This is a genomic window from Gaiella sp. (assembly GCF_057140465.1).
The window spans coordinates 1-53,397 of sequence record NZ_DBNHWK010000008.1; the positions used below are offsets into that span (position 1 = coordinate 1).

Consider the following 53,397-nt stretch of genomic DNA (forward strand, 5'->3'; position numbering starts at 1 on the left):
TAGCGCAGCCGGTCGCTCCCGCGCAGCGCGACGAGCACGCTCCGCCCGTCGGCGTCGAACGCGAGCGTCTTCGCGTGCTCCTCGGCCGGGTAGGGGAGCGCCTCGAGGATCTCCGCGACGGTGGCCACGGGCACGTGGTCGTGGCGCCTGTACGGCACACCCGCGTCGTCGAGGATCGCCTCCGGCGAGCGCATCCGGACACCCTACGCGCGACGAGGCGGTCCAGCGAGCCACGCGCCGGGGCCCGCCGCAGCCCGTGTCGCGCCCGCGCCCCGCTCGGTGGCTGCCCGATCTGCGGGCTAGTACGACCGCGGCATGCCGAGGACGTGCTGCCCGAGGTAGGCGAGGATCAGGTTGTTCGAGACCGGGGCGACCTTGTAGAGGCGCGTCTCGCGGAACTTCCGCTCGACGTCGTACTCCTCGGCGAACCCGAAGCCGCCGTGCGTGTCGAGGCACGCGTTCGCGGCCACCCACGACGCCTCGGCCGCGAGGAGCTTCGCCATGTTCGCCTCGGCGCCGCAGGGCAGGCCCTGCTCGAACAGCCAGGCCGCCTTGTACCGCATCAGGTCGGCGGCCTCGATCTGGGCGTGCGCCTGCGCGATCGGGAACTGGACGCCCTGGTTGGCGCCGATCGGACGCCCGAAGACGACGCGCTCGCCCGCGTACGCCCGCGCCTTCTCCACGAACCAGTGGCCGTCGCCGATGCACTCCGCCGCGATCAGGACGCGCTCCGCGTTCATGCCGTCGAGGATGTAGCGGAAGCCCATCCCCTCCTCGCCGACGAGATCCTCCTCGGGCACGACGACGCCGTCGAGGAAGATCTCCGTCGTCGCGTGGTTCATGAGCGTCTTGATCGGGCGGATCGTCATCGTCCCGTCCTCGAGCGCGCGCTTCATGTCGACGAGGAACGTGGAGAGGCCGAGCGTCTTCTTCTCGACCTCCTCCGCCGGGGTCGTACGGGCGAGGAGCAGCATCAGGTCGGAGTGCTCGGCCCGCGACGTCCAGATCTTCTGGCCGCGCACGAGCCAGCCGCCGTCGGTCCTCGTCGCCATGGTCTGGATCGACGTGGTGTCCGAGCCGGCGGTCGGCTCGGTGACGCCGAACGCCTGCAGGCGCAGCTCGCCGGAGGCGATCCGCGGCAGGTACCGCTGCTTCTGCTCCTCGGAGCCGTGCCGCAGGATCGTCCCCATCGTGTACATCTGCGCGTGGCAGGCGCCCGCGTTCCCGCCGGCGGCGTTGATCTCCTCGAGGATCACGCTCGCCGCCGTGATCGACAGCCCCGCCCCCCCGTACTCCTCCGGGATCAGCGCGGCCAGCCAGCCCGCCTCGGTGAGCGCCTGCACGAACTCCTCGGGGTAGCGGTCGGGCTCCAGCCCGCGCCAGTACTCGCCGGGAAAGCGGGCGCAGAGCTCGCGCACCGCCGACCTGATCTCACCGAGCTCCTCCGGGAGCGCGAAGTCCATGTCAGCCTCCTGCCCGTTCGAGCAGCCGCCTCGCGATGATCAGCTGCTGGATTTCGTTCGAGCCCTCGCCGATCAGGAGCAGCGGCGCGTCGCGGTAGTAGCGCTCGGGGCGGTACTCGAGTGAGTACCCGTAGCCGCCGTGGATCCGCATGCAGTCGAGGGAGTTGTCCTGCGCCGCCTCGGTGGCGAAGTACTTCGCCATGCCCGCCTCCAGGTCCGCCCGCGCGCCCGAGGCCTTCGCGCGCGCCGCCTGCACCGTGAGCAGCCGTGCGGCCTCGGCCCGGGTCGCCATCTTCGCGAGCATCAGCTGCACCGCCTGGTGGTGTGCGATCGGCTTGCCGAACGCCTCGCGCTCCCGCGCGTAGCGGACCGCGTCGTCGAGCGCCGCCTGCGCGACGCCGACGCCGCGTGCGGCGACGTTCACGCGCCCGACCTCGATCCCGCTCATGAAGTACTTGAACCCCTGGCCGACGCCGTCCTCGCCGCCGAGCACGCTGGACGCCGGGACGCGGAAGCCGTCGAACACGAGCTCCGTGGACTCGACGCCCTTGTACCCGAGCTTCGGGAGCCCGGGCATCGGGATCTCGAGCCCCGGGAGGCTCGTCCGGGGCTCCTTCTCGACGATGAAGCCGGTCATGCCGGTGTGGGCCGGGACCGCCGTCGGATCGGTCTTCGCGAGCAGCATCACGATGCCGGAGCGCCACCCGTTCGTCACCCACATCTTCTGCCCGGTGAGCACGTACTCGTCGCCGTCGCGCACGGCGACCGTGCGGATCGACTGGACGTCGGAGCCGGCATGCGGCTCGGTCATCGAGAACGACGAGCGGAGGTCGCCGGCGGCGAGGAGCGGGAGGAAGCGGTCGCGCTGCGCATCCGTGCCGTGCAGGCGGATCATCGTCGCCGCGATGAACGAGCCGTTGAGGATCCCGGAGAGCGTCACCCAGCCGCGCGACAGCTCCATCACGATCAGCGCGTACGTGTCGAGGCCGAGCCCGAGGCCCCCGTACTCCTCGGGGATCGTCGTGCCGAAGAGCCCCATCTCGCGCATCGTCTCGACGAGCGCCTCGGGGTACTCGTCGGCGTGCTCGAGGTCGGACGCCACCGGGACGACGTCGCGGTCGACGAAGTCGCGGACGGCGGCGACGATCTCCCGCTGCTCGGGTGTGAGGTCGTCTCCGCTCATGCCGCTACCGTCGCCCGTCCGGCGAGCGGCGCGAGCGCTGCCGCCAGGTCGTCCTGGCGCTCGAGCGTGAGGATCGCCTCCTCGAGCGCCTCGACCGCGGGCGCGGCGAGCGCGAGCCCCGCGTTCTCGCGGAACTTCGCCCGCACCTCGTCGTCCGAGAGCGGGTTCTCGGGGCCGCCCTTCTGGTACGGGTAGTCGGCCTCGAGCTGCGTCCCGTCGGCGAGGCGCACGAGCGTGGCGCCGGGGAAGGCCTGCGGGTAGGTGGCGTACTCGCGCGTCTCGTAGCGCACCTTCGCCGCGACGGCGAGCACGGCCGGGTCGGCGATCGCCTCGTCGGTGAAGTCGGCGACCGAGCAGTGACCCCGCACGAGCATCGACGCGACGGAGTACTGGAGGGAGAACTTGCCCTCGTACTCCGACCGGGGCGCGATCTTCTGCGGGGCCGGCTCGAGGACGAGCGAGACGCCCGCCGCCGGCACCTGGACGACGACCTCCTCGATCTCCTCGGGGGCGAACGTTCGCCCCGCAGCCGCCTCGCCGGCTGCGCCGAGCGAGCCGTGCATGAAGTGGCAGACCGGGAACGGCTTGTAGGCGATGCGCGGCGTCTCCCAGCGCTCGCCGAGGTCCGCGAGCTGGCCCGTGATGTCGATCGCGCCCTGCTCGGCGCCGAGGAAGGCGTGGTAGAGGCCGAACTTGCCCTCGAGCACCGAGTGCGGGCCGATCGCGCCGTGCGTCGCGAGCCGCGATGCGACGTGGACGCCGTGTGCCGCCCACGCGGGATGCATCGGCTTCGTGGGCGTGCCGTCCTCGAGGTAGGCGAACAGGCCCGAGGCGAAGGAGCCGGCGATGCCGAGCGCGCTCGCCGTCGTCCGCGGGTCCGCGCCGGAGAGGCGGGAGACGGCGGCCACGCCGCCGAAGATCCCGCAGATCGCCGTCGGGTGGAAGCCGCGCTCGTGGAACGCGCCGGGGGCGGCCATGCCGACGCGGCACGTGATCTCGTTGCCGGCGACGATCGCCGTCAGGACGTCGCGCCCGTCCGCGCCGAGCGCCTCTCCCGCGGCGAGCACCGCCGGCGTGACGACGACGGAGACGTGGCTCACGGAGTCGGAGTGGGTGTCGTCGAAGTCCAGCCCGTGGCAGAGCATGGCGTTCGCGAACGCGGCGTTCGCGGCGGGCAGCCGGGCGTCGAGCCCGATCACCGTCGCCTGCGGCTCGCCACCGAGCTCCGCCATCGTCGTGCGCCCCTCGCCGGCCACGCCCTCCGCGTGCGCGGCGAGCCCGCAGCCGAGGACGTCGAGCGCGTGGTGCTTCGCGTGCTCGGCCACCTCCGTGGGGATGTCGTCGAGGCTGAGGCTCGTCGCCCAGGAGGCGATCGTCTCGGCAGCAGTGGTCATGTGTCTCTCCTTCTTCTCGTGCCGTCCGCTCAGACGGTCCAGCTCTCGTCGGTCAGCGGGAACGTCTCGGTGACCTCGGGCGCGTCCCGCTTGTAGACCATGAACGTCCGCTTGTACTCGATCACGACCTCGTGGCGCTGGTTGATCCCACGGCAGCGCATCGAGACGATGCCGACGCTGGGGTTCGAGCTCGACTCGCGCCGCTCGAGGATCTCGCTCTCCGCGTACAGGGTGTCGCCCTCGAACACCGGCTTCGGGAGCTTGATGTCCGTCCACGCCAGGTTGGCGGCGGCGTTCTCGCTCGTGTCGGGCACCGTCAGCCCCGTCACCACCGCGAGGGTGAACGCGCTGTTCACGAGGGGCTGCCCGAAGCGCGTCTTGGCCGCATACGGCTCGCTGAAGTGCATCGGGTTCGTGTTCATGGTGAGGCACGTGAACCAGATGTTGTCGGTGCGCGTGATCGTCCGCCCGAACCGGCTGCGGAACACGTCCCCGACCTCGAAGTCCTCGTAGAACCGACCGCGCCACTCCTTCGGCGCCGCTGCTTCCTCACTCGACATTGAGCACGCTCCTCTTCGCGTTGATCAGGACACGGCGCGCACGCTCGACGACGGGCAGGTCGATCATCTCCCCGTCGACCGCGACAGCGCCTCGGCCCTCGGCCGCCGCCTGCTCGTACGCGGTGACGACGGATTGCGCCCAGGCCACCTCGTCCCCCGACGGCACGAATGCCTCGTTGACGACCGGGACCTGCGCGGGGTGGATGCAGGCCTTGCCGCGGAAGCCGAGCGAGCGCGCGAGCGCGCAGTCGCGCTCGAGGCCGTCGAGGTCGCGGACGTCCACCCATACCTGGTCGATCGGGGCGCGTATCCCGGCGGCGGCAGAGTCGATCACGATGGTCGAGCGCGCCACGAGCAACTCCTGCCCGTCGGGCCGCGGCTCGAGCCCGAGCTCGAGGCCGAGGTCGACTGCCCCGAGCACGAGCGCCTCGACGCCGGGGACGGAGGCGACGTCGTAGGCGCGGCGCAGCCCGGCTGCGGTCTCGACGATCGCGACGACGGGGATCCCGAGCCGCGTCGCCTCGCCGGCGGCCTCCGGCGAGGCCTTCGGGAGCACGATCCCGTCGAGGCCGATCTCGGCGAGGGCCGCAAGGTCGTCCTCGAACCACGCGCTGCCGGCGGCGTTGACCCGCACGAGGCGCAGGCTCTCGCCGCCGGCCTCGCCGAGCGCCTCGGCGACGAGCCCGCGCGCCCGCACCTTCTCGTCGGGCACGACGGCGTCCTCGAGGTCCGCGATCACGGCGTCCGCACCCGCGCCGAGCGCCTTCGCGAGCTTGCGCTCGTCGCTGCCCGGAACGAAGAGGAGCGACCGTGTGGACCCCAGGGAGGCCATCGAATTGACAGAATCGCGAATGTCAGACATAAACACAAGTCCGTCGTCCCCAAGCGAGAGGAGCGTGTCCGTGAAAGCGGTCGTCTTCCACGAGTTCGGCCATTCCGACGTCCTGCGAGTCGAGGAGCTTCCCGACCCGACGGCGGGCCCGGGCGAGGTCGTGATCGACGTCACGGCCACCGCCCTGAACCACCTCGACGTCGACGTGCGGGAGGGTGTCTCCCGCTTCCCCGTCGCCTTCCCACACATCGCCGGCATCGAGCCGGTCGGGCGGATCTCGGAGCTCGGCGCGGGCGTCGAGGGCTGGCAGGTCGGCGACCGCGTCACCGCCTACCTGATCGCCACCTGCAGTGCGTGCATCTACTGCCGCACCGGACGGGAGTCGCTCTGCGTCGCCCCGGAGTGGTTCGTCGGCATGGGCTCGGGCGGCGCCTACGCCGAGAAGGTCCTGTGCAAGACCTCGCAGCTGATCAGAGTCCCCGACGGCGTCGGCGACGTCGAGGCGGCCGCCGCTCACATCGCGTTCGGGACGGCGTGGCACATGCTGATCACGAGGGCCCGCCTGCGGTCGGGGGAGACGGTGCTCGTCAACTCCGTCGGCAGCGGCATCGGCTCGGCGGCGGTGCAGGTCGCGAAGCACGCGGGCGCGTTCGTGATCGGGAACTCGAGCCGCGACGACAAGCTCGAGAAGGCGACCGAGCTCGGAATGGACGTCGGCATCAACTACACGACGCAGGACGTCGTCGAGGAGGTCATGAAGGCGACGGGCGGGGAGGGCGTCGACCTCGTCTACGAGCACGTCGGCGGGGAGCTGTTCCAGAAGGGCCTCGACTCGCTGCGCAAGGACGGCCGCCTGGTGATCTGCGGCGGCCACTCGGGCGAGGTCGTGCCGTTCGACATCATCCCCTTCTTCCGCCGCCAGCTGTCGGTGATCGGGTCGTTCGTGTTCGACCGGAGCGAGGTGGAGACCATCCTCGGGTTGATCGCACGCGGCGCCCTCACGCCGCAGGTCGCCGCGACGTACCCGCTCGAGCAGGTCAAGGAGGCGACGGACCTGATGGAGAGCCGAGCATTCTTCGGCAAGATCGTCCTCACGACGGGAGGTGACGGCGCATGAAGCGCATCGGTGTCGACGTCGGTGGCACGTTCACCGACCTGATCTACGTCGACGACGAGACCGGGACGGTTCTCGTCCACAAGCTCCCGACCACGCCCGACGACCCGTCCCAGGGGACGGTGCAGGGCATCCGCGAGCTCACCGAGGAGGCCGGCGAGCAGCCGTCGTCGCTCGATCAGGTGTTCCACGGGACGACGATCGCCACGAACATCGTGATCGAGCACAACGGGGCGAAGGTCGGGCTGATCACGACCGAGGGCTACCGCGACATCCTCCACATCGCGCGCCACAAGAAGCCGCTCAACTTCTCGAACTACCAGGACCTGCCGTGGCAGCGGTACCCGATCGTGCGCCGCCGCTACCGGCTGACCGTGCCCGAGCGCATCTCCCGCGACGGGTCGGTGCTCGTCCCGCTCGACGAGGAGGCGGCGCGCGCGCAGGTGCGCGCACTGAAGGAGGCCGGTGTCGAAGCGGTCGCCGTCTGCTTCCTGTTCTCGTTCCTGAACGGGGATCACGAGCGCCGGGTCGCCGAGATCGTCCGCGAGGAGTTCCCGGAGGCGTTCCTCTCCGTCTCCTCGGACGTGCTCCCGCAGTACCGCGAGTACGAGCGGTTCTCGACCGTCTGCCTGAACGCGTTCGTCGGCCCCAAGGTCGCCTCCTACGTCGGGCGCCTCGAGAGCGAGCTGCGGGAGCTCGGCCTCCGCACCCACGTCCACCTGATGACCTCCGCGAGCGGCGTCGCGACCCCGGACGCCGCGGTCCAGCGGCCCGTCAATCTCCTGATGTCGGGCCCCGTCGCCGGCGTCGTCGGCGGCATCTGGGCGGGGAAGCAGGCCGGGTACGACAACGTGATCACCCTCGACGTCGGCGGCACGTCGGCCGACATCGGGCTTGCCCAGGAGGGCCGGCTCCGGATGAAGCACCTGCTCGACACGCGCGTCGGCCCCTACCAGGCGATGATCCCGATGGTCGACGTGGACACGATCGGCGCCGGGGGCGGCTCGATCGCCTACGTCGACCAGGGCGGCATCTTCCGTGTCGGCCCCCGCTCCGCGGGCGCCGATCCGGGGCCGGCGGCGTACGACCGCGGCGGCACCGAGCCGACGGCGACCGACGCGATGGTGAACCTCGGCTGGCTGCAGCCGGAGGCGTTCCTCGGCGGCGGCATGACGCTCCGCGCCGACCTCGCGCGCACGGCGTTCGAGGACGGGCCGGCGAAGGCGCTCGGGATGTCGGTCGAGGAGGCGTCGATGGGCGCCGTGCAGATCCTCACCCACTCGATGGTGCAGTCGATCGAGGAGAACTCGGTGCGGAAGGGCTACGACCCGCGGGACTTCGCGCTCGTCGCCGAAGGCGGTGCCGGGCCGTTGTTCGCCGCCCAGATCGCGCTCGAGGTGGGGACGCCCCACGTGCTCGTCCCGCCCTACCCAGGGGTGACGGCGGCGATGGGCCTGCTCGCGACCGACATGGTGTACGAGGAGGTGGCGACCGCCTACCAGCGGCTCTCGTCGCTCGACCGCGACGCGATCCAGGCGCTCTTCGAGCGGCTCGAGGCGAAGGTGCGGGCGCAGCTCGTCGAGGACGGGATGACGGCCGACCAGATCGTGATCCACCGGATCGCCGACTGCCGCTATCTCGGCCAGGGCTACGAGCTCCGCGTCGACGTCCCCGCCGGTGCGGTGGACTACGCCTGGGAGGAGCAGGTCCGCGCCGACTTCCACGACATCCACGAGCGCGAGTACTCGCGCCGCTTCGAGGAGTCGGACATCGAGGTCCCGAACGTCCGCGTCCGCGGCATCGGCCTGATGCCGCCGCTGCAGACCGCCGAGGTCGAGGCCGGGGACGAGTCGCCCGACCATGCGCTCCGGCACGAGGGCCAGGCGTGGTTCCTCGTCGGCGGCACCCTGCAGAAGGTGCCGACGCGCTCCTACGAGCGTGGGGCGCTGAAGGCGGGGAACCGGCTCACCGGCCCCGCGATCGTCAACCAGTACGACACGACGACGGTGATCCCGCCCGGGATGGCCGCGCACGTCGACCGCTTCGGGAACATCGTCATCGAGGTCGCGGCGTCGGCCGAGGCGAAGGCGCTCGCCGCCGCCGCCGACGCGGTCGCGAGCGAGATCTAGGAGGGAGCCGACATGTCCGTGACCGAATACGAGGTCGGTAGGCAGCCCGGGCCCCCCACCCGCGAGCGGGTGGAGGTCGACCCGATCACGCTGCGCGTGCTCGGCGGCGCGTTCCACGCGATCGCGAAGGAGATGGCCGGCGTGCTCTTCCGCATGAGCTACTCGTCGATCATCCGCGAGTCGGAGGACCTCGGAGCCGGGATCTTCGACGCCGAGGGGCGCGAGCTCTGCGAGTCCGACTCCACACCGATGCACATCGGCTCCCTGCCGTGGTACATCCGTGGCTTCCTCCACCGGCTCGGCGACGACATCGAGGAGGGGGACGTGATCGTCCACAACCACCCCTTCCTCGGCGCGTCGCACTCGCCGGACATCGCCGTCGCCGTCCCGATCTTCCACGAGGGGGAGCTCCTCGGCTGGGCCGCCGTCACGGCGCACGTCCTCGACGTCGGCGGCTCGTTCCCGGGGATCAACGCCGACGCGTTCGACGTCTACGCCGAGGCGAAGCTCTACAACGGCCTCCGCTGGTACCGCAAGGGCGAGCTGAACGTCGACGTCGACCGGATGATCTTCGACAACGTCCGCACCGAGACGATGAACCGCGGCGACATGAACGCGATGCTCGCTGCCTGCCAGCTCGGCCGGGAGCGGTTCCTGCGGCTCGTGCAGCGATACGGGACCGACGTGGTGATGAGCGCGGCCTACGACTGGATGGACTACTCGGAGCGGATGCTGCGCGCCGAGATCGCGAAGATCCCGGACGGCGAGTACGGACCGATCGTCGGGTGGCTCGACGACGACGCCCGCAACCGCGGCGTGCGCCTGCGCGTGGAGACGAAGGTCGTCGTCGAGGGCGACCGGATCACGATCGACCTCACGGGCTCCAACCCGGAGGTGCCGACCGGCTTCAACGTCCCCTTCGAGGGGTCGCTGCTCGTCGGGGCGTACTACGCGGTCCGGACGATCCTGCTCGACGAGGTGATGTTCCCGGAGCACGTGCCGCAGAACGACGGGGTGTTCCGACCGGTGGACGTGATCGCGCCGAAGGGGACGATCTTCAACCCCAACTTCCCGCGGGCGTGCTTCTCGCGCTTCACCCAGGTGCAGCGGGTCGTCGACAACACGATCCTCGCCCTCGCCGAGGCGCTCCCGGAGCAGGTGACGGCGGGCAACTCGGCCGGGATCCACTTCTGCGCGTACTCGGGCTTCGACGAGTCCGCCGGCGAGTACTGGCTGTACCTCGAGGTCAACGAGGGGTCGTACGGCGGCCGTCATGGGAAGGACGCGATGGACTCCGTCGACAACCTGATGGCGAACACGCGCAACAACCCGATCGAGGAGCTCGACATGCGCTTCCCGGTGCGGTGCGACCAGTACGAGCTCCGCCCCGAGCCGGCCGCGCCCGGCAAGTGGCGGGGCGGCATCGGCATCATCCGCCGCAACCGGTTCCTCGTCGACGGCGTGTACTCCTGCGAGGGTGACCGGCAGACGGATCCGCCGATGGGCATCTTCGGCGGCTGGGACGGCCTCGTCGCGTCGTGCCGGCGCAACCCCGACACCGGGCGTCAGGAGGTGCTCGACGCGAAGGTGACCGGGATCCCGTTCGGCGCCGGGGAGTTCATCGAGTTCCGCGAGCCGAACGCGGCCGGGTACGGCGATCCGCTCGACCGCGACCCGGCGGCCGTGCGGGAGGACGTGCTCGACGACTTCACGACGATCGAGCTCGCCCGTGACGCCTACGGCGTCGTCTTCTCGGACGAGCAGGCGCTCGAGATCGACGACGCGGCGACGGCCGCGCTGCGTGCGGAGCTCCGTGAGCGGCCCACGTTCACGTCGCTCACGGACTACTTCGCCGAGCGGGGGCTGCCGCCGTCGTCCTCTCCGACCTCGCTCGCGGGGAACCGGGAGTTCGGGATCGACTGAGGGCCGATGACACCTTCCTCCGAGGGCGCGGGCGTCGCCGACGACCGACCGACCCCGTCACGCGAGCCGCGCGTCGTGGGGAACGTCCCCGCGGGGGTCGCGGTCAGGCGTGTCCGGAAGGCGTACGAGCAGGTCGCCGACCAGCTCCGCGAGCTGATCGTGACCAGCGAGCTGGCGGTCGGCCAGCGGCTCCCGAGCGAGTCGGCGCTCGCGGCCGAGTTCGGCGTGAGCAGGGCGACGATCCGCGAGGCGCTGCGCGTGCTCGCGGCGCAGGGCCTGATCCGCACCGCGAAGGGGGCGAGCGGGGGGAGCTTCGTCACGCTGCCGACGGTCGACCACATCTCGTCCTTCGTCCACGACAACGTCAACCTGCTCACGGAGACGAAGCGGGTGACGCTGGAGGAGCTGCTCGAGGCGCGCGAGCTGGTCGAGGTGCCGGCGGCCCGCCTCGCCGCGCAGCGCCGCTCGGAGGACGACATCGCCCGGCTCCGCGAGACGGTGCCGGACGACGACGCGCGGCTCGGGACGAGCGAGGAGTTCACCTACAACTCCGAGTTCCACACGTGCATGCTCGACGCGAGCCGCAACACGTTGCTCACCGTCTCGGCGGCGCCGATCTTCTCGGTGCTGCAGACGAACCTCGCCCGCTCCTCGCTCGGCCGGCAGTTCCACCGGGAGATCCATTGTCACCACCTGCGGATCCTGGAGGCGGTCGAGGCCTGCGACCCGGACGGGGCGGAGGCCGAGATGCGCGACCACCTGGCGTTCCTGCGCCCGTGGTACGAGAAGGCGTGGAAGCGTGCGGCCTCGGGCCGGAGCCGGAGGTGAGGAGATGCTGATCGGCATCCAGGGCAGCGGGCAGCTTCCGGGTCGCCTGCCCGACGCCGGGCGGTACCGCGCCGTGGCGGAGCTCGCCGAGGAGCTCGGCTACGACTCGATCTGGGCCGGCGAGCACCTCTCGTTCCACAACCCGATCCTCGACCTGGGGGTCGCGCTCGCGACGTTCGCCGCCGTGACCGAGCGGGTGCTCCTCGGCGCCGGGGTCGTGCTGCTGCCGCTTCGCCACCCGAGCCTCGTCGCCAAGCAGGCGGCGTCGCTCGACTACGTCTCGGGAGGCCGGCTGCTGCTCGGTCTCGGCGTGGGCGGCGAGGGCCCCGGCGACTTCGAGGCGGCCGGGGTGCCGATCCGGGAGCGGGGGGCGAGGGCCGACGAGGGCATCGTCGCCCTCCGGACGCTGCTCACGGAGCGCCCGGCGGCCTTCGACGGGCGCTTCTACGCCTTCGCCGACGTCTCGATCGAGCCCCGGTCGCCCCGCCCGGCTGGGCCCCCGTTGCTCGTCGGCGGCCGGTCCGAGGCCGCGGTGCGTCGTGCGGGGAGGCTCGGCGACGGCTGGCTGCCGTACATGGTCTCGCCGCGGCGCTTCGCCGACGGCGTCGCTGCGGTGCGGGAGCACGCCGCCGCCGCCGGCCGCGACCCGGACGGGCTCCGGCACGTGCTCGTCGCCTTCGCACACGTCGACGAGGACGGGGAGCGGGCCCGCGAGCGCGCACGCGCGCATCTCTCGGAGCGCTACGGGATGGCCTTCGAGCGCCATCACATCGAGCGGCTCTGCGTCGTCGGGTCGCCCGACGAGTGCGTCGCCCGGCTCCGCGAGTACGCCGAGGCCGGCGTCCGGCACCTCTCGTTCAACCCGGCGGTGGACGAGGCCGGGTTCCTCGACCAGGTGGCGAGGTTGCACGAGGTCGCCTCCGCGGTGCAGGAGGCGACGGTATGACGCTCCCGCTCGCCGACGTCCGCATCGTCGCGGTCGAGCAGTTCGGGGCGGGGCCGTGGGGCACGCTCCAGTTGGCCGACCTCGGGGCGGAGATCATCAAGGTCGAGGACCCCGCTGCCGGCGGCGACGTGGGTCGCTACGTGCCGCCGTTCCAGGAGGGCGAGGACTCGCTCTTCTTCGAGACCTTCAACCGCGGCAAGAAGAGCGTCTCGCTCGACCTGCGTCATCCGCGCGGGACGGAGGTCCTGCACGACCTCGTGCGCGTCTCGGACGGCGTCTACTCGAACCTCCGCGGCGATCAGCCCGAGAAGCTCGGGCTCACGTACGCGCAGCTCCGAGACGTCAACCCCCGCATCGTCTGCTGCTCCCTCTCCGGGTTCGGGATGACCGGGCCGCGAGCCCGGGAGGGCGGGTACGACTACATGATGCAGGGGCTCGCCGGGTGGCAGAGCCTCACCGGCGACCCCGACGGGCCGCCGACGAAGTCCGGGCTCTCGCTCGTCGACCTCTCCGGCGGCTATGCCTCGGCGATCGCGATCCTCGCCGGAATCTGGCGCGCCCGCCGCGACGGCGTCGGCTGCGACTGCGACGTCTCCCTCTTCGAGACCGCCCTCCACGAGCTGATGTACATCGGCCCGTGGGCGGCGACCCGCGGCTTCGTGCCGCCGCGGCGGAAGGGATCGGCGCACCCCACGATCGTCCCCTTCCAGAACTTCGAGGCGTCCGACGGCTGGTTCGTGATCGCCGCCGCCAAGCAGAAGTTCTGGGAGCGCGTCTGCGACGTGATCGGGATGCCCGAGCTGAACGAGGACGAGCGCTTCGCGACGATGGCCGGCCGCAACGAGAACCGCGACGTGCTCGTCCCGATCCTCGAGGGGGCGTTCCGACAGCGACGTGTCGACGAGTGGATCGAGGCGCTGGTCGAGGCCGGCGTCCCCGCCTCCCGCATCAACACGGTCGAGGAGGCGCTCCTCGACCCGCAGACGCTCGCGCGGGAGGACGTCGTCGAGCACGACCACCCGGCGCTCGGGCGCGTGCGCACGATCCGGACGCCGCTGCGCCTCGCCGACGCCGACGGCGCGTCCCTCGAGCGGGCGCCGGTGCGCGGCCCGCGGCGAGGGGAGGACACGACGGCGGTGCTCGTGGAGCTGTGCGGCTACTCGCAGGAGCGCGTCCGCGAGCTCGCGGGCGCGGGCGTCTTCGGGGAGGTCCCGCTCTCGTGACGACGCTGGCGGGCACCGTCGCGATCGTCACCGGCGCCGCGCGCGGGATCGGGCGGGCGATCGCGGAGGCGCTCGCCGCGGAGGGGGCACGCGTGGTCGTCGCGGATCGTGACGGCGACGGCGCCGCGCAGGTCGCGGACGCGCTCACCGCGGCCGGCGCCCGCGCCCTCGGGCTGTGCGTCGACGTCGCGGTCGAGGAGGACGCGCAGCGCCTCGCCGACGAGACACTCGCCGCGTTCGGGACGGTCGACGTGCTCGTGAACAACGCCGGCGTCGCGTCGGCTGCGCCGCTCGTGGACACCGACCTCGACGAGTGGAACCGGGTGCTCGCCGTCGATCTCACCGGCGTCTTCCTCTGCTCGCGCGCCGTCGCGCCGGCGATGATCGCGCAGGGCTCCGGCAGGATCGTCAACGTCGGGTCGCAGCTGGGGCTCCGAGGGGCCCCGAACCTCGCCGCGTACTGTGCGGCGAAGGCAGGCGTGCACGGGCTCACGAAGGCGCTCGCCCGCGAGCTCGCCCCGCACGGGATCACGGTCAACGCCGTCGCCCCGGGCCCCGTCGACACCGAGATCCTCGCCGACGTCGATCCCGGGACGATGGCCGGGATCCTCGCGGAGATCCCCCTCGGCCGCGTGGCGCAGGTCGAGGAGATCGCGCCGATCGTCGTCCTGCTCGCGTCGGCGGGCGGCAGCTACTTCACCGGCTCGGTCGTCAACGTCTCCGGGGGGCACGTGATGTGAGCGGGCAGCGCGACCTCATCGGGTACGGTCGGCAGCCGCCCGACCCGCAGTGGCCGGGGGGCGCCCGCGTCGCCCTCAGCCTCGTCCTCAACTACGAGGAGGGCGGCGAGAACACGCCGCTCGAGGGCGACCCTGCGTCGGAGGCGTTCCTGCACGAGGTGATCGGTGCGCCGCCCACCGTCGGGCAGCGCAACCTCAACACCGAGTCGATGTTCGAGTACGGGAGCAGGGCCGGGTTCTGGCGCGTCCACCGCCTCGTCGCCGGGCACGGGCTCCCCCTCACCGTGTACGCGGTCGGCCAGGCCCTCGAGCGCAACCCGGAGGCCGCCCGGGCGATGGTCGAGGCGGGCTGGGAGGTGGCGAGCCACGGGTGGCGGTGGATCGACTACCTGGAGATGCACGAGGACGAGGAGCGGGAGCACATCCGCCGCTCGATCGCGGCGATCGAGTCCGTGTGCGGCACGCGGCCGGTCGGCTGGTACACGGGCCGGGTGTCGGCGAGCACGCGCCGCCTGGTCGTCGAGGAGGGCGGGTTCCTCTACGACTCCGACGCGTACGCGGACGAGCTCCCGTACTGGGTCGAGGTCGGCGGGCAGCCGCACCTCGTGATCCCGTACACGCTGGACGCGAACGACTTCAAGTTCCTGCTCCCGAACGGCTTCGTCACCGCCGACGACTTCGCGACGTACCTCGTCGACAGCCTGGAGACGCTGCGTGCCGAGGGCGGCAGGATGATGTCCGTCGGGCTGCACTGCCGGATCGTCGGCCGGCCGGGGCGCGCCCGGGGGCTCGAGCGGTTCCTCGCCCACGTCGAGACGTGCGAGGACGTGTGGGTCGCCACGCGTGCGGACATCGCGCGGCACTGGCGGGCGACGCATCCGCCTGAGGGGCGATCGTGAACCCGGGGCCACGATACGATCGGGCCTCACGAGACGAAGGAGGATCGAGATGAGCACGACGACGGGGACGTGGACGCGCGAGGCACTCGCCGCCGCACCGCAGACCTACTTCGACGCGGTCGACGCGATGGACGCCGACGGTGTCCTCGCACACTTCGCGGACGACGCGACGCTGACCGTCCAGACGGACCACGTGACGTTCACCGGTGCCGAGGAGATCCGGCGGATGTTCACCGACTTCTTCGAGGCGTCGGTGACGATCCGGCACGAGATCCGCAACATGGTCGTCGAGGAGGCCGCGGGGAAGGTCGCGACCGAGCAGGGCTACATCGGCGAGCTCAAGGACGGCACGCAGAACGACATGCACAACTGCAACTTCTTCACGTTCGACGAGGACGGGAAGTTCAAGCGCGTGATCATCTGGATGGCGGGGACGAACCCGCTGAAGTAGCACCCGGCCCGCGGCCCGCGCCGACACCGAGGACGATGAGGATCGCGATCGTCGGCGCGGGCGCGATGGGCTCCGTCTACGCCGGCCTGCTCGGCAGCGCCGGGAACGAGGTCTGGGCAGTCGACCCGTGGCCCGAGCACGTGACGGCGATCCGGGAGCGCGGGCTCCGCGTCGAGGGCGCGAGCGGCGATCGCGTGGTGCACGTTGCGGCGACCGCCGACCCGGCCGAGATCGGCGCCGTCGACCTCGTCGTGATCGCGACGAAGGCGATGCACGTCCGCGCGGCGGCGGAGGGCGCCCGCGCCCTCGTCGGCGCCGACACCGTCGTACTCCCGATCCAGAACGGGCTCGGCTCCCTCGACGTCGTCGCCGAGGTGCTCGGCGACGAGCGGGTGATCGCCGGCATCGCCGGCGGGTTCGGCGCCTCGATCGTCGCTCCGGGCCACGTGCACCACCACGGCCTCGAGCTCGTCCGGCTGGGCGAGCGGCGCGGGCCCGCGTCCGCCCGCGTCGAGCGGATCGCCGCCGTCTGGCGCGACGCGGGCTTCACGGTCGCCACCTGCGACGACGTCGACCGCCTCGTGTGGGAGAAGCTGATCTGCAACGTGTGCTTCAGCGGCACGTGCACGGTCCTCGACGCGACGATCGGCGAGGTGCTCGCCGACCCCGACGCGTGGCTCGTCGCGTCGGCGTGCGCGCGCGAGGCGTACGACGTCGCGGTCGCGAGCGGCGTCGCGCTCGGGTTCGACGACCCGATCGCCCACGTGACCGCGTTCGGCGAGCGGATCCCCGGCGCCCGGCCCTCGATGCTGCTCGACCGTCTCGCGGGCCGGCCGTGCGAGATCGACGTCATCAACGGCGCGATCCCCCCGCGCGCCGCCGCGGTGGGGGTGGACGCCCCTGTGAACGCGGTCGTCACCGCGCTCGTGAAGGCGCTCGAGACACGCGCCGCGGCACGCTCGGCGTGAGCCCCTCCGCCCCGGCCCGGGGGCGACCCCGCGCGGCGGCCGCGCCGCTCGCCGCCTAGCCCATCGCCTCGCGGAAGAACGTGCTCACGATCCGCACCGCGTCGGCCGGGCACTCGAGCAGGTCGGCGTGCCCGATGTCCGGGAACTCGTGCGTGGAGATGTTCCCGTTCATCTCCGCCATCCGGCGGGCGCCGAGGCCCGACGGCGCCAGCTCGGGCGGGCAGAGGATGTCGTAGGTCCCGTTCGTCATCAGCACCGGCACCGAGATCTGCGGCACGAGCGGCGTCAGGTCCATCTCCTCCATCGCGATGCACGCCTGCCGCACGGTGTAGGGGTCGTTCCAGCCGATCACGGCGCGGACGAGCGCGAACGTGTCCTTGCCCTCCTCGCTCTCGAGGAACTTCGGGCCGACGGCCTGCGTCGTCACGTGGTCGGAGAAGTCGTCCCACGGCATCGACTCCGCCATCCGCCGCCAGACGCGGAAGAGCGTCTTCCGGTACACGTCGGGCTTCGCGAAGGCGACGTCGGCGCAGGCGGCGATCGTGCGCTCCGGGTACTTGGCGGCGAAGGCGATGGCGATCATGCCACCCATCGACGTCCCGTGGACGAAGACCTTCTCGAGCCCGAGAGCGTCGAGCAGCGCGGCCCCGTCGTCCGCCCAGCCCTCGATCGTGAACTGCTCGTGGGGATGGTCGGAGGCACCGTAGCCCCGCGCGTCGAACGGGAGGAGGCGGAAGCCCTCTGCGATGAAGCCGTCGTTGACGGCGCCGAAGTTGTGTCGGCCGAAGAGGCCGCCGCCGAACTGGATGATCGTGGGGCCGTCGTCGGGCCCGAGGAACTCGTAGTAGAGACGGATTCCGTCCTGAAGCGACGCGTACGGCACGGTCAACCCCCTGCTCGCGGATGTGACAGAGTGCGAAAGTCTGACCTATGCGCCCCGGAACGCCAAGCGAGAGCGGTCGCCGACGGCTCCCCGCACGTGCCGCCGCGCGGGCTCAGTCCCAGCTGCGGCCGACGCGGTCCCAGGCGACGTCGCTCGGGAGCCACTCGGTGTTGATGCGCGAGAGCAGGCGCTCGACGTCCTTCGAGCCGCAGGCCGGGCAGGGCGGCGCGGGCTTCGTCGAGAGCGACAGGAACTCCTCGTACTTCTCTCCGCACGCGGTGCAGCGGTATTCGTAGATCGGCATGTCCCCCGAGTCTAGCCACGTCCCCTCCCTCGACGAGCTGCGGGCGGCCGCACGCGTCCACGGCGTGGAGCCGTCGGACGCCGATCTCGAGGCCGTGCAGGGCTTCCTCGCCACGATCCTGCCGTCGTTGTCCGCGATCGAGCAGCGGCAGGGGCCGGCCGACCCGCCCGCCGGCCTCTTCTTCCCGGAGCCCGACGCTTCGTGACGATCACGGCGCTCGCGCGGCGGATCCGGGACGGCGAGCTCTCGCCGCGCGAGGCCGTCGTCGACGCGCTCGCGCGCATCGAGCGAGGAGACGGCGCGCTCAACGCCTTCATCTCGGTGCGCGCGGACGAGGCGCTCGCCGAGGCGGAGGCGCTCGCCGGGCGCGAGGTGCGCGGCCCGCTCCACGGCGTGCCCGTTGCGATCAAGGACGTGATCGACGTCGCCGGCGCGCCCACGACCGCGGCGTCGAAGATCCTCGCCGACAACGTCGCGCCGGCCGACGCGACCGTCGTCGCGCGCCTGCGGGCGGCGGGAGCGGTGGTCGTGGGGAAGCTGAACACCCACGAGTTCGCCTGGGGGGCGACGACGACGAGCCCGCACTTCGGCCCGGCCCGGAACCCCTGGGACACGGAGCGCATCTGCGGCGGCTCGAGCGGGGGCAGCGGGGCGGCGGTCGCGGCGGGGCTCGTGCCGGGCGCGCTCGGCACCGACACCGCCGGCTCGGTGCGGATCCCGGCGTGCCTCTGCGGGGTGACCGGCGTCCGCCCGTCCCTGGGGCGCGTCCCGAACCGGGGAGTCGTCCCGGTCTCGTGGACGTTCGACGCCGTGGGGCCGCTGGCGCGGACGGCAGAGGACTGCGCGCTCCTGCTGGAGGTGATCGCCGGAGGCGATCCCGCCGACCCGACGAGCGTCGGCGCGCCGGTGCCCCGGTACACCGAGCTGCTCGCAGGCGGGATCGGCGGGCTCCGCGTCGGCGTCGTCTCGCACCTGTTCGAGGGGGCGATCGACCCGCGGGTCGCGGCGACGGTCGAGTCCGCCGTCTCGGAGCTCGCCGCGCTCGGCGCCACGGTCGAGCGCGTCGACGCGCGCGTGCTCCGCGAGACCGAGGTCGTGCAGCAGCTGATCATGCTCCCGGAGGCCGCCGCGGCGCACCTGCCGTGGCTGCGCACGCGGCTCGCCGACTACGGCGTCGACGTCCGCAGCCGTCTCCTCGCGGGCCTGCTCCTCCCGGGCACCGCCGTCGTCACCGGGCAGCGCGCGCGACGCCGCCTGTACGGCGAGGCGCTCCAGCTGCTGCGGGGCATCGATCTCCTCGTCGCGCCGGAGATGCCGATCGTGGCCCCGCGGATCGGCGAGGACCTCGTCGAGGCGGGCGGCTCGACACTGCCGTACCGCCTCGCGCTGATGCCGTACAACTCGCCGTGGAGCTGCCTCGGCCTCCCCGTCGTCTCGGTGCCGTGCGGCTTCGTCGACGGGCTCCCCGTCGGGATGGCGCTGATCGGCCGCCGTCTCGACGAGGCGACGGCACTTCGCGCGGCGCACACGTTCCAGCAGGCGACCGACTGGCACGGAAGGAGCCCGCCCGAGGCCGCTTGACGTCGCGGCGCGGGACGTCGTATACACCACGCAGAGCCCGATGAAAGGGGAGTGACCACACATGTCCGTGCTCATCAAGGGCGGGCGCATCATCACCGCGTCCGACGACTACGTTGGCGACGTCTACATCGAGAACGGTGCCGTCTCGATGATCGGCGCCGCGCTCGACATGACGGCGGAGAAGACGATCGACGCGACCGGCAAGATCGTGATGCCCGGCGCGATCGACCCGCACACGCACATCGAGATGTTCTTCGGGGGAACGACGACCTGCGACGACTTCACCTCGGGCACCGTGGCGGCGGCGTTCGGCGGCACGACGTCGCTGATCGACTTCTGCATGCAGGCGCCGGGGACGTCGTTCGCCCAGGCGCTCGAGAACTACTACGAGAAGATCGAGCGCTGCCCGCCGGTGATCGACGTCGGCTTCCACATCGGCGTCACCGACCTCCGCGAGGGCGGGACGCTCGAGGACCTCGCGAAGCTGCCCGACGAGGGCGTCACCTCGTACAAGCTCTTCATGGCCTACAAGGGCGCCGTCATGGTCGACGACGAGACGCTCTTCAAGACGATGCAGGTCGCGCGCGACACGGGCGGCCTGATCATGGTGCACGCCGAGAACGGCGACGCGATCGACCTCATCGTCAAGGAGACGGTCGCCGCGGGCAAGACCGACCCGATCTGGCACGCGCTGAGCCGGCCGATGGAGACGGAGGCGGAGGCGACGAATCGCGCGATCCAGCTCGCACACGTCGCCGATGCGCCGCTGTACGTCGTCCACGTCTCGTGCCTGCCGGCCGTCGAGCCGATCGCGCTCGCCCGCGAGAAGGGCTGGAAGGTGTGGGGCGAGACCTGCACCCAGTACCTGTTCATCGACGAGAGCGCGCTCGAGAAGCCCGACTGGGAGGGCGCGAAGTACATCTACACGCCGCCGCCGCGGCCCAAGGAGCACCAGCAGCACCTCTGGAACGCGCTCGTCGGCGACGTCCTGTCGGCCGTCTCCACCGACCACTGCCCGTTCAACTGGCCCGACCAGAAGGGCATCAACGGGCGCGAGTTCCAGGTCGTCCCGAACGGCGGGCCGGGGATCGAGAACCGCCTGCACATGCTGTGGACGTTCGGCGTGCGCGAGGGTCGGATCACGCCGAATCGCTTCGTCGAGCTCGTGTCGACGAACATCGCGAAGCTGTTCGGGCTCTATCCCCGCAAGGGCACGATCGCGCCCGGATCCGACGCGGACATCGTCGTCTGGGATCCCGAGAAGAAGCTGACGATCTCGGCGGCGACCCACCACACGAACATCAACTACAACCTGTTCGAGGGGACCGAGGTGACCGGGGCGCCCGAGGTCGTGCTCGTGCGCGGCCAGGTGATCGTGGAGAACGACGAGCTCGTCGGCAAGCCCGGTGACGGGCAGTTCGTGAAGCGCGCGCGCTTCGGCGAGGAGCTCCTTCCCGCGGCGAAGGCGGTGACGTGATGTCGGACGAGCAGGCCCGGGACGTCTACGCGAAGGCGGGCCTCGGGCAGGGCGTGACGATGGGCGAGCGCCCCGCGGTGCTCGTGATCGACTTCTCGTGCGGGTTCACGGACCCCGAGTGCGCGCTCGGGTCCGACATGACGCCGGAGGTCGAGGCGACGAAGCGCCTGCTCGACGTCGCCCGGGCGAAAGGCCTGCCGATCGTCTACACGACGATCGGGTTCGAGCCGAGCCTGAAGGACGGGGGCCTCTGGATGCAGAAGGTGCCCGCACTCGGCGACCTGCAGATGAGCGGCAGGTGGGTCGACATCGACCCGCGGCTCGAGCCGCGCGAGGACGAGACGGTGATCGTGAAGAAGGGCGCGTCGGGCTTCTTCGGCACGAACCTCGCCTCGGTGCTCGTGTCGCAGAAGGTCGACTCGGTGATCCTCTGCGGCGCGACCACGAGCGGGTGCATCCGCGCGACCGCCATCGACCTGCTGCAGTACGGCTGGCCGACGATGGTGCCGCGCGAGTGCGTCGGCGATCGGGCGCAGGCGCCGCACGAGGCGAACCTGTTCGACATCCAGGCCAAGTACGCCGACGTCGTCTCGGTCGACGACGCGATCGCCTACCTCGAGGGCGTGCCGGGGAAGATCGGCGCCACGACATGACGGTCCGGGTCGCCCTGCTCCCGGGGGACGGGGTCGGCCCAGAGGTGATCGCGGAGGCCCGGCGCGTCGTGGACGCGCTGGGCCTTCCGCTCGCCTGGACGGAGCTGCCCTGGGGCAGCGCCTGGTACCACGAGCACGGCGCGATGATGCCCGACGACGCGCTGGACGTCCTCGGCGGGCACGACGCCGTCCTGATGGGCGCGATCGGCGACCCGTCCGTCCCCGACGACGTGTCGCTGTGGGGCTCGATCCTCCACATCCGCCAGCAGCTCGACCTGTGGGCGAACGTGCGCCCCGCGCGCCTGCTGGACGGGATCCCCTGCCCGCTCGCGGGCCGCGGGCCCGCCGACGTCGACATGCTGTTCGTGCGGGAGAACACCGAGGGCGAGTACGCGGGGGTCGGCGGCCGCGCCCACCGGGGGCTCACCTCGGAGGTCGCGCTCGAGACGAGCGTGTTCACGCGCGCCGCCGTCGAGCGGGTCGTCCGCCACGCCTTCGCGCTCGCGGAGGCGCGCCGCGGCGTGCTCACGAGCGCGACGAAGTCGAACGCCTCCCGGTACGGGTACGTGCTGTGGGACGAGGTCGTCGAGGAGGCCGCGGGCGACCATCCCGGCGTCCGCGTCGAGCGTGTGCTCGTCGACGCGCTCGCCGCGCGCATGGTGCGCGACCCGGGGTCGCTCGACGTCGTCGTCGCCTCGAACCTGTTCGCGGACATCCTCACTGACCTGGCGGCCGCGCTGCAGGGAGGGATGGGGATGGCGGCGAGCGCGAACGTCGCCCCCGGGGGCACCGTCCCGGGGCTGTTCGAGCCCGTGCACGGGTCTGCGCCCGACATCGCCGGCGAGGGGGTCGCCAACCCGTCGGGAGCGATCTGGAGCGCGGCGCTGATGCTCGAGCACCTCGGCGAGACCGACGCTGCGGCGGCCGTGATGCGGGCGCTCGAGGACGTCTGCCGCGATGGGCCCCGCACGCGGGACGTCGGGGGCACGTCCTCCACGCAGGCCGTCGGCGACGCGGTCGTCGCGCGGCTCAGCGGACGACGCTGATCAGCACGCCGCCCGCGAGCACCAGCGCGCCCGCGAGCACGGTCCGGCGGCCGATCGCCTCGCTCCGTCCGTAGAGGAGCGCGGCGAAGACGACGGCCCAGAGCGACTGGGTCGCGTTGAGCGGTGCCACGAGCCCGACCCGTCCCCGGTCGAAGCCCGTGACGAGCGCCCCGTACGCGAGCGCCAGCAGGACGCCCGCGGGCACGAACGCACGGATCGAGGGGCGAAGGTTCGCGCGCGTGCGGCCCCCGCCGCGCCGGAGCGCCACGAAGACGGCCGCGATCGCGACGGCCGCGAGGAGCGATGCGGCGGATGCCTGGAGCGGCACGGCGTCGACGTCTCTCGCCACCCAGCGCACCGCGTTGTCGCGGACGGCGAACAGCCCGGCGCAGACGAGGGCGAGCACGACGCCGAGCGTGCGGAACCCGGCGGGACGGCCCGGGTCGAACGCGAACGCGGCACCGCCCGCGACGACGAGCGCGGTGCCGACGAGGAGGGCGGGGCGGAACGGCTCGTCGAGGAGCGCGAGCGCGAGCAGCACCGACGCGAGCGGAGCCGTGCCGATCAGGATCGCGGCGCGGGCCGGGCCGGCGTAGCGGACCGCGAGCACGAACACGATCTGCGACATCCCCGGGACGACGAGGCCGATCACCGCGAACCGCCACAGCTCGTCCACGTCGACCCCGGAGAGCGCCGACGGCAGCGCGATCAGCGACGCCGCTCCGAACGCCGTCGCGGTGATCACGGCCGTGCCGAGCGCGGCGTCGCCGCCGCGCAGGAGCCCCCAGCGGACAGCGACGGTCATCGCCCCGAAGAGGACGCCTGCGAGGAGTCCGAAGGCGATCGCGTCCACGTGTCGTCGGGACCCAGCGTCCTCTAGGCTCCCGCCGTGCCCGCGCGCGCGTCGACCACGAGGAGCATCATCCAGCACGACGGCGTCGCGTGACCGCTCGAGCCGTCACCGCCGGCAGTGCCGTCGGGTTCGCTGCGGGCTGGAACATCGCCGACACGGGTGCGATCGCCGACGAGCTGACGGGCGACTACGGCGTCGGCCTCCCCATGATCGGCCTCTTCACGACGGCCCTGTTCGTGACGCACATGCTCATGCAGCTGCCGGCGGGACGGCTCAGCGACCGGCTCGGCCCGGCGCGCGTGTGCGCGGCCGGCCTCGTCGTGCTCGCCGTCTGCAACGCGCTCGCGCTGTTCGCGCCGACGGCGTGGCTCGCGCTCGCCACCCGGACGGCGATGGGCGTCGGCACGGCGTTCGCGTTCATCGGCGGCAGCGACTACGTCCGGGCGAGGGGTGGCTCGCCGTTCGCGCAGGGACTGTACGGGGGTCTCGCGACCGCGGGCGGGGGCGCGGCGATCGCCGTCGTCCCCGTCCTCGTCGACCCCCTCGGATGGCGGGCGCCGTACGCGAGCGCGGTCGCGGTCGCGGCGGTCGCCGGCGTCGCGCTCGCCTTCGGGCCCGGGGCGCGCGCGGCGCACCGCATCCACGGCGCGACGCCGATCCGCGGGCTCGCCGGTGACGGGACGCTGCTCCGCCTCGCCGTGCTCTTCGCCGCGTCGTTCGGGCTGAGCGTCGTCATCGGCAACTGGGTGGTGACGCTCCTCGAGGAGACGGCGGGGCTGGCGGCCGGTGCCGCGGGGGCGGTGGGGGCAGCGACGCTCGTCCTCGGCGTCGTCTCGCGGCCGCTCGGCGGCTGGGTGTTCCGGGCGCACACCGACCGCACCGGCCAGGCGATCCTCGCGAGCGCCGTCGCCGGCGCGCTCGGCGTGCTGCTCCTCACCGCGGGCTCCGTCCTCCTCGGCCTCGTCGGCGCCTGCCTCGTGGGCCTCGCGGCCGGGATCCCGTTCGCCGCCTGCTTCACCCGGGCGGCCGTGCTCCATCCGGGGAGCCCTGCCGCCGCGGTCGGGTTCGTCAACGCCGCCGGAGCGTTCACGATCCTCGTCGGCACGCCGCTCGTCGGCGTCGCGTTCGCCCACGACGCCGGCACGGCCGCGTTCGTCGTGCTCGCCGCGCTGTGGGCGCTGAGCGTGCTCGCGCTGCCCGGTGCGCTCAGTCCTGCAACGCCGCGATCGCGCCCAGGATGATCTCCGCGGCGAGCGCGGCGTCGGCCGGGTCCGCGTCCTCGTCCGGGTGGTGGCTGATCCCGTCCTTGCAGGGCACGAACACCATGGCGCTCGGCACGCGGTCGGCGACGCACATCGTGTCGTGGGCGGCCCCCGAGTGCATGCGGATGTAGGGCTCCCCGGTGGCCGCCGCGGCTGCGTCGAGGGCGTCCACGATCCGGTCGTCGAGCGGCGTCGCCGGCAGCGTCTGTCGCTGCCGCACGTCCGCCGTCATGCCGCGCGCCGCGGCTGCCCGCTCGACGAAGGCGGCGACGTCGCGGGCGACGCCGCGGTAGGCGTCGTCCACGGGGCCCCGGATGTCGAGCGAGAAGCGGATGCGGCTTGCGATCGCGTTGATCAGGCCCGGGTCGACCTCGATCTCCCCGACGGTGCCGACCGTTCCCTGCCCCGCCGCGACGGCCAGCCGCTCGAGCTCGAGCACCGTCTCGGCGAGAACGGTCGTGGGGTCGAGCCGCAGGTCCATCGGGGTCGCCCCCGCGTGGTCGCCCCGTCCCTCGACGATCACGTCGGCGTGGACGTAGCCGGCGATCGTGTGCACGAGGCCGATCCGGTTGCCGGTGTCCTGCAGCACGCGCGCCTGCTCGATGTGCATCTCGATCCATCCGGTGAGGTCGTCGAGGGCGTGGATCGACTCCCGCCAGCGCGTCGGCTCGTAGCCCGCGCTCTCCGCGTGCTCCCAGAAGCTGCGGCCGTCGTCGATCGCCCGGAACGACTCCCGCAGCTCGTCCTCGGTGACCCGCTGGAGCATGATCCTGCTCCCGAGCAGCATCTGCCCGAAGCCGGAGCCCTCCTCCTCGAGGAACGAGATCAGCTGCAACGGAAGGTCGAGCCCGAGCTCCGCGTTCAGCCGGCAGACCTCGAGGGCGGTGACGACCCCCATCGTCCCGTCGTAGCGGCCGCCGTTGCGGTTCGAGTCGCAGTGCGAGCCGATGCCGAACACGGGCTGCCCCGGCGGGCGGTTGCGCGCGATCAGCGTCCCCACCGGGTCCTCGCTCACCGTGAAGCCGAGCTCCTGCAGCGCCGCCGTGAAGTAGTCGAGGGTGTTGCGGTAGACCGGCGTGTACGCGTACCGGCGGATCGCCTCGCTCGACACCGTGTAGTCCGGGCCGGCGAGCGTCTCGATGTCGAGCTCGATCCGTCGTGCGCTGCGCTCCCGGTCGACCGTTGCGTGCGCGGCCATGACACGACCATACACGGGTGCACCCGCACGCGTCCCGGACGCTCGTAGAATCGGGCCACGCGACGAAGGAGGCGGCATGGAGAGCTGGCGCAATCGCAAGACCCTGATCCTGAGCCGCACCGACATGATGGGGCTGCTCACCCCGGCCGAGTACGTGGACTGCGTCGAGCACGCGTTCCGCATGCACGGCGAGGGGCGTGTGTACATGGAGCCGAAGGGGCACATCGTGCTCGACCGCTACCAGGGCGAGTGGGAGGTCATGCCCTCGTGGATCGAGGAGCCCGAGGCGGCCGCGTGCAAGTGGGTCTCGATCCGCGAGGACAACGCGCGCTACGACCTGCCCGCGGTCTTCTCGATCCTCATCTACACGCATCCGGAGACCGGGTTCCCGCTCGCGATCTGCGACGGCTCCTACCACACGCTGATGCGGACGGGCGCGTCGGCCGCGGTGTCCGCGAAGTGGCTCGCGCGCCCCGACTCGACGGTGCTCGCGATCCTCGGCACGGGGTCGGTCGGCGAGGGCACGCTCGCCACCTGCGACACCGTCTTCGCCTGGGACGAGGTCCGTGTCTGGAGCCGCTCCCAGGCCTCGGTCGACCGCTTCCTCGCCGAGCAGGGGCCGCGCTTCCCGCACCTGCGCCTCACCGGCACGATCGACGTGCGCACGGCGGTCGAGGGCGCCGACGTGATCGTCACCGGCACGCACGCGCGCGGCTGGATCGTCGACGAGGCGTGGGTGAAGCCGGGCGCGCACCTCGCCGCCCTCGGCGCCGACCTCGAGGGCGAGCAGGAGCTCCACCCCGGACTGCTGCAGCGGGGTCGCGTGTTCGTGGACGACATCCGCCAGTGCGTCCCCGACGGCGAGGTCAACGTGCCGCTCCGCGAGGGCCTGATCAGCGAGGACGACATCGCCGGCGAGATCGGCAAGGTGATCTGCGGCGAGCTCGAGGGGCGCCAGTCCGACGATCAGGTGACGGTGTTCGACTCGACGGGGATCGCGCTGCAGGACTCGGCGACGGTGCCGCTCGAGGTGGAGCGGGCGTACGCCGCCGGTGTCGGCGTCGAGAAGAAGATGATCTCGACATGATGGCGGCGGCGATCGCCGAGGCGCCGCTCACCCGTGAGCAGGCGGCGGCGCTGGCCGCGTTGATGGACGAGGCGAGGCCGACCCGGCCCGCGGGCGTCGTCACGGCGGCGCTCCTCTACGAGGACGGCGTGGCGACGCTCGTCGCGTGCTGGGCGAGCCGGGACGAGCTCGACCGCTACCTGGAGGAGGTCGACGTCCCGCGCGGCGTGGAGCTGATGCGGCGAGTCGGCGCCGAGCCCACGCTCCGCGTCGTCGAGCTCCTCGAGCTGGGCTGATGGCGGAGCTCGAGCTCTACTGGCACCCGGCCTGAGCGAGCTGCGCGGCGGCCCGGGAGTTCCTGGGCGAGCACGGGGTCCCGTTCGCCTCCCGCAACGTCCGCGACCGCGGCGAGGGCGAGCGGCGCTGGGCGGCCGCGGGACGGCCGATCGTCCCGTCGCTCGCGATCGACGGTGAGCCACGGCCGATCCTCCACGTGTCGCAGCTCGCACGGATGCTCGGGCTGCCCCCGCCGGCGGCTGCGCCGTGCGCACGGCTCGCCGCCGACGCCGCCGACGTCCTCCGCGCCTGGCTCGACCAGCTCCGGCCGCTCCCGCTCGACCTGCTGCTCGCTCCCACGCCCTCCCGGGGCCGTACCCTGCGCAACCTCACCGTGAACGTCTTCCAGCCGTTCACGCTCCTTCCCGGGGCCTGGGCCGGCGACGGGTTCCCCTGGCATCCCGAGGAGGACGACCGGCTCGAGGCGACGCTCGACACGGCCGACGACGTGGTCGCCTTCGCGACGGCGATCCACGAGAACTGGAGCGCGTTCCTCGCGCAGGTGGACGACCTCGAGCGCCCGGGGCTCGTCGTGGCGTCGCCGCGCGGGGCGCTCGCGTGGCACGAGCTGCTCGACCACCAGCGCTGGCACGCCGCCTTCCACTACCGGCAGCTCGTCGCCGTCCTCGACGCGGACGGACGTCCGCGACCGGCGGCGCTGCCGCTCGAGCTGCTCGTCGGCCTCGAGCTCCCCGACGACGTCTTCTAGCGCCTTCCGGCTACCACGGCAGGGCAGGCTCGCCGGCCGTCCAGCCGCCGTCGACGGGGAGCGTCACCCCGGTGATCGCGCTCGCGAGCGGGCTCGCGAGGAAGACGATGGCGGCGGCGATCTCGTCCGCACCGAGGATTCTGCCGAGCGGGATCCGCTTCGTCGCCGCCTCCGTGAAGACCTCGTTCTCGAAGAACGCCTCGGTCATCGGCGTCAGCGTGAACCCCGGAGCGACCGCGTTCGCGCGGACGCCGGCCTCGGCCCAGTCGATCGCCAGCGACCGCGTGAGCGCCGCGACCGCTCCCTTCGCCGCCGTGTACGCGGCCTGCATCGGGAGCGAGACGAGCGCGGCCTGCGAGGCGACGTTGACGACGGCGCCGCGACGGGCGCGCAGCAACGGCGAGAAGGCCTGGCACGTGTTGACCGTGCCGATCACGTTCACCTCGTAGGCGCGCCGGAAGTCGTCCGTCGGCAGCTCGTCGACGGGCAGGTTCGGCGTGAGGACGCCGGCGGCGTTGATCAGGACGTCGAGGCCGCCGTGCTCGGCGTCGATCCGCCCTGCGAGGGCGTCGAGGGCGGCGCGGTCGGTGACGTCGACCGGGTCGTCGCCGCCGAGGTCGGCGACGAGCACGACGGCGCCGCTCTCCTCGAGCAGGGTGGCGCACGCCGCTCCGATTCCGGACGCGCCGCCGGTGACGACTGCGACCCTGCCGGTGAGACCGTCGATCATGGAGAGGCACTCCCTTCGAAGACGTCGAGTGGGCACAGGGCGGAGACGAGCGGGTAGGGGACGTCGACGACCTCGGAGAGGTGGAGGTCGACGCACGCCGAGCACAGGCAGTACGCGGCCGGGCGCGAGAGGCCGTGCTCGGCCTCGAGCCAGTCGATCATCGCGAGCAGGGCCGCCCGCGCCGCGGCGGTGAGGTCCATCGGGTCGGTCTCCGGGATCCCGGTCGTCGCGAACGCCGCCCGGCCCGGCTGCGCCGGCGTCTCGTAGGCCGGGAACGCCGGCACCCAGCGCGGCTGCTTGCGGAGGCCGAAGCGCACGGTGATCGCGGCCTCGATCTCGATCCCGGTGCCGCAGACCTCGCCGTCGCCCTGGGCGAAGTGGACGTCGCCGGCCGAGAAGAGCGCCCCGGGCACGTGCACGGGCAGGAGCAGCGTCGACCCCGCGACGAGACGCCGGATGTCGATGTTGCCGCCGGTCTCGCGCGGCGGGATCGTGCGCAGCCCCGAGGCGGCGAGCGGGGGGTACGCGCTCTCGGGGAGCGGGTCGGCCACCGGCCCGCCCGCGGCGCGGATCTCCTCCTCCCGCGCGCGCTGCCGCTCCATCAGCTCGTGCGACGGGGCGACGCCCATCACGCCGGCGTGGACGACCGCCGGCACCGCGATCCCCGGCAGCTCGCTCGACCGGGCGTGCGCCCCGTCGAGCTCCCAGCCGACGAGGAACGGCTCCGTGAAGACGTCGGCGAGGAAGCCGAAGCCGGGGATCACCCCGTTGACCCCGAAGTCGGCCGTCTCGTAGCCGACGACGTGCACCTCGAGGACGTCGCCCGGCTCCGCTCCGTCGACCGCGATCGGGCCGGTGAGCGGGTGCCCGAGCCCGAGGTCGAGCGCTCCGCAGTCGGCGTGGGTGCTCTCGCGGGTGAGCTGTCCGTCGAGGCCGTCGCGCGTCTCGAGCGTGATCTCCTCCCCGGGGCGCACGGACGCGACCGGCGGCAGGTCGGGGTGCCAGCGGTTGTGGCCCTCGGCGGCGGGGATCCTCACAGGAGCCCCCGGATGCGCTCGGCCGCGGCGCTGGCGGCGGCGACCTCCTCCGCCGTCCACGTGCGTGGCGCCCCGAGCTGGTGGACCGACACGATCGCCTCCAGCCGCCCCTCGACCTCGATCGGCGTCACGATCTGGGACGCGAGCCCGCCGTAGACCTCGCGCATGCGGTGGAACGCGGGGTCGTCGTAGGCGGTCGCGCAGTCGTCCTGGACGACCTGCCGGCCGCGCTGTAGCTCGAGGACGACGGGCTGCGTGGGGAGGTGGACGGTGCGCTCGCCGCGCAGCGTGCCGACACCGGGTGCGAGCGCCTCCTCGACGACCGGGAACGGGTCGTCGCCGGGGACGTCACGACGCAGCGTGACGCGGCTCGCCCCGGTCGTCGCGAGCAGCTCCTCCAGCACCTCGGGCACCGACGCCATGCGTCGATCATCGCACGGAGGGGTCGGCTACGTCGTGCGCGGGATCAGCGGCTCGCCGTCGAGCAGCCGTCTGAGGCCGCCCATGCCCCAGTGCGTGCGGCCGTCGGCGGTGAGGAGCGTCGGCACGCCGCGCACCCCGGCCGCCTCCGCCTCGGCACGGATCGCCCGGATCGCCGCGTGCCGGTCGGCGTCGTAGGCCGCGGCGACGGTCTCGTCCGGGTCGAGGCCGGCGCGCCCGGCGGCGCGGCGAAGCTCGGCGTCGGTCGAGATGTCCTCGCCCTCGCAGAAGAACGCCTCGTAGAGCGCGTGCTTGAACGACCGGAGCAGTCCGCGCTCGCCGGCGTGCAGGCATGCGGAGACGATCAGCGTCGAGCGCGGCTGGTAGCGGGGCAGGTGGATCTCGACCCCGGCCGCCAGGGCGCGGCGGTAGACGTTCTGCGTCCAGTCGGTGCGCAGGTGGTCGCCGCGCACCTCGAGCAGCGGCTTCGGCGCCGGCCGCAGCTCGAACGGGAGCCACTCGACCTCGACGTCGCCCGCGTCCTCGGCCGCCTCGATCACGTGCGACTCCATGTACGAGTACGGGCAGACGACGTCGTAGAAGAAGCGGATCCGCTCCATGTCGCATCGCAGTATGCTCGACGGATGGACACGAACGGAATCCGCAAGCTCGTCACGGTCGTCGAGGACGTGCACGTCGAGGGCGGCAAGGAGGTCGAGCCGCCGACGCGGATCGCCGCCGCCGCGGCCGTGATCGCGAACCCGCTCGCCGGGCGCTACGTCGAGGACCTCGAGCCGCTGATCGACGAGTACTGCGAGCCCCTCGGCGAGCTCCTCACCGGGCGTGCGCTCGAGGCGCTCGGCGCTCCGGCGGAGGGGTACGGGAAGGGAGCCCTCGTCGGGCTCGACGGCGACGTCGAGCACGGGTCGGCGATCATCCACAACCTGCGCTTCGGCAACAAGGTGCGCGACCCCGTCTCCGGGACGACCCTGCTCCCCGCCGCCGAGAAGCGCGCCGCCGCGGGGGCGACGCTCGACCTCGCGATCAAGCACATCACCGACCAGACCGTGCGCTCGCACCACCAGACCTTCGAGGTCAGGATCCCCGACGCCCCCCGTGCCGACGAGATCGTGATCTGGGTCGTGCTCGCCGCCGCCGGGCGTCCCCACGCGCGGCTCGGCGCCTTCGGCAGCGAGCTCGCCGCGTCGTAGGGCGGGAATGACCGCGATCGCGTTCGTCGGCCTCGGCACGATGGGCGCGCCGATCGCCCGGCACCTGATCGCGGGTGGGCACGCCCTCGTCGGGCACGACGTCGACCGCGCCCGGATCGACGACCTCGGCATCCCGTACGCGGCCTCGCCCGCCGAGGCGGTCGCCGGCGCCGAGGTGGCGCTGACCTCGCTGCCCTCGCCCGCGATCGTCCGCGAGGTGTGGCTGGGTGCGTCCGGCCTCGCCGCGGGCGCGTCACCGGGAGCCCTCCTCGTCGACCTCTCCACCGGCCCCCCCGAGCTCGCGCGCGAGCTCGCCGACACGCTCGAGCCGGCGGGGCTCGACGTCCTCGATGCCCCGGTCAGCGGCGGGCCGCACGGAGCGACCGACGGGACGCTGACCGTGATGGTCGGCGGGCGCGAGGAGCCGTTCACCCGTGCGCGCCCGCTCCTCGAGGCGTTCGGGCGGCACGTCGTGCTCGTCGGCGGGCACGGCGCGGGCCAGACGGCGAAGCTCTGCAACAACCTCGTCGCGGGCGTGACGATGGCCGCGGTCGCGGAGGCGTGCGCGATCGCCGAACGCGAGGGCATCGACGCGGCGACGCTGTTCGCGTTGATGGCGGCGTCGACCGGGGACTCCCGCGTGCTGCGGACCCGCTTCCCGCTGGCGGGGGCGGACGAGGCGCACCCGTCGTCGCGGGACTGGCATCCCCTGTTCGCGCTCGACCTGCTCGCCAAGGACCTCGAGCTGGCGGTCGCGCTCGCCGCGACGGTCGGGATCGAGCCGAGCGTCGCCGAGTCGGCGCTCGCCGAGTACCGGCGCGCACAGGCGCTCGGCCACGGGTCGCGCGACTACTCGGCGATCTTCCTCGCAAAGCGTGCGTCGCCGCCCGACGCGATGGTTTAGGCTCGGAGGGCTTCCCCACCACGCGACCACGGAGGTGCTCCGATGGCGGACGACCTGGTTCCCGAGCCGATCCTCGAGCAGGACGGCGTGAAGGTCTCGAAGAGCCCGTGGGGCCCCGATGACGAGATCGGGCGTTTGAACTGGATCACGCCGGAGACGAACGCTGCGATCCTCGACCACCTCGACGGGCGCCACGTGTTCGACCTGAACGTCGAGTACTTCATCGGCATGCCGTCATGGGTGGCCGCCGGCGACCCGAAGTACGAGATCTGGATGACCCACACGCCGCAGGGGTCGGTGAACGACAACCTCTCGGGCATCGGCAGCCATGTCCACGAGAAGTACTCGTACTGCGGCGACTCGATCCACATGTACACGCACTGCGGCACGCACATCGACACGCTCAACCACCTCGGCTTCTACGGCAAGTTCTGGAACGGGTGGGAGGCCGACAAGGACCTCGGCAGCCGGCTCTGGAACAAGGGCGGGCTCGAGAAGTACCCGCCGGTGATCGCACGCGGCGTGCTCCTCGACGTCGCCGGGATGCACGGCGTCGACAACCTCGACGACTCGTACGCGATCACCCCCAAGGACCTGCAGGACACGGTCGCCAAGCAGGGCGTCGAGCTGCGCAAGGGCGACGTCGTCCTCGTCCGCACCGGGCGCATGAGCGTGTGGCCCGACTTCGACGGCTACCTCGTGAACCCGCCGGGCATCGGGCTCGATGCGGCCAAGTGGCTGTGCGAGGAGGCCGGTGCGATGTGCATCGCCGGTGACACGATCGGCCTCGAGGTGCTCCCCTCCGAGGAGCCCGAGGTGTTCCTCCCGGTGCACGCCTACATGTTCGCGACGGCGGGCGCGCAGATCATCGAGGTCTGCGACATGCAGGAGATCGCCGCCGAGAAGCAGTACGAGTTCGCGTTCCTCGGGATGCCGCTGAAGCTCCGCGGTGCGACCGGGGCGCCGATGCCCTCGTACGCGATCCCGCTGCGCGGCTGAGACCACCGGTGACGCGGGGAGGCGGTCGGCCGCCTCCCCGCACCTACCTTCGAACAGGGAGGCCAGATGGACGTCGAGCAGATCCGTCTCGACCCCGACCCATACGAGCCGTTCCGTCTCTCGCAGGGATTCCGGGTCGGCGAGCTCCTGCTCGTCTCCGGTCAGGCGGCGATCGACGAGCACGGCACGATCGTGGGCGCCGGCGACTTCGATGCGCAGGCGGAGCAGACGTTCCGCAACCTCGCGCGGGTGCTCGAGGCCGGCGGCTCCAGCCTCGCCGATGTCGTGAAGGTGACGATCTTCCTCACCGACATGGCGAACTTCCCGAAGATCGTGGAGCTGCGCGGCCGGTGGTTCACCCCGCCGTACCCCGCGGACACGATCGTCGAGGTCGGGTCGCTCGCGCTCCCGGAGCTCGAGATCGAGATCGAGGCGATCGCCGTCGTGCGCGACGCGTAGGCGGGCCGCTCAGCAGTCGAAGCCGATCTGGCGCGCCACGCGCTTGGCGTCGTCGCGCACCTTCTCGAAGCGCGAGAGCGAGACGGCCATCGGGTAGAGGGCACGTTCGCCCGCAGCGTCGTAGGCGTCCTTGAGCTCGACGAGCGAGCGGTCCGTGAGAACGAAGAACTCCTCGAGGTCGGATCGCAGCGACGGCGGCGTCTCGAGCGAGCGCACCGCGGCGGCCTGCTCGCGGAGCAGCGGCAGTGCCGCGCCGAGCGACTCGTAGACGGCCCCCGGGGAGGAGAGGTCGACGGGCGGCGCGATCTCGTCGAGTCGCTCGCCGTACTCCGTGCACACGGCGTGCACCTCGTCGAGGAACGCCTCCGGCGTCACCGACGGCTCGCCGCCGCGCGCGACGACGACGACGACCGCGGCCGACAGGGCGGCGGCCGCGAGCACCGCGGTCGCGAGCAGCGGCATGCGATGGCGTCGCATCCCGGGACTATAGGCCCCACGCCCCTCCTCGACGACATGGTCGCGGCGGGGCGATCACCCCGGACGGAGGCTAGGATCGTGCTGACGAGCGACGGGAAGGAGCGACACGATGGCGACGATCGAGACCAATCCCAACCTCGGCGCGGAGATCGTCGCCGACGCCAAGGAGTACGTCCTCTACTCGTGGTCGGTGCCGAGTCAGGTGAGCCCGATCCCGGTCGCCGGCGCCGAGGGTCGCCACTTCTGGGACTACGACGGGAAGCGCTACCTCGACTTCGCCTCCCAGCTCGTGAACGTGAACATCGGGCACCAGCACCCGAAGATCATCGCGGCGATCAAGGAGCAGGCCGACCAGCTCTGCACGATCGGCCCACCGATGGCGAGCGAGTCGCGATCACGACTCGGACGCCTGCTCGCCGAGGTCACGCCCGGCGACCTCTCGGTCTCGTTCTTCACGAACGGGGGCGCGGAGGCGAACGAGAACGCGATCAAGCTCGCCCGGCTCGCGACGGGACGGCACAAGATCATCGCCCGCTACCGCTCGTACCACGGGGCGACCAACGGCGCCGTGACGCTGACGGGCGACCCGCGGCGATGGGCCGTCGAGCCCGGGATGCCCGGCGTCGTGCGCATGTTCGACCCGTACACGTACCGGTGCCCGGCCGGGCACCCCGACCCGTGCCCCGTGTGCACCGGCGCGCCGCACCTGGAGGAGATCCTCGAGTACGAGGGGGCGCACACCGTCGCCGCCGTGATCCTCGAGACGGTCACGGGCACGAACGGGATCATCGTCCCGCCCGACGGCTACCTGCAGGCGATCCGCGAGGTCTGTGACCGGCACGGGATCCTGCTGATCCTCGACGAGGTGATGGCCGGCTTCGGTCGCACCGGGAAGTGGTTCGCCTGCGACCACTGGGACGTCGTCCCGGACATCATCACCGTCGCCAAGGGCATCAACTCCGGCTACGTTCCGATCGGCGCGATGATCGCGCGCGGCGAGATCATCGACGGCGTCCGCGACCGCTTCTTCCCCGGCGGGCTCACGTACGCCGGCCACCCGCTCGCGTGCGCCTCGGCCGTGGCCTCGATCGAGGCCTTCCGGGAGGAGGGCGTCGTCGAGAACGCCGCGGCGATGGGCGACTGGTTCGCCGACGCGCTCGCGGGGCTGCAGGAGCGCCATCCGTCGATCGGTGAGGTCCGTGGCCGCGGCTGCTTCTGGGGCATCGAGCTCGTGAAGAGCCGCGAGACGAGGGAGATGCTCGTCCCGTTCAACGCCTCGGGTGAGGCGGCGGCACCGGTCGCGCGGCTCGCGAAGGCGGCGCTCGAGCAGGGCCTGTACCTGATGACGCACTGGAACGTGGTGATGGTGGTGCCGCCGCTCACGATCACGCGGGAGGAGGCCGAGGAGGGCATCGCCGTCCTCGACGAGGCGCTCTCGATCGCCGACGAGTACGTGGCGTGAGCTAGGCCGGGGGGGCGAGGAACCGGGCGATCTCCGCCGCGGTCTCCTCGAGCGCGTCCCACAGCACCGTGTGCCCGCCCGGCACGCGGACGACGGTGAGCAGCTCGCCGAGGGCATCGCGATGCGCGTCGAGCAGGTGGTCGTACCGGAGGTAGCTCCTCTCGCCGAGCACGAGCAGGGTCGGGATCCGGACGAGCTCGAACGCCGGCGGCCGGGAGGCCATCTCCCCGTAGGCGGCGACGACGGCCGCCTGGCAGTACCGGTACCGCCATCGACCGTCGTCTCCGGTGACGAGGTGGCGGCGGAGCTCCGTCTCGAGCAGCTCGCGAGGCGCTCCGTGGAGCTGGCTCTCCTCGTAGCGGCGGTCGAGCGCCTCGTCGAAGGACGCGTAGACCCGATCCCGGCGCGCGTTGTCGGCGGCGAAGTGCGCGACGTGGGGCGGGAGGAGGATCGCCGGGTCGAGCAGCACGAGCCGTGTCACCGCATCGGGGACGCGGGCGGCGAGCTCGAATGCGAGGCGGGCGCCGAACGAGTGACCGATCCACGCCCCGGGTGCGCTGCCGACCGTCGCGTCGATCGACGCGAGGTGGGCGTCGATCGACCAGGGCGGCTCGTGCGGTGAGCGCCCGTGGCCGAGCAGGTCGGGTGCGAGGACGCGGTAGTCGTCCGCGAGCCAGTCCTCGGCGAGCAGCCGGAAGTGCTCCCCGTGCCCGGTGACGCCGTGGAGGCAGACGACGCGGGGTGCGTCTTCGCGGCCCCAGGCGGAGAGGGCGAGCACCCGCCCCTCGTCACGCATGCGCATCGCCGCCGACCGGGTCCACGCGCCCCCTTGGGGGATTCGACCCCCCTACCGGCACCGTACGCGAGCACCCGTGCCGGGTCGGTGTCGGCATCGTCGCGGGGGTGAGTCGGTGACGCGTGCGGCTCAGCCGGCGTCACCCTCGAGCGTCTCGAGCGTCTCGGGCACCATCTCCGCCCGCCGCGTGTCCGCGTCCTTGACGAGCGACCAGATGACCGTGCCCTCCTTGTCGATCAGGAACGTTCCGCGGACGGCGGCGCCGGTCGTCTCGTCGAAGACGCCGTACGCCCGGGCGGTGGCGCCGTGCTGCCAGAAGTCGGAGGCGAACGTGTAGGTGGCTCCGAGCTGACGGCGCCATGCCTGGCGCGCAGCCGACGTGTCGCACGAGACGAACACGACGTCGGTCTCCGCGGCATCGAAGGAGGCGAGGTTCTCCTGGAGGTCGAGGGCCTCCTCCGTGCACACGGCGGTGAACGCGAACGGGTGGAAGACCAGCAGCACGTTGCGCCGCCCGAGGAAGTCCGCGAGCCGCACGCGTCGCTGGTACGTCTCCTCGAGATCGAAGTCCGGGGCCCGGTCACCGACCAGAATCGACAGCTCCTACACCTCCTCCTGCTCCTCGCCCTTTCCCGACGGACGATAGTAGGTCCGTCCCTGGAGCTCGTCGGGCAGGTGGTCGACGCCCGACCGAGCGGTGTCCTCGTGGGGCGACACGTAGCCGACGCCGTGCCCGCGACTCGCGGCGCCGGCGTAGTGCGCATCGCGCAGCACCGCGGGAGGGGGCTTTGCTCCGTCCCGGCGTACCTCCGCGCGGGCGCCCCAGATCGCCGTGGCCGACGCGTTCGACTTCGGGGCCCGCGCGAGGTAGATCGCCGCCTGGGCGAGGTTGAGCTGCGCCTCGGGCAGACCGACGTGCTCGAGTGCCTGGGCGGCCGCGACCGCGACGAGCAGGGCGCGCGGGTCGGCGTTGCCGACGTCCTCGGAGGCGAGGATCACCATCCGGCGCGCGATGAAGCGCGGGTCCTCTCCGGCCTCGAGCATCACCGCGAGGTAGTAGACGGCGGCGTCCGGGTCGCCTCCTCGCATCGACTTGATGAACGCCGACGCGAGGTCGTAGTGACGGTCGCCCGCCCGGTCGTAGCGGAGCGGGCGCTTGCGCGCCGCGTCCGCGACGTGGTCGCGCGTGACGGGGCCCGCGACCGCGCGTGCGGTCTCCACCGCCAGCTCGAGCGTCGACAGGGCGGTGCGCGCGTCGCCGCCCGCGACCCGTGCGATCTCGTCGACGACCCCCGCGCCGACCTCCGCCCCGAGGACGACGGCGCCGCGCTCGACGATCACGCGGAGCTCCCCCTCGCCGAGCGGCTGGAGCTCGATCACCGTGCAGCGGGAGAGCAGGGCGTCGTTCACCTCGAAGTACGGGTTCTCGGTCGTCGCCCCGATCAGGGTCACCACGCCCTCCTCGACGGCGTGGAGCACGGAGTCCTGTTGCCGCTTGTCGAACCGGTGGATCTCGTCGATGAAGAGGATCGTGCGCCGCGCGTTGCCGCCCAGGCGGTCGCGGGCGCGCCGGATCACCGCGCGGACGTCGTCGACCCTGGCGGAGACCGCCGACAGCTCCTCGAACTCCGCGCCGGTCCGCTCGGCGACGATGCGCGCGAGCGTCGTCTTGCCGACGCCCGGAGGCCCGAAGAGGATCATCGACGGCGGCCGGTCGTCCTCGATCGCACGCCGGAGCGCCGACCCCGGTGCGAGGACGTGCTGTTGTCCGACGAGCTCGTCGAGCGTCCGCGGGCGAAGTCGCTGGGCGAGCGGGGCGATCAGGCTCGCCTGCTCCCGTGCCGCGTCGTCGAAGAGATCGGACACCGTGCCGCAGTATGCTGGGTGCGTGACGGGCCACGACGCGGAGACCGTCGACGCGCCGAGAGCGAGCGACCTCGTGGCACCGGCGCCGGCGCCCACCGGGACCGCACAGGCGTGACCTACCGCGACGAGGTCGTGGCGCTCCTCCGGGAGCTGCTCCGGCTCGACACCGTCAACCCCCCGGGGAACGAGACGCTGGCCGCCGAGTGCCTCCGGGAGTACCTCGCGCGGAGTGGAGTCGACGCCGAGCTCGTCGGCAAGGTGCCGGACCGGGCGAGCCTCGTCGCCCGCCTGCCCGGGGCAGGCGACGGGCCTTCCCTGCTGCTGATGGCCCACACCGACACGGTGTGTGCCGACCCGGAGGACTGGCGCACGAGCCCGTGGTCGGGCGACGTCGTCGACGGCGAGGTGTGGGGGCGCGGCGCCCTCGACATGAAGGGGCACGTCGCCGCCGCCGCCGTCGCGTTCGCGTCGCTCGCGCGCGAGGGCTTCACCCCGGCCGGTGACCTCCTCCTCGTCCTGCACGCCGACGAGGAGGTCGGCCAGGACTACGGGATGTCCTGGCTCGCGCGCGAGCACCCTGGTCACGTGCGCGCGGACTTCGCGCTGAACGAGGGCGGAGGTGAGCGCTGCACCTTCGGCGGCCGCGTCTTCTACCTCTGCTGCGTCGGCGAGAAGCTCACCGCGCCCTTCGTCCTCCGCGTCCGGGGCCGGGCGGGGCACGCCTCCATCCCGTCGATCGCGGACAATGCGCTCCTCAAGGCGGCGCCCGTCCTCGACGCGCTCGCCCGCCTCGACCCGCCGAAGGCGCTGATGCCGCCGATGCGCCGGTTCCTCGAGGAGGTCCTCGGCGAGGCGCCGCCGCCCGACCTCGCGCTCGAGCGCGCGCACGCGCTCCACCCGCTCGCCGCCGAGCTGGTGGAGCCGGTGCTCTCCCTGACCCTGTCCCCGACGATGATCGAGGCGTCGCGACAGCGGAACGTCGTGCCGGCCGTGTGCGAGATCACGGTCGACTGTCGCATGCTCCCCGGGCAGGGCCCCGCGGACCTCGAGCCGCTCCTCCGGGCCGCACTCGGCGACGGTGAGTGGGAGCTCGAGTGGATCGAGGCGGAGCGCATCGGCGGGTCGATGTCCCCCACCGACACGGCGCTCTGGCACGCCCTGCAGGGCTGGGTCGACGCCGTCGAGCCCGGCGCCAGGCTCGTCCCGGTCGTGATGGCGGGCTTCACCGACAGCCACTACGTGCGGGAGGCGTTCGACACGGTCGCGTACGGCTTCTTCCCGCTGCGTGCGATGGGCGTCGACCTGGCCGCCCGGCTCGTCCACTCCGCTGACGAGCGCGTCGCGATCGACGATCTCGAGGACGGGGTCGCGGTCTTCCGCCACGTCGCCGCGGCCCTCGGCGGACGGGAGGCCTAGGGCCGGCTCTCGGCCGCGGACCGGTCGGCGAGGAGCAGCTGCCTCCGCGCACGCACGCGGGTCGCCGGGATCGAGACGTCGCCCGCGCGCAGGCGGCGGAGCGCGTCGCCCTTGTCCCTCCCGGTGACGACCCACAGCACGAGTCGGGCCCCGGCGAGCGTCGGGAGCGTGAGCGTGAGTCGTCGGCGGCCGTGGTACGGCCCCGTGACCGCCACCGGACGGTCGACGACGTCGAGCACCGGGTCGCCGGGCACGAGCGACGCCGTGTGGCCGTCCGCTCCGAGACCGAGCTGCACGAGGTCGAGCGTCTCCGGCAGGAGCGCGCCGTACGCGGCGGCCGCGGAGTCGAGGTCGCCCTGCACGGGCATCGGGTGGATCCGCACACCGGGCCCGAGCGCGGCGCGGAGGTGCGTGAGGTTGCGCTCGGGATGCCCGTCGGGGGCGTCGCGCTCGTCGACCTGGAACACGTCCACGGCTTGCCAGGGGACGTCGTCGGACGCGAGCAGCGAGAGCATCGCCCACGGAGTGCGGCCGCCGCTGAGGGCCAGTGCGAAGCGGCCGCGCTCGGCAACAGCGGCCCGCGCCTCGGCGGCGATCAGCGCCGCGCCCCGCGCCGCCACCGCGTCCGCGTCCGCGAGGACCTCGACGGCGAGGCCGTTCAGCCGGCGGTCTCCCGGTGGCCGCCGAAGCGGCTGCGCATCGCCGACAGCACCCGGTTCCCGAACGCGTCCGCGTCACGCGACGCGAAGCGCGCGTAGAGCGCCGCCGTCAGCACCGGCGCCGGCACGCCCTCCTCGATCGCGGCGATCGACGTCCACCGACCCTCGCCGGAGTCGGCGACGCGGCCTGCGAAGCCCTCGAGCGAGGGCGACTCGTGGAGGGCCGCCGCCGTCAGGTCGAGGAGCCACGAGCCGACGACGCTGCCGCGGCGCCAGACCTCGGCGATCGCCGGGAGGTCGAGCTCGTAGCGGTAGCGCTCCGGATGCTCGAGCGGCGCCGTCTCGGCGCCGGCACGCTCGTCCGCGAGCCCGACGTCGGCGTGCCGGAGGACGTCCAGGCCCTCGGCGTAGGCGGCCATCAGGGCGTACTCGATCCCGTTGTGCACCATCTTCACGAGGTGCCCGGCGCCCACGGGCCCGCAGTACAGGTAGCCCTCCTCCTCGTCCGCGGGCTCCCCGGTGCGCCCGGGCGTACGGTCGGCCGCGGCGACGCCGGGCGCGAGGGAGCGGAAGATCGGCTCGAGGCGCTCGAAGGCGGCGCGAGAGCCCCCGATCATGAGGCAGAAGCCGCGCTCGAGGCCCCAGACCCCGCCGCTCGTCCCGACGTCGAGGTACTCGATGCCCCGCTCGGCGAGCGCGCCGGCACGGCGGATGTCGTCGGGGTAGTGGGTGTTGCCGCCGTCGATGACGACGTCGCCCGGCTCGAGGTGCTGGGCGACGGCGCCGATCGCGCGCTCGGTGGCCTCGCCGGCGGGAACCATGAACCAGACCGCCCGGGGCGGGTCGAGTGCCGCGACGAGCTGGGTGGCGGTGAGCGCCGGCACTGCCCCGTCCGCCGCGAGGCGCTCGACGGCCTCCGCGCTCACGTCGTGGGCGACACCTGCGTGGCCGTGGCGCATGGCGCGGCGCAGGAGGTTCCCCCCCATGCGGCCCAGACCGACCATTCCCAGCTGCAGCGGCGGCTCCGTCGTCATCGCGCTCCTCCCGTCCTCGACCGCACTCATCGGATCGAGCCTACTCGGACGGCCTCGTGCGCTCGACGGCGTCGCCGCAGCCGACGAGGATCTCCGTCACGAGCGAAGGGGGGAAGAGCCCGTGCTCGACGACGCCGGGCACCGTGGACAGCGCCGTCGCGAGCCGCGCCGGGTCGTCCACGTCGCCGTGGTAGTCGGCGATCACGTTGCCGTCGGGGCTCGGGGGCAGGTCGCGAAGCGAGACGAGGTCGAGTCGACGGAGGGTCGCCGCGAGACCGTACGGCAGGAGCTCGAGCGGGATCGGTGGGCGGAGGCGCTCGACGCGCTTGTCCGACGAGGCGATCACGAGGAAGCGGTCGGCGGCGGCCGCCACCACCTTCTCCCGGGTGTGCGCCCCGCCGTTGCCCTTGACCACCCAGCCCTCGCGCGAGATCTGGTCGGCCCCGTCGACCGCGAGGTCGAGGCGATCGAGCGCCTCGACGCCCGTGAACGGCTCCACCGAGAGCCCGAGGGCCTTCGCCTCCTCCTCGGTGCGCAGCGACGTCGCCACGCAGCGCAGCTCGAGCCCGCGCGCGGCGAGGAGCGGGAGGAAGAGGGAGACCGTCGACCCCGTCCCGAGGCCGATCGTCGTCCCGTCCTCGACGAGCTGCGCCGCGGCCTCCGCCGCGAGCCGCTTCTCGTGCTCCGCGTCCATCGAGGGGACCGTAGCGGCCGCACCGGTCGCGGCTGCAGGCAAGGCGTCGAGCCGCCAAGATGGCGTGCATGACGATCTCCCCGCCTCCCCTGCGGCAGAGCGACGCCTGGCGGGCGCTCGAGCGTCACCGCGACGAACTCGGGTCGGTCGGGCTGCGCGACCTGTTCGCGGCCGACCCCGGGCGTGGCGATCGTCTCACCGTCACGGCGGTCGGGCTCCACCTCGACGTCTCGAAGCAGCGGATCACGGACGAGACGGTACGGCTGCTCGTCGCGCTCGCCCGGGAGCGGGGTGTTCCGGCGTTCCTCCGGGCGATGGCCTCGGGCGCGCACGTGAACGTCAGCGAGGATCGGCCCGCGCTCCACGTCGCCCTCAGGCTCCCGCGCGACGCGTCCCTCGTCGTCGACGGCCGCGACGTCGTCCCCGAGGTCCACGCCGTGCTCGACCGCATGGCGGCGCTCGCCGACGAGGTGCGGTCGGGCGCCTGGCGCGGCGTCACCGGGCGGGCGATCAGGAACGTCGTCAACATCGGGATCGGGGGCTCCCACCTCGGCCCGGAGATGGCGTACGACGCCCTCCGCGCCTACGCGAGTCGCTCGTTGACCGTGCGCTTCGTGTCCAACGTCGACCCGTCCGACCTCGCCGAGCAGCTGCGCGACCTCGACCCGGCGGAGACGCTGTTCGTCGTCTGCTCGAAGACGTTCACGACGCAGGAGACGATGGCGAACGCGCGGAGCGCGCGGGCCTGGCTCGTCGACGCGCTCGGCGACGAGGCGGTCGCGCGCCACTTCGTCGCCGTGTCGACGAACCTCCCCGCCGTGGCCGCATTCGGGATCGACCCGGCCGCGACCTTCGGGTTCTGGGACTGGGTCGGCGGCCGCTACTCGCTCCCGTCGGCGATCGGGCTCTCGACGATGATCGCGATCGGCCCGAACCGGTTCCGTGAGCTGCTCGACGGGTACCACGCGATGGACGTCCACACCCTCGAGGCCCCGCTCGAGCGGAACCTCCCCGTCCTGATGGGGCTGATCGGCGTGTGGAACGGCCTCCTCGGCGCGCGCAGCACGGCGGTGGTCCCGTACGACAGGTACCTGCGGCGCTTCCCCGCCTACCTGCAGCAGCTCGTGATGGAGTCGAACGGCAAGGGCGTGACGACGTCCGGCGCGGCGGTCGACTACGACACGGCGGCGGTCGTGTGGGGGGAGCAGGGCACGAACGGCCAGCACAGCTTCTTCCAGCTCCTGCACCAAGGGACGGTCGTCGTGCCGTGCGACCTGATCGCCTGCTGCACCAGCCTCAACCCGCTCGGCGGCCAGCACGAGCTGCTGATCGCGAACCTCGTCGCGCAGGGCGAGGCGCTCGCCTTCGGACGCACCGCGGACGAGGCTCGCGCCGCCGGGGTGCCGGACGAGCTCGTCGCCCACCGCACGTTCCCCGGCGGCCGTCCCTCGACGACACTGCTCCTGGAGCGGCTGACCCCCTTCTCCCTCGGTGCCCTCGTCGCGCTCTACGAACACGCCGTCGCCGTCCAGGGCGCTGTCTGGGACGTGAACTCCTTCGACCAGTGGGGTGTCGAGCTCGGGAAGGAGCTGGCGGCGCGGATCGTGCCCGAGCTCACGTCGGTCGACGAGCCGACGCTCGCGCACGACTCGTCGACGAACGCGCTCATCCGACGCTTCCGCGCCGCGCGCGCAGCGACGGGCGAGTGAACGGGGCGACCCGCGCCGGCCGGCGTCGTGCCGGGCCGCCCGCGCGGTAGGCTCGGCCCGTGCTGGAGCTGTGGGAGCCGCAGGACGCCTTCGGGCGGATCGAGGAGTGGCTCGCGTCACAGGGCTTCTTCCGCCGCGGCGGCGAGGAGCTCGTCGCCGATCTCTTCCTCGGGTACGGGCTGTCGGGGGCGATCCGGCGGGGGGCGACACCGCCGCCGCCCGAGCCCTGCAGGCTCCCCCTCGCCGCCTGCGTCGTGCGGCCGGACGCCGCCGGAGGCGGTGACGTCCCGGTGGGCGGCGCGTACGCGATCGGCGACTGGGAGCGGACGTGGACCGCGGCGGAGTACGGCCTCGCCGTCGAGGCCGTCCGGGCCGCGATCGCGGCCGGCGACGTCTACCAGGTCAACCTCGTACAGCACCTCTCGGCCCCGTTCACCGGCGACCCGGCTGCACTCGCCTCCCGCCTCCGAGCGCTGACGCGGACGAGCGGCCTGCCGTTCGCCGACGACGCGTGGCGCGTGCTCCGTGGCGACACATGGGCGATCGTCTCCGCCTCCCCGGAGCTGTTCCTCGCACGGAGAGGCGACCGCGTGTGGACGATGCCGATCAAGGGCACGCGGCCGATCGGGGGACGCGCCGAGCTCCGGGCCTCCGCCAAGGACGCCGCCGAGCACGTGATGATCGTCGACCTCGAGCGAAACGACCTCTCGCGCGTGTGCCGGGCGGGCACGGTGCGGTGGCCCGAGCTGCTCGCGCCGCGGCGGCTCGTCGGCGTCGAGCACCTCGTGTCCACCGTCGAGGGGCGACTGCGCCCGGGGGTCGGGCTCGCCGACCTGCTCGAGGCGACGTTCCCGGGCGGGTCGGTCACCGGCGCGCCGAAGATCGCCGCCGTCGACCTCATCGCCGGCCTCGAGCCGGTCGGTCGCGGCGCCTCGATGGGCGCGCTCGGGCGCGTGCACGGCAACGGTGACGTGGAGCTCGCCCTGACGATCCGGACGTTCGCGGTCGTCGACGGCCGCGTGCACCTCTGGGTCGGTGGCGGAGTGGTCTGGGACTCCGACCCGGTCGACGAGGTGGAGGAGTCGCTGACGAAGGCGGCGCCGTTGCTCCGTGCGGTGGGCGCGCCGCTGGCCGGGGTCGAGGCCCGATGACGCCGCTCGCCGTCGCCGTCTCCGGCCGTGGCCTCGTCGATCCGTCGGCGCCCGTCCTTCGCGCCGACGACGAGGGGTTCGCGAGGGGGCGGGCGGCCTTCTCGACGCTCCGCGTCTACGCCGGACGGCCGTTCCGCCTGCACGAGCACGTCGCGCGGATCGCGGTGTCCGCCGCCCGGCTCGGGCTCCCCGAGCCGGAGCGTGCGGAGCTGGAGCGGTTGGTCGAGCAGGTGGTCGACGCAGCGGGCGTGCCGGACTGCGCAGTGCGGATCACCTGGACACCTGGCCCGCCCGGCGGGCCGCCGCTCGCGCTCGTCGTCGCGACGCCGATCCCCGAGTGGATCGAGGCGGCGCGGAGCCGCGGTGTGCGGCTCGTCTCCCTGCTCGTGCCGCGGCGCTCCGAGCCCTGGCTGCTCGAGGGGACGAAGTCGACGAGCTACGCGGTCAACATGGCCGCAGAGGCCGAGGCGAAGCGTCGCGGCGGCGACGACGCCGTGTTCGTCGACCCGGACGGGATCGTGCTCGAGGGCCCCGTCACGAACGTCTGGTGGCGTGAGGGATCGACGCTCCTGACCCCGGCGCTCGACCTCGGGATCCTCGCCGGCGAGACGCGGGCGACCCTGATCGAGCTCGCCGGCGGTCTCGGCTTCTCGGTCGCCGAGGGTGCGTACCCGATCGCACGGCTGCGGTCGGCCGACGAGGCGTTCACGTCGTCGTCGGTCCGCGAGGTGATGCCGGTGATCGAGGTCGACGGGGCACCGCTCGAACGCGGGCCGGCCTCCGCTGCGCTCCAGCAGGGCCTGCGGCGGGCGGCCGGCGACCGGTCAGGCCCGGACGGGCTCGGCGGGTGACGGCGGCGGCCCGGTGCCGTCGACCACGAGGTGCGCGCACGCGACCGGGTCGTCCCGCCGGACGTACCGCTCCTCCGACGGGATCCACCGCTCGATCCACGTACGGCGCGCCTCCTCGCCGTCGCGGGCGACGCCGCGTGCCAGCCGCACCTCGTACGGTGCGTCGACCCACACCCTGACCGCGTACGCGTCGCGCAGGTCGCGGTGCAGTGCGCAGACACCCTCGACGACGACGACGCCGGACGGGGTGACCGTCCGGGCCCCGCGGGGGGCGCCGAGCGCCCAGTCGTAGGAGGCGAACCGGGCGGGCTCCGCCCTGCGCAGGGGCTCGACGACCTCGTCGCGAAGACGACCGAGGTCGAAGTCCCGCCCGTCCCAGAACTCGTCCGTCGAGACGATCTGCGCTCCCGGAATCGCGCGCGCCAGCGTCGTCTTCCCGGCGCCCCCGTGGCCGCCGATGCCGACGAGGGTGAGCGGATCTCCGCCCGCGGCGGCGATCAGCGCGAGCACCGACCCGACCTCCATCGCCGTGACGGTACCCTCTGCGGAATGGAGAGGCTGCGCCTCGGCGGTATGGCGCTGCAGAACGGCGTGCTCGTCCACGGGCCGACGTGCTGGGCGGTCGCGATCCGCGACGACGCCGGGACGATCCGCACGGCGTCCGGCCGCAAGCGCCGTCTGGCGCCGGGCGTGCAGACCCCGTTCGTCCGCGGCCCGCTGCGGATCGCGGAGTCGCTCGCGCTGCTCCCGGACGTCAGACGCGCCCTGCCGGAGGTGCGGTTCCCCTTCGAGCGCCCCGCCGTCGCGGTCGCGGTCGTCGCGGGGTCCGCCGCCGCCGCGGCTGCCCGTCGGTCGCCGTTCTCGGCGCTCGCACGCGAGTCGATCGCCGCTGTCGCGTCGCTCGTACCGGCGGCGATCGCCCTCCGCGGCGGCGAGCTCACGCGCTACCACGGAGCCGAGCACGTCTCGATCGGGACCTACGAGCGCGGGGGCGAGCCGGCACCGAAGGAGCACGACCGGTGCGGCTCGCATCTCCTCGGCCCCCTGCTCGTCAGCTCCGCGGCGGCGAGCGCGCTCGCCTCGCGCGCCCCCGCGCGCAGCCGTGGGCTCGCGCGCATCGCGGGCGCCGTCGGCGCGATGGGGGTGTCGGTGGAGGTGTTCGCGTGGATGAGCCGGCATCCGGGGAACCCGGTCGCACGGGCCCTCACCCTGCCGGGGCACGAGTTGCAGCGCCGGCTCTCCACCGCCGAGCCCACCGACGAGCAGCTCGCGGTCGCGGAGGCGGCACTCGGGGCGTGTCTCGAGGCCGAGGCCCGGTCGATGGACGAGGAGGCCGTGGGGTGAGCCTCGCGCCCTCCCGGGTACGGGGGACGCGCCTGCCGCCGGAGGTCTTCGACCTGCCGGTCGAGAAGATGCGCGACGGCTACTACAGCGACGCCTACTTCAACCACACGCGGTCGGCGCTCCTGCGCGACGAGCGCCATCCACGGGTCGTGATGCAGGTCTTCCAGCGGAACCGGGCGCTGCTCGGCGGGATGGACGAGGCGATCGCGATCCTCACGCTCTGCTCCCACGACTGGGACGCGCTCACGGTGCACGCGCTCCACGACGGCGACCGTGTCGAGCCCTGGGAGACGGTGATGACGATCGAGGGCGACTACACGCTGTTCGCGCACCTCGAGACCGTGTACCTCGGCGTCCTCGCGCGCCGCACGCTCGTCGCGTCGAACGTCACCCGCGTCCTCGAGGCGGCCCGCGGCAAGCCGATCATCTTCATGCCGGCGCGACACGATCACCACCGCGTCCAGACGGGAGACGGGTACGCGGCGTACGTCGCCGGCGCGATCGCCGGAGCCTCGATCGGCGTCACCTCCGACGCGCAGGCGTCGTGGTGGGGGGGCGTCGGGGTCGGCACCGTCCCGCACTCGCTGATCGCGGCGTACGGCGGCAACGCGGTGCTCGCGGCGACGAAGTTCGCCGAGTGGGCCCCGGACGACTTCCGGATCACGGTGCTCGTCGACTACGAGAACGACTCCGTGCAGACGGCGCTCGCCGTCGCCCGTGCCCTCGGCCCGCGCCTGTGGGGCGTCCGCCTCGACACCTCCGGCCAGCTCGTCGACCGGTCGCTCTGGGACGAGATGGGCGACTTCGACCCACGCGGCGTGAACGAGCGTCTCGTGCGCCGCGTCCGCGACGCCCTCGACGCCGACGGCTTCGAGCGCGTCAAGATCGTCGTCTCCGGCGGGTTCACCGTCGAGAAGATCGCGGCGTTCGAGGAGCGGGGAGTCCCGGTCGACGCGTACGGCGTCGGCTCCTCGCTGATCCGCGGCGAGAACGACTTCACGGCGGACATCGTGCTCGCGGACGGCCGCCCGGTCGCGAAGACCGGCCGCCGCTTCCGGTCGAACGAGCGCCTGGAGCTCGTGACGTGAGCAGCGAGCCCCGGCCCATCCTCTGGGACGAAGACACCCAGGTCGACTTCGCCCTGCCGTCAGGCGCGCTCTACGTCCCCGGCGCCGAGGACACGCTCGCGAACATGGGGCGCCTCGTGCGCTGGGCCCGCGACGCCGGGATCGTCCACGTCGCGTCCGCGGACGACCACGAGCTCTCCGACGCGGAGATCTCGCTCGATCCCGACTACGACGTGACGTGGCCCCCGCACTGCCTCCGCGGCACGCCGGGAGCGCGGCGGGTTCCCGAGACCGAACAGGCGGACCCCGTCGTGCTCGGGCTCGACCCGCTCCCCCCGACGGCCGTCGCCGAGCTGATCCGGGGCCACCGCGAGATCCTCCTCCTCAAGAAGTCGGTCGACGCCTTCGACAACCCGAACACCGACGCGGTGCTGCGGGCGCTCGCGCCGAGTGAGGTCGTCCTCTTCGGGCTCGCGACCGACATCTGCGACCACTTCGCGATCCTCGGCCTGCGGGCCCGGGGCTATCCCGTGACCTTCGTCGAGGACGCGGCCCGGGCGATCTCGGAGGAGCGGGCCGCGGCCTGCATTGCGCAGTGGCTGGAGCTCGGGGTGCGGTTCGTCCGCACGGACGACGTGCTCGCGGGCCTCTAGCCGGACGCGCGGCCCCGGCTCATGGACCGCCGAGGCATGCCGATAGAAGAGACGTGAGCTGGGGAGAGATCCAGGACACGATCGTCATCTGGATGCCGCTGCTGTTCTTCGGCGCCATCCTCGTCGTCCTCCTGATGACCGTGCGCTCCGTGCCGCGGACGAAGCCCGCGCCGGTCGAGAAGGACTCGGTCGACAACGTCTCCTGGTCCGACGTCGCCGGGCTCGACGAGGCGAAGGAGGAGCTCGAGGAGGTCGTCGAGTTCATGCGCGACTCGAAGCGCTTCACGCGGCTCGGCGCGCGCATCCCGAAGGGGATCCTCCTCTACGGCCCGCCCGGGACCGGCAAGACCCTCCTCGCGAAGGCGATCGCGAAGGAGTCCGGGGCGAACTTCTACTCGTCGAGCGCCTCCGCGTTCGTGGAGATGTTCGCCGGGCTCGGCGCCGCCCGGATCCGCAAGCTCTTCGCCGAGGCGCGGAAGAACGCACCTGCGATCGTCTTCATCGACGAGCTGGACGCCGTTGGGACGGCACGCCAGGGAGGGGGGTTCCACCGTGAGCACGACCAGACGCTCAACCAGCTGCTCGTCGAGCTCGACGGCTTCGGAGGGCGGGAGGACGTGATCGTGATGGGCGCCTCGAACCGGTTGCAGGACCTCGACCCCGCACTCCTCCGGCCGGGGCGGTTCGACCGGCAGGTGCACGTGTCGCCGCCGGATCTCTCGGGGCGGGAGGCGATCCTGCGCGTGCACACGCGGTCGAAGCCGCTTGCGTCCGACGTCGACCTCGGGGTGCTCGCGCGGCGGACTGCCGGCCTCACGGGCGCGGAGCTGGCGAACATCGCCAACGAGGCCGCGATCTTCGCCGCGCGTCGCGGGGCCGGGCAGGTACACATGGGCGACTTCGACGCGGCGATGGAGCGCGTCCTCACCGGGCTCCAGAAACGCCGCATCGTCACCGAGAAGGAGCAGCGGATCCTCGCCTACCACGAGGCCGGACACGCGCTGATGGCGCATCTGATGGGCGACCTGATGCCCGTGCAGAAGGTGACGATCATCGGGCGCGGCGACGCGCTCGGCCTCGCCTACTACCTGCCGACCGAGGACCGCTACCTCCACACCAAGGAGGAGTTCCTCGACGTGATGAAGGTCGCGCTCGCCGGCCGGGCAGCGGAGGAGCTCGTCTTCGGTCGTGTCACGAACGGCGCCTCCAACGACCTCGAGAAGGTGACGGACATCGCACGGCGGATGGTGTTCGAGTACGGGATGTCCGAGGTCGCGGCCGCCCGCACGATGCGTGCGGACAACTACGCCCTGTCGGAGGAGACGAAGCGGATGCGCGACTCCGAGCAGGCGAGGCTCACCGACCACGCGTACGAGGAGGCGATGCGGCTGCTCGGAAAGCATCGCGGCGCGCTCGACCGGCTCGCGAACGCGCTCCTCGAGAAGGAGACGATCGACGGCGAGGAGCTCAAGGAGCTGCTCGGCGACGTCGCGGTCGAGTCGCACGCCGCGGAGACGGTCGGGACCGTCCGGCTCGTCGCCGGCGCCGACCACGAGTAGCGGGCAGGCTGCGGAGCGTCGTCGCGCAGCACATCGACCGTCGCGTCGCTGCCGTCGTCGCGCGCACCGGTAGCATCGCCGGCGTGACCGAGACCCGCGGCGTCCACCACATCGGCTTCGCGGTGGCCGACCTCGACGAGGCGGTCGCGACCTACGCACGCCTGTTCGCGGCCACCGTCGAGCACCGCCAGCGGATCGAGGAGCAGGGGGCGGAGGCCGTGTCGCTCAGGGTCGGAGGGAGCAGGATCGAGCTGCTCGCCCCGACCGGGGAGGACACGCCGATCGGGCGCTTCCTCGCCCGCCGCGGCCCCGGCATGCACCACGTCGCGTACGAGGTCGACGACGTGTCCCAGGCCCTGCGGGAGCTCGCGGCGGCGGGGGCGGAGCTCGTCGACGAGCGGCCGCGCGCGGGGCTGTTCGGGCTCGAGGTCGCTTTCGTCCATCCCGACGCCGTCCACGGCGTCCTCACAGAGGTGGTCTCCCGTGGCAGTAGCTGACTCCGTCCGCATCGAGCTCGCGTTCGAGGGCGGCCAGATCATCGGTGCGCTCGTCGCACCCGAGACGGCGGAGGCCGTCGAGCAGACGCTGAGCACCGGCTCGCAGGGCACGCTGGCGATCGACACCGACGACGGGCGCCTCACCGTCGTCGTTCCCCAGGTCGTCTACTTCAAGCGCTACGCGCGCGAGGCGAGCGTCGGGTTCGGCCTCTAGGGATCGTCCGGCATGGCACTCGAGGTCGGCATCGTCGGCCTGCCCAACTCCGGCAAGACGACGCTGTTCAACGCGCTCACCCACGCGGGCGCGGAGATCACCGCGTACGCGTCGGTGACCGAGAAGCCCAACGTCGGCATGGCGACGATCGCCGACGACCGGCTCGGCCGGCTCGCGGCGCTCGTCGGCTCGCAGAAGGTGACACCGGCGGCGATCCGCGTCGTCGACGTCCCCGGCACCGGGCCGCAGCTCCTCGGGAACCTGCGTCAGGTCGACGCGCTGCTCGCGGTCGTGGACGGCTTCTCGGAGGGGGCCGACCCCGACGGTGACCTCGAGACGTTGCAGCTGGAGCTGCTCGTCGCCGACCGCGACCACGTCGAGCGCCGCCTGGAGCGCGTCGAGAAGCAGGCGAAGTCCGGCGAGCCGGCGCTGCGCCGCGAGGTCGAGGAGCTCCGCCGCGTGCTCGCACACCTCGAGTCGGGGAGCTCGCTCGCGGACTGGCCCGACGAGCTCCCGGCGGAGCTCGAGCCGCTGACGACGAAGCCCGTGATCGCGATCGTGAACGGCCCCGCCGGTGTCGACTGCGCGCTGGAGGCGGAGCTCGCGGAGCTCCCCGACGAGGAGGCGGCGGAGTTCCGGGAGGGGCGGCGATCCGCGCTCGAGGAGGTCGTGCTCCGCCTCAAGGAGGCGCTCGACCTGATCACGTTCTTCACGGTCGGCGACACGGAGGCCCGGGCCTGGACGCTCCGCCGCGGGCAGACGGCGCTCGAGGCGGCGGAGTCGGTCCACTCCGACATCGCACGCGGCTTCATCCGCTGCGAGGTGATCCGGTGGGACGACCTCCTCGAGCACGGCTCCCACGTCGAGGCGGCGCGCCACGCGAAGCAGCGCCTGGAGGGTAAGGGCTACGTCGTCGAGGACGGCGACGTGCTCAACGTGCGCTTCAACGTCTGACGACCCGTGCGCGGCGTCAGCCGGCGGCGACGAGCGCGGCGCCGCAGAGCGCGACGGCGCCGCCCGCCCGGCGGAGGCGATCGACGCGCTCCCCGAGCACCAGGCGCGCGAGGACGATCGTCGTCAGCGGGTAGAGGGAGCTGAGGACGGCGACGATCCCGGCCGCACCGACGGTCGTCGCACCGGCGACGAGTGCGTTGGCGCCAGCGTCGAGGAAGCCGACGGCGACGAGCGGCGGCAGCAGCCGGCGCGGCGGTCGAAGGGTCACCCGGACACCGACGGCGACCAGGATCACGAGGACGCTCGCGGTCGCCCGCGCCACGGTGACGGCCCAGGGGACGCTCTCGTCCGCGGCCGCGTCGATCGCGACGATGAAGAAGCCGAACCCGAGTGCCGCGACGAGTGCGAGGCCGGCGCCGTCCGCGACCCGCAGGCGCCGCCCCGAGCCGGGCTCGCGCGAGAGGACGCCGACGCCGGTGAGCACGGCGAGGATCCCGACTGCCTGCACGGCGCTCGGGACCGAGCCGTTCGCGGCGTCGACCGCGAGGGGAACGACCGGCGCCGCGGCCGAGATCGGCGCCACGATCGCCATCGCTCCGAGCGCGAGCCCGCGGTAGAGGGCGGCGAGCCCGATCGCGCCCGCGAGCCCGGCCCCCACCGCGGGCGCGACGTCGTCGAGCCCGGGCCACGGGTCGCGGGCGATCAGGAGCCAGACGACGAGGCCGGCGAGCCCCACCACCTGCGAGACCGCGAGCACGGTGAGCACGTGCGCGCGGCGCGACGAGAGGCCGCCGAGGAAGTCCCCCGCGCCCCACGCGAGCGCAGCGCCGAGCGCCAGGATCGCCGACATCGAGCGTCAGTCGTCGCCGACCGGGCGCGTCGAGGCCTGGGCGTCGAGCTGGTTCACGTGGTAGAGGACGGCCGCCTCCGCGGTCCGCGCCGCGGCGCGGTCGTGGTGGCAGGCGACGACGTGCAGCAGCTCGGCGAGCACGACCGGATCGGTGCCCGCGGCGCGCTCCTCGATCATCCGCAGGCCGAGGTGGACGTGCCCGAGCAGCCGCCCCTCCTCCGTCTGCCGGAAGGCGGGCCCCCGTCCGAGCTCCCGCGTGCGCCCGACGTCGTGGAGGATCGCCCCGGCGAGCAGGAGGTCGGCGCGCAGCCGCGGGTGCAGCTGCGCCGTCTCCCGGCACAGCGTCGCCACGGCGACGGTGTG

58 protein-coding genes and 1 pseudogene are annotated in these 53,397 nt (G+C 72.8%); 35 read left to right on the top strand and 24 right to left on the bottom strand.

All coding sequences use genetic code 11. The annotated features are described in order from the left end of the window. The 6 genes and pseudogenes from AC162C_RS00545 to AC162C_RS00570 all read right to left on the bottom strand — a co-directional run. A pseudogene (locus tag AC162C_RS00545) lies at positions 1 to 194 on the bottom strand (hypothetical protein); the annotation flags it as partial. Between the two features lie 105 nt (positions 195 to 299). Next, positions 300 to 1,463, bottom strand: a complete 1,164-nt coding sequence (locus tag AC162C_RS00550; RefSeq protein WP_484095850.1) for an acyl-CoA dehydrogenase family protein — start codon at positions 1,461 to 1,463, stop codon at positions 300 to 302. Position 1,464: 1 nt separating this feature from the next. Further along, positions 1,465 to 2,646 carry an acyl-CoA dehydrogenase family protein gene (locus tag AC162C_RS00555; protein WP_462972425.1) on the bottom strand — a complete coding sequence of 394 codons (1,182 nt, stop codon included), beginning with the start codon at positions 2,644 to 2,646 and terminating at the stop codon, positions 1,465 to 1,467. Then, positions 2,643 to 4,040 (bottom strand): MmgE/PrpD family protein, encoded by a 1,398-nt coding sequence (locus AC162C_RS00560; RefSeq protein WP_484095851.1) that lies wholly within the window; start codon positions 4,038 to 4,040, stop codon positions 2,643 to 2,645. Before AC162C_RS00560 ends, AC162C_RS00555 begins: the two co-directional genes overlap by 4 nt. Before the next feature lie 29 nt (positions 4,041 to 4,069). Continuing rightward, complete coding sequence (locus AC162C_RS00565; RefSeq protein ID WP_462972427.1) at positions 4,070 to 4,600, bottom strand: MaoC family dehydratase; 531 nt, start codon at positions 4,598 to 4,600, stop codon at positions 4,070 to 4,072. Next, positions 4,590 to 5,432 (bottom strand): HpcH/HpaI aldolase/citrate lyase family protein, encoded by an 843-nt coding sequence (locus AC162C_RS00570; RefSeq protein ID WP_484095852.1) that lies wholly within the window; start codon positions 5,430 to 5,432, stop codon positions 4,590 to 4,592. The genes AC162C_RS00565 and AC162C_RS00570 overlap by 11 nt, the downstream gene beginning before the upstream one ends. Before the next feature lie 70 nt (positions 5,433 to 5,502). Here AC162C_RS00570 and AC162C_RS00575 point away from each other — a divergent pair, with 70 nt between their 5' ends. From AC162C_RS00575 to AC162C_RS00620, 10 genes are read left to right on the top strand one after another with little or no spacing between them, the layout of a single operon-like run. Then, complete coding sequence (locus AC162C_RS00575; RefSeq protein WP_484095853.1) at positions 5,503 to 6,549, top strand: zinc-binding dehydrogenase; 1,047 nt, start codon at positions 5,503 to 5,505, stop codon at positions 6,547 to 6,549. Next, positions 6,546 to 8,675, top strand: a complete 2,130-nt coding sequence (locus tag AC162C_RS00580; RefSeq protein WP_484095854.1) for a hydantoinase/oxoprolinase family protein — start codon at positions 6,546 to 6,548, stop codon at positions 8,673 to 8,675. The genes AC162C_RS00575 and AC162C_RS00580 overlap by 4 nt, the downstream gene beginning before the upstream one ends. Before the next feature lie 12 nt (positions 8,676 to 8,687). Beyond that, positions 8,688 to 10,598: a hydantoinase B/oxoprolinase family protein gene (locus AC162C_RS00585; protein WP_462972431.1), complete on the top strand. Its 1,911-nt coding sequence runs from the start codon at positions 8,688 to 8,690 to the stop codon at positions 10,596 to 10,598. A gap of 6 nt (positions 10,599 to 10,604) precedes the next feature. After that, a complete protein-coding gene (locus AC162C_RS00590; protein ID WP_484095855.1) occupies positions 10,605 to 11,426 on the top strand; it encodes a FadR/GntR family transcriptional regulator in 822 nt (273 codons plus the stop codon). Between the two features lie 4 nt (positions 11,427 to 11,430). Further along, complete coding sequence (locus AC162C_RS00595; protein WP_484095856.1) at positions 11,431 to 12,372, top strand: LLM class flavin-dependent oxidoreductase; 942 nt, start codon at positions 11,431 to 11,433, stop codon at positions 12,370 to 12,372. Continuing rightward, positions 12,369 to 13,595, top strand: a complete 1,227-nt coding sequence (locus AC162C_RS00600) for a CaiB/BaiF CoA transferase family protein (protein ID WP_484095857.1) — start codon at positions 12,369 to 12,371, stop codon at positions 13,593 to 13,595. Before AC162C_RS00595 ends, AC162C_RS00600 begins: the two co-directional genes overlap by 4 nt. Next, entirely contained in the window at positions 13,592 to 14,335 is a 744-nt protein-coding gene (locus AC162C_RS00605; RefSeq protein WP_484095858.1) for an SDR family NAD(P)-dependent oxidoreductase, read from the top strand. Before AC162C_RS00600 ends, AC162C_RS00605 begins: the two co-directional genes overlap by 4 nt. After that, complete coding sequence (puuE, locus tag AC162C_RS00610) at positions 14,332 to 15,234, top strand: allantoinase PuuE (RefSeq protein WP_462972436.1); 903 nt, start codon at positions 14,332 to 14,334, stop codon at positions 15,232 to 15,234. The genes AC162C_RS00605 and puuE overlap by 4 nt, the downstream gene beginning before the upstream one ends. A 49-nt stretch (positions 15,235 to 15,283) precedes the next feature. After that, complete coding sequence (locus AC162C_RS00615; protein WP_462972437.1) at positions 15,284 to 15,685, top strand: nuclear transport factor 2 family protein; 402 nt, start codon at positions 15,284 to 15,286, stop codon at positions 15,683 to 15,685. A gap of 35 nt (positions 15,686 to 15,720) precedes the next feature. Further along, entirely contained in the window at positions 15,721 to 16,653 is a 933-nt protein-coding gene (locus AC162C_RS00620; protein WP_484095859.1) for a ketopantoate reductase family protein, read from the top strand. Between the two features lie 55 nt (positions 16,654 to 16,708). Here the strand turns inward: AC162C_RS00620 and AC162C_RS00625 are convergent, their stop codons facing one another. Then, positions 16,709 to 17,536, bottom strand: a complete 828-nt coding sequence (locus AC162C_RS00625) for an alpha/beta fold hydrolase (RefSeq protein ID WP_462975083.1) — start codon at positions 17,534 to 17,536, stop codon at positions 16,709 to 16,711. A 112-nt stretch (positions 17,537 to 17,648) separates the two neighbouring features. After that, entirely contained in the window at positions 17,649 to 17,840 is a 192-nt protein-coding gene (locus AC162C_RS00630) for an FmdB family zinc ribbon protein (RefSeq protein ID WP_462972439.1), read from the bottom strand. Between AC162C_RS00630 and AC162C_RS00635 the strand changes: the two genes are divergently transcribed. The 5 genes from AC162C_RS00635 to AC162C_RS00655 all read left to right on the top strand — a co-directional run bounded on the left by AC162C_RS00635 (position 17,839) and on the right by AC162C_RS00655 (position 22,597). Beyond that, positions 17,839 to 18,045, top strand: coding sequence for a hypothetical protein (locus tag AC162C_RS00635; protein ID WP_484095860.1), 207 nt, complete (start codon positions 17,839 to 17,841; stop codon positions 18,043 to 18,045). The two genes, AC162C_RS00630 and AC162C_RS00635, sit on opposite strands and share 2 nt — an antisense overlap. Next, positions 18,042 to 19,421: an amidase gene (locus AC162C_RS00640; RefSeq protein WP_484095861.1), complete on the top strand. Its 1,380-nt coding sequence runs from the start codon at positions 18,042 to 18,044 to the stop codon at positions 19,419 to 19,421. The genes AC162C_RS00635 and AC162C_RS00640 overlap by 4 nt, the downstream gene beginning before the upstream one ends. A 61-nt stretch (positions 19,422 to 19,482) precedes the next feature. Next, positions 19,483 to 20,898 carry a dihydropyrimidinase gene (gene hydA / locus AC162C_RS00645; protein ID WP_484095862.1) on the top strand — a complete coding sequence of 472 codons (1,416 nt, stop codon included), beginning with the start codon at positions 19,483 to 19,485 and terminating at the stop codon, positions 20,896 to 20,898. Continuing rightward, the gene (locus AC162C_RS00650; RefSeq protein ID WP_484095863.1) at positions 20,898 to 21,551 is read left to right on the top strand and encodes an isochorismatase family protein; all 654 of its coding nucleotides are present in this window, start codon (positions 20,898 to 20,900) and stop codon (positions 21,549 to 21,551) included. The genes hydA and AC162C_RS00650 overlap by 1 nt, the downstream gene beginning before the upstream one ends. Next, the gene (locus tag AC162C_RS00655) at positions 21,548 to 22,597 is read left to right on the top strand and encodes a tartrate dehydrogenase (RefSeq protein ID WP_484095864.1); all 1,050 of its coding nucleotides are present in this window, start codon (positions 21,548 to 21,550) and stop codon (positions 22,595 to 22,597) included. The genes AC162C_RS00650 and AC162C_RS00655 overlap by 4 nt, the downstream gene beginning before the upstream one ends. On the opposite strand, the gene AC162C_RS00660 is transcribed toward AC162C_RS00655, so the two are convergent. Further along, positions 22,581 to 23,450 carry a DMT family transporter gene (locus AC162C_RS00660; protein ID WP_462972445.1) on the bottom strand — a complete coding sequence of 290 codons (870 nt, stop codon included), beginning with the start codon at positions 23,448 to 23,450 and terminating at the stop codon, positions 22,581 to 22,583. The two genes, AC162C_RS00655 and AC162C_RS00660, sit on opposite strands and share 17 nt — an antisense overlap. A gap of 89 nt (positions 23,451 to 23,539) precedes the next feature. Here AC162C_RS00660 and AC162C_RS00665 point away from each other — a divergent pair, with 89 nt between their 5' ends. Then, complete coding sequence (locus AC162C_RS00665; RefSeq protein WP_484095865.1) at positions 23,540 to 24,691, top strand: MFS transporter; 1,152 nt, start codon at positions 23,540 to 23,542, stop codon at positions 24,689 to 24,691. On the opposite strand, the gene AC162C_RS00670 is transcribed toward AC162C_RS00665, so the two are convergent. After that, on the bottom strand, positions 24,657 to 25,910 hold the full coding sequence (locus AC162C_RS00670) for a hydantoinase/carbamoylase family amidase (protein WP_484095866.1): 1,254 nt from the start codon (positions 25,908 to 25,910) through the stop codon (positions 24,657 to 24,659). The two genes, AC162C_RS00665 and AC162C_RS00670, sit on opposite strands and share 35 nt — an antisense overlap. Before the next feature lie 76 nt (positions 25,911 to 25,986). Between AC162C_RS00670 and AC162C_RS00675 the strand changes: the two genes are divergently transcribed. The 3 genes from AC162C_RS00675 (at position 25,987) to AC162C_RS00685 (ending at position 28,021) form a co-directional block, all read left to right on the top strand. Continuing rightward, on the top strand, positions 25,987 to 26,997 hold the full coding sequence (locus AC162C_RS00675) for an ornithine cyclodeaminase family protein (RefSeq protein WP_484095867.1): 1,011 nt from the start codon (positions 25,987 to 25,989) through the stop codon (positions 26,995 to 26,997). Further along, positions 26,994 to 27,272, top strand: a complete 279-nt coding sequence (locus tag AC162C_RS00680; protein ID WP_462972449.1) for a hypothetical protein — start codon at positions 26,994 to 26,996, stop codon at positions 27,270 to 27,272. Before AC162C_RS00675 ends, AC162C_RS00680 begins: the two co-directional genes overlap by 4 nt. Positions 27,273 to 27,469: 197 nt before the next feature. Next, positions 27,470 to 28,021 carry a hypothetical protein gene (locus tag AC162C_RS00685; protein ID WP_484095868.1) on the top strand — a complete coding sequence of 184 codons (552 nt, stop codon included), beginning with the start codon at positions 27,470 to 27,472 and terminating at the stop codon, positions 28,019 to 28,021. Positions 28,022 to 28,031: 10 nt separating this feature from the next. Here AC162C_RS00685 and AC162C_RS00690 read toward each other — a convergent pair whose 3' ends face one another. The 4 genes from AC162C_RS00690 to AC162C_RS00705 are packed head-to-tail and all read right to left on the bottom strand — an operon-like array spanning position 28,032 to position 30,828. After that, positions 28,032 to 28,751, bottom strand: a complete 720-nt coding sequence (locus AC162C_RS00690; RefSeq protein WP_462972451.1) for an SDR family NAD(P)-dependent oxidoreductase — start codon at positions 28,749 to 28,751, stop codon at positions 28,032 to 28,034. After that, a complete protein-coding gene (locus tag AC162C_RS00695; protein ID WP_484095869.1) occupies positions 28,748 to 29,788 on the bottom strand; it encodes an acetamidase/formamidase family protein in 1,041 nt (346 codons plus the stop codon). The genes AC162C_RS00690 and AC162C_RS00695 overlap by 4 nt, the downstream gene beginning before the upstream one ends. Then, positions 29,785 to 30,210: a GAF domain-containing protein gene (locus AC162C_RS00700; RefSeq protein WP_484095870.1), complete on the bottom strand. Its 426-nt coding sequence runs from the start codon at positions 30,208 to 30,210 to the stop codon at positions 29,785 to 29,787. The genes AC162C_RS00695 and AC162C_RS00700 overlap by 4 nt, the downstream gene beginning before the upstream one ends. A gap of 27 nt (positions 30,211 to 30,237) precedes the next feature. Continuing rightward, the gene (locus AC162C_RS00705) at positions 30,238 to 30,828 is read right to left on the bottom strand and encodes a DsbA family oxidoreductase (RefSeq protein ID WP_484095871.1); all 591 of its coding nucleotides are present in this window, start codon (positions 30,826 to 30,828) and stop codon (positions 30,238 to 30,240) included. 24 nt (positions 30,829 to 30,852) lie between these two features. Between AC162C_RS00705 and AC162C_RS00710 the strand changes: the two genes are divergently transcribed. The 4 genes from AC162C_RS00710 (at position 30,853) to AC162C_RS00725 (ending at position 33,781) form a co-directional block, all read left to right on the top strand. After that, entirely contained in the window at positions 30,853 to 31,419 is a 567-nt protein-coding gene (locus AC162C_RS00710) for an amino acid synthesis family protein (RefSeq protein WP_484095872.1), read from the top strand. 7 nt (positions 31,420 to 31,426) lie between these two features. Next, positions 31,427 to 32,323: an NAD(P)-dependent oxidoreductase gene (locus tag AC162C_RS00715; protein ID WP_484095873.1), complete on the top strand. Its 897-nt coding sequence runs from the start codon at positions 31,427 to 31,429 to the stop codon at positions 32,321 to 32,323. 42 nt (positions 32,324 to 32,365) lie between these two features. Continuing rightward, positions 32,366 to 33,322, top strand: coding sequence for a cyclase family protein (locus AC162C_RS00720; RefSeq protein ID WP_462974753.1), 957 nt, complete (start codon positions 32,366 to 32,368; stop codon positions 33,320 to 33,322). A gap of 66 nt (positions 33,323 to 33,388) precedes the next feature. Further along, a complete protein-coding gene (locus tag AC162C_RS00725; protein ID WP_462974752.1) occupies positions 33,389 to 33,781 on the top strand; it encodes a RidA family protein in 393 nt (130 codons plus the stop codon). A 9-nt stretch (positions 33,782 to 33,790) separates the two neighbouring features. On the opposite strand, the gene AC162C_RS00730 is transcribed toward AC162C_RS00725, so the two are convergent. After that, positions 33,791 to 34,258, bottom strand: coding sequence for a hypothetical protein (locus AC162C_RS00730; RefSeq protein WP_484095874.1), 468 nt, complete (start codon positions 34,256 to 34,258; stop codon positions 33,791 to 33,793). 109 nt (positions 34,259 to 34,367) lie between these two features. On the opposite strand from AC162C_RS00730, the gene AC162C_RS00735 reads away from it, so the two are divergent. Further along, positions 34,368 to 35,720: an aminotransferase class III-fold pyridoxal phosphate-dependent enzyme gene (locus AC162C_RS00735; RefSeq protein WP_462974750.1), complete on the top strand. Its 1,353-nt coding sequence runs from the start codon at positions 34,368 to 34,370 to the stop codon at positions 35,718 to 35,720. Position 35,721: 1 nt separating this feature from the next. Here the strand turns inward: AC162C_RS00735 and AC162C_RS00740 are convergent, their stop codons facing one another. From AC162C_RS00740 to AC162C_RS00750, 3 genes are all read right to left on the bottom strand, one after another. Beyond that, positions 35,722 to 36,516: an alpha/beta fold hydrolase gene (locus AC162C_RS00740; protein ID WP_484095875.1), complete on the bottom strand. Its 795-nt coding sequence runs from the start codon at positions 36,514 to 36,516 to the stop codon at positions 35,722 to 35,724. 129 nt (positions 36,517 to 36,645) lie between these two features. Beyond that, a complete protein-coding gene (locus tag AC162C_RS00745; protein ID WP_484095889.1) occupies positions 36,646 to 37,116 on the bottom strand; it encodes a redoxin domain-containing protein in 471 nt (156 codons plus the stop codon). A gap of 3 nt (positions 37,117 to 37,119) precedes the next feature. Next, positions 37,120 to 38,382: a replication-associated recombination protein A gene (locus AC162C_RS00750; RefSeq protein WP_484095876.1), complete on the bottom strand. Its 1,263-nt coding sequence runs from the start codon at positions 38,380 to 38,382 to the stop codon at positions 37,120 to 37,122. A 111-nt stretch (positions 38,383 to 38,493) separates the two neighbouring features. Here AC162C_RS00750 and AC162C_RS00755 point away from each other — a divergent pair, with 111 nt between their 5' ends. Beyond that, entirely contained in the window at positions 38,494 to 39,798 is a 1,305-nt protein-coding gene (locus tag AC162C_RS00755) for a M20/M25/M40 family metallo-hydrolase (RefSeq protein WP_484095877.1), read from the top strand. Here AC162C_RS00755 and pgl read toward each other — a convergent pair. The 3 genes from pgl to rpiA are packed head-to-tail and all read right to left on the bottom strand — an operon-like array spanning position 39,795 to position 42,185. Continuing rightward, a complete protein-coding gene (gene pgl / locus AC162C_RS00760; RefSeq protein WP_484095890.1) occupies positions 39,795 to 40,460 on the bottom strand; it encodes a 6-phosphogluconolactonase in 666 nt (221 codons plus the stop codon). The two genes, AC162C_RS00755 and pgl, sit on opposite strands and share 4 nt — an antisense overlap. Beyond that, complete coding sequence (gene gnd, locus AC162C_RS00765) at positions 40,457 to 41,473, bottom strand: phosphogluconate dehydrogenase (NAD(+)-dependent, decarboxylating) (RefSeq protein WP_484095891.1); 1,017 nt, start codon at positions 41,471 to 41,473, stop codon at positions 40,457 to 40,459. The genes pgl and gnd overlap by 4 nt, the downstream gene beginning before the upstream one ends. A 58-nt stretch (positions 41,474 to 41,531) precedes the next feature. After that, positions 41,532 to 42,185, bottom strand: coding sequence for a ribose 5-phosphate isomerase A (gene rpiA, locus AC162C_RS00770; protein ID WP_484095878.1), 654 nt, complete (start codon positions 42,183 to 42,185; stop codon positions 41,532 to 41,534). 68 nt (positions 42,186 to 42,253) lie between these two features. Here rpiA and pgi point away from each other — a divergent pair, with 68 nt between their 5' ends. Genes pgi through AC162C_RS00785 form a run of 3 tightly spaced genes read left to right on the top strand, consistent with a single transcriptional unit; the run spans position 42,254 to position 45,896 of the window. Then, positions 42,254 to 43,894: a glucose-6-phosphate isomerase gene (gene pgi / locus AC162C_RS00775; RefSeq protein WP_484095879.1), complete on the top strand. Its 1,641-nt coding sequence runs from the start codon at positions 42,254 to 42,256 to the stop codon at positions 43,892 to 43,894. A 59-nt stretch (positions 43,895 to 43,953) separates the two neighbouring features. Next, a complete protein-coding gene (locus AC162C_RS00780; RefSeq protein ID WP_484095880.1) occupies positions 43,954 to 45,045 on the top strand; it encodes an anthranilate synthase component I family protein in 1,092 nt (363 codons plus the stop codon). Next, positions 45,042 to 45,896, top strand: a complete 855-nt coding sequence (locus AC162C_RS00785; protein WP_484095881.1) for an aminotransferase class IV — start codon at positions 45,042 to 45,044, stop codon at positions 45,894 to 45,896. The genes AC162C_RS00780 and AC162C_RS00785 overlap by 4 nt, the downstream gene beginning before the upstream one ends. Here the strand turns inward: AC162C_RS00785 and AC162C_RS00790 are convergent. Further along, entirely contained in the window at positions 45,870 to 46,421 is a 552-nt protein-coding gene (locus AC162C_RS00790) for a uridine kinase family protein (protein ID WP_484095882.1), read from the bottom strand. The two genes, AC162C_RS00785 and AC162C_RS00790, sit on opposite strands and share 27 nt — an antisense overlap. Before the next feature lie 24 nt (positions 46,422 to 46,445). Between AC162C_RS00790 and AC162C_RS00795 the strand changes: the two genes are divergently transcribed. The 7 genes from AC162C_RS00795 to AC162C_RS00825 all read left to right on the top strand — a co-directional run bounded on the left by AC162C_RS00795 (position 46,446) and on the right by AC162C_RS00825 (position 52,184). After that, positions 46,446 to 47,240: a DUF1385 domain-containing protein gene (locus tag AC162C_RS00795; RefSeq protein ID WP_484095883.1), complete on the top strand. Its 795-nt coding sequence runs from the start codon at positions 46,446 to 46,448 to the stop codon at positions 47,238 to 47,240. Further along, the gene (locus tag AC162C_RS00800; protein ID WP_484095884.1) at positions 47,237 to 48,328 is read left to right on the top strand and encodes a nicotinate phosphoribosyltransferase; all 1,092 of its coding nucleotides are present in this window, start codon (positions 47,237 to 47,239) and stop codon (positions 48,326 to 48,328) included. Before AC162C_RS00795 ends, AC162C_RS00800 begins: the two co-directional genes overlap by 4 nt. Next, positions 48,325 to 48,960, top strand: coding sequence for a cysteine hydrolase family protein (locus AC162C_RS00805; protein WP_484095885.1), 636 nt, complete (start codon positions 48,325 to 48,327; stop codon positions 48,958 to 48,960). The genes AC162C_RS00800 and AC162C_RS00805 overlap by 4 nt, the downstream gene beginning before the upstream one ends. Positions 48,961 to 49,013: 53 nt before the next feature. Then, positions 49,014 to 50,519 (top strand): ATP-dependent zinc metalloprotease FtsH, encoded by a 1,506-nt coding sequence (gene ftsH, locus AC162C_RS00810; protein ID WP_462972802.1) that lies wholly within the window; start codon positions 49,014 to 49,016, stop codon positions 50,517 to 50,519. Between the two features lie 83 nt (positions 50,520 to 50,602). After that, positions 50,603 to 51,016 carry a methylmalonyl-CoA epimerase gene (gene mce, locus AC162C_RS00815; RefSeq protein ID WP_462972801.1) on the top strand — a complete coding sequence of 138 codons (414 nt, stop codon included), beginning with the start codon at positions 50,603 to 50,605 and terminating at the stop codon, positions 51,014 to 51,016. Then, complete coding sequence (locus AC162C_RS00820) at positions 51,003 to 51,230, top strand: hypothetical protein (RefSeq protein WP_462972800.1); 228 nt, start codon at positions 51,003 to 51,005, stop codon at positions 51,228 to 51,230. The genes mce and AC162C_RS00820 overlap by 14 nt, the downstream gene beginning before the upstream one ends. A 12-nt stretch (positions 51,231 to 51,242) precedes the next feature. Then, positions 51,243 to 52,184: a DUF933 domain-containing protein gene (locus AC162C_RS00825; RefSeq protein ID WP_484095886.1), complete on the top strand. Its 942-nt coding sequence runs from the start codon at positions 51,243 to 51,245 to the stop codon at positions 52,182 to 52,184. Between the two features lie 16 nt (positions 52,185 to 52,200). On the opposite strand, the gene AC162C_RS00830 is transcribed toward AC162C_RS00825, so the two are convergent. Both AC162C_RS00830 and AC162C_RS00835 read right to left on the bottom strand, forming a co-directional pair. Next, positions 52,201 to 53,034: an EamA family transporter gene (locus tag AC162C_RS00830; RefSeq protein ID WP_484095887.1), complete on the bottom strand. Its 834-nt coding sequence runs from the start codon at positions 53,032 to 53,034 to the stop codon at positions 52,201 to 52,203. A gap of 6 nt (positions 53,035 to 53,040) precedes the next feature. After that, positions 53,041 to 53,397, bottom strand: a 357-nt coding sequence (locus AC162C_RS00835; protein WP_484095888.1) for an HD domain-containing protein, incomplete at its 5' end; no start/stop codon positions are given.

What these genes read in the sequence shown, in the direction of transcription:
- AC162C_RS00565 (WP_462972427.1), bottom strand. Translation starts at nt 4,600, where the DNA reads ATGTCGAGTGAGGAAGCAGCGGCGCCGAAGGAGTGGCGCGGTCGGTTC.
- AC162C_RS00555 (WP_462972425.1), bottom strand. Translation starts at nt 2,646, where the DNA reads ATGAGCGGAGACGACCTCACACCCGAGCAGCGGGAGATCGTCGCCGCC.
- AC162C_RS00590 (WP_484095855.1), top strand. Translation starts at nt 10,605, where the DNA reads ATGACACCTTCCTCCGAGGGCGCGGGCGTCGCCGACGACCGACCGACC.
- AC162C_RS00655 (WP_484095864.1), top strand. Translation starts at nt 21,548, where the DNA reads ATGACGGTCCGGGTCGCCCTGCTCCCGGGGGACGGGGTCGGCCCAGAG.
- AC162C_RS00710 (WP_484095872.1), top strand. Translation starts at nt 30,853, where the DNA reads ATGGACACGAACGGAATCCGCAAGCTCGTCACGGTCGTCGAGGACGTG.
- AC162C_RS00580 (WP_484095854.1), top strand. Translation starts at nt 6,546, where the DNA reads ATGAAGCGCATCGGTGTCGACGTCGGTGGCACGTTCACCGACCTGATC.
- AC162C_RS00715 (WP_484095873.1), top strand. Translation starts at nt 31,427, where the DNA reads ATGACCGCGATCGCGTTCGTCGGCCTCGGCACGATGGGCGCGCCGATC.
- AC162C_RS00790 (WP_484095882.1), bottom strand. Translation starts at nt 46,421, where the DNA reads ATGGAGGTCGGGTCGGTGCTCGCGCTGATCGCCGCCGCGGGCGGAGAT.
- AC162C_RS00680 (WP_462972449.1), top strand. Translation starts at nt 26,994, where the DNA reads ATGATGGCGGCGGCGATCGCCGAGGCGCCGCTCACCCGTGAGCAGGCG.
- AC162C_RS00705 (WP_484095871.1), bottom strand. Translation starts at nt 30,828, where the DNA reads ATGGAGCGGATCCGCTTCTTCTACGACGTCGTCTGCCCGTACTCGTAC.
- rpiA (WP_484095878.1), bottom strand. Translation starts at nt 42,185, where the DNA reads ATGGACGCGGAGCACGAGAAGCGGCTCGCGGCGGAGGCCGCGGCGCAG.
- AC162C_RS00630 (WP_462972439.1), bottom strand. Translation starts at nt 17,840, where the DNA reads ATGCCGATCTACGAATACCGCTGCACCGCGTGCGGAGAGAAGTACGAG.
- AC162C_RS00725 (WP_462974752.1), top strand. Translation starts at nt 33,389, where the DNA reads ATGGACGTCGAGCAGATCCGTCTCGACCCCGACCCATACGAGCCGTTC.
- AC162C_RS00730 (WP_484095874.1), bottom strand. Translation starts at nt 34,258, where the DNA reads ATGCGACGCCATCGCATGCCGCTGCTCGCGACCGCGGTGCTCGCGGCC.
- AC162C_RS00795 (WP_484095883.1), top strand. Translation starts at nt 46,446, where the DNA reads ATGGAGAGGCTGCGCCTCGGCGGTATGGCGCTGCAGAACGGCGTGCTC.
- AC162C_RS00615 (WP_462972437.1), top strand. Translation starts at nt 15,284, where the DNA reads ATGAGCACGACGACGGGGACGTGGACGCGCGAGGCACTCGCCGCCGCA.
- pgi (WP_484095879.1), top strand. Translation starts at nt 42,254, where the DNA reads ATGACGATCTCCCCGCCTCCCCTGCGGCAGAGCGACGCCTGGCGGGCG.
- AC162C_RS00825 (WP_484095886.1), top strand. Translation starts at nt 51,243, where the DNA reads ATGGCACTCGAGGTCGGCATCGTCGGCCTGCCCAACTCCGGCAAGACG.
- AC162C_RS00735 (WP_462974750.1), top strand. Translation starts at nt 34,368, where the DNA reads ATGGCGACGATCGAGACCAATCCCAACCTCGGCGCGGAGATCGTCGCC.
- hydA (WP_484095862.1), top strand. Translation starts at nt 19,483, where the DNA reads ATGTCCGTGCTCATCAAGGGCGGGCGCATCATCACCGCGTCCGACGAC.
- AC162C_RS00650 (WP_484095863.1), top strand. Translation starts at nt 20,898, where the DNA reads ATGTCGGACGAGCAGGCCCGGGACGTCTACGCGAAGGCGGGCCTCGGG.
- AC162C_RS00595 (WP_484095856.1), top strand. Translation starts at nt 11,431, where the DNA reads ATGCTGATCGGCATCCAGGGCAGCGGGCAGCTTCCGGGTCGCCTGCCC.
- AC162C_RS00600 (WP_484095857.1), top strand. Translation starts at nt 12,369, where the DNA reads ATGACGCTCCCGCTCGCCGACGTCCGCATCGTCGCGGTCGAGCAGTTC.
- AC162C_RS00585 (WP_462972431.1), top strand. Translation starts at nt 8,688, where the DNA reads ATGTCCGTGACCGAATACGAGGTCGGTAGGCAGCCCGGGCCCCCCACC.
- AC162C_RS00635 (WP_484095860.1), top strand. Translation starts at nt 17,839, where the DNA reads ATGTCCCCCGAGTCTAGCCACGTCCCCTCCCTCGACGAGCTGCGGGCG.
- AC162C_RS00670 (WP_484095866.1), bottom strand. Translation starts at nt 25,910, where the DNA reads ATGGCCGCGCACGCAACGGTCGACCGGGAGCGCAGCGCACGACGGATC.
- AC162C_RS00720 (WP_462974753.1), top strand. Translation starts at nt 32,366, where the DNA reads ATGGCGGACGACCTGGTTCCCGAGCCGATCCTCGAGCAGGACGGCGTG.
- AC162C_RS00830 (WP_484095887.1), bottom strand. Translation starts at nt 53,034, where the DNA reads ATGTCGGCGATCCTGGCGCTCGGCGCTGCGCTCGCGTGGGGCGCGGGG.
- AC162C_RS00690 (WP_462972451.1), bottom strand. Translation starts at nt 28,751, where the DNA reads ATGATCGACGGTCTCACCGGCAGGGTCGCAGTCGTCACCGGCGGCGCG.
- AC162C_RS00550 (WP_484095850.1), bottom strand. Translation starts at nt 1,463, where the DNA reads ATGGACTTCGCGCTCCCGGAGGAGCTCGGTGAGATCAGGTCGGCGGTG.
- AC162C_RS00700 (WP_484095870.1), bottom strand. Translation starts at nt 30,210, where the DNA reads ATGGCGTCGGTGCCCGAGGTGCTGGAGGAGCTGCTCGCGACGACCGGG.
- AC162C_RS00570 (WP_484095852.1), bottom strand. Translation starts at nt 5,432, where the DNA reads ATGGCCTCCCTGGGGTCCACACGGTCGCTCCTCTTCGTTCCGGGCAGC.
- AC162C_RS00740 (WP_484095875.1), bottom strand. Translation starts at nt 36,516, where the DNA reads ATGCGTGACGAGGGGCGGGTGCTCGCCCTCTCCGCCTGGGGCCGCGAA.
- AC162C_RS00620 (WP_484095859.1), top strand. Translation starts at nt 15,721, where the DNA reads ATGAGGATCGCGATCGTCGGCGCGGGCGCGATGGGCTCCGTCTACGCC.
- AC162C_RS00560 (WP_484095851.1), bottom strand. Translation starts at nt 4,040, where the DNA reads ATGACCACTGCTGCCGAGACGATCGCCTCCTGGGCGACGAGCCTCAGC.
- AC162C_RS00675 (WP_484095867.1), top strand. Translation starts at nt 25,987, where the DNA reads ATGGAGAGCTGGCGCAATCGCAAGACCCTGATCCTGAGCCGCACCGAC.
- AC162C_RS00785 (WP_484095881.1), top strand. Translation starts at nt 45,042, where the DNA reads ATGACGCCGCTCGCCGTCGCCGTCTCCGGCCGTGGCCTCGTCGATCCG.